Genomic DNA, 57671 nt, shown 5'->3' with positions numbered 1-57671 from the left:
GCCGGGCCAGCGTTGATTTATTGGCGCGCTTTTGCCGGTACAGCAGTTCCAGAATCACGCATTTGTTATGGTGGCGAATCTGTTGATTATTAATGCAGGCTCTCATCTTCACTAAACCTTGTTTAGTTAATTGCGTGATTATTCCGCGAAAACATTGCCAGATTGTTCAATACACTGCCACAAATCTTTTAATTCAGTATGTCTTGTTAATATTGAGGGCACCATGACTCCAGTAAAAGTGTGGCAAGAGCGCGTTGAGATCCCGACCTATGAAACCGGGCCGCAGGATATACATCCCATGTTCCTGGAAAATCGCGTTTATCAGGGATCGTCCGGCGCGGTTTATCCCTACGGCGTGACCGATACGCTGAGCGAGCAGAAAACCCTGAAATCCTGGCAGGCGGTGTGGCTGGAAAATGACTACATCAAAGTGATGATCCTGCCGGAACTGGGCGGTCGGGTGCATCGCGCATGGGATAAAGTGAAACAGCGCGATTTTGTCTATCACAATGAAGTCATTAAACCTGCGCTGGTGGGGCTGCTGGGACCGTGGATCTCCGGCGGGATTGAGTTTAACTGGCCGCAACACCATCGCCCGACCACCTTTATGCCCGTTGATTTCACCCTCGAAGCCCATGAAGACGGCGCACAGACGGTGTGGGTAGGCGAAACGGAGCCGATGCATGGTTTACAGGTGATGACAGGTTTCACCCTGCGCCCTGACCGGGCGGCGCTGGAAATCGCCAGCCGCGTCTATAACGGCAACGCCACGCCGCGTCATTTCTTGTGGTGGGCCAACCCGGCAGTGAAAGGGGGGGAAGGGCATCAGAGCGTCTTCCCGCCGGATGTAACGGCGGTGTTTGATCACGGCAAACGGGCCGTCTCTGCTTTCCCCATCGCCACCGGCACTTACTACAAAGTGGACTACTCCGCTGGAGTGGACATTTCTCGCTATAAAAATGTGCCTGTTCCAACCTCATATATGGCTGAAAAATCACAGTACGATTTTGTTGGCGCGTGGTGTCACGATGAAGATGGCGGTTTGCTGCACGTTGCCAACCACCATATTGCGCCAGGTAAAAAACAGTGGAGTTGGGGACACAGTGAATTTGGCCAGGCGTGGGATAAGAGTCTGACCGACAATAACGGCCCGTATATCGAACTGATGACCGGTATTTTTGCCGATAACCAGCCTGATTTTACCTGGCTTGATGCGTACGAAGAGAAGCGTTTTGAGCAGTATTTCCTGCCTTACCATTCTCTGGGCATGGTGCAAAATGCCTCCCGCGATGCGGTGATAAAACTCCAGCGTAGTGAGCGGGGGATTGAGTGGGGGCTGTATGCCATCTCTCCGTTGAAAGGATACCGTCTGGCGATCCGCGAAATCGGCAAATGCAACGCGTTACTTGATGATGCCGTGGCACTGATGCCAGCGACCGCCATCCAGGGCGTGTTGCACGGTATCAATCCTGACAGACTGACCATTGAGCTCTCCGATGCCGACGGCAATATCATACTGAGTTATCAGGAACATCAGCCGCAAGAGTTGCCGTTGCCGGACGTCGCCAAAGCGCCACTGTCAGCACAAGACATTACCAGTACAGATGAAGCCTGGTTTATCGGTCAGCATCTGGAGCAATATCATCACGCCAGCCGTTCACCGTTCGATTACTACCTGCGCGGCGTTGCGCTGGATCCGCTGGATTATCGCTGTAACCTGGCGCTGGCGATGCTGGAATATAACCGCGCCGATTTCCCGCAAGCGGTGGCGTATGCCACTCAGGCGCTGAAACGCGCACATGCGCTGAACAAAAATCCGCAGTGCGGACAGGCGAGTTTGATTCGCGCCAGCGCTTACGAACGTCAGGGGCAATATCAACAAGCCGAAGAGGATTTCTGGCGGGCGGTCTGGAGCGGCAACAGCAAAGCCGGTGGCTATTATGGTCTGGCACGACTGGCGGCGCGTAATGGTCACTTCGACGCTGGTCTGGATTTTTGCCAACAAAGTCTTCGCGCCTGCCCAACCAATCAGGAAGTGCTTTGCCTGCATAATCTGCTGCTGGTGTTAAGTGGTCGTCAGGACAACGCGCGTTTGCAGCGCGAGAAACTGCTGCGCGATTATCCGCTGAACGCCACTCTGTGGTGGCTGAACTGGTTCGATGGTTGTAGCGAATCTGCCCTCGTACAGTGGCGAGGTCTGTGTCAGGGACGCGACGTTAACGCCCTGATGACCGCCGGGCAACTGATTAACTGGGGCATGCCCGCTCTGGCGGCAGAGATGCTGAACGCACTGGACTGTCAGCGCACGCTACCGCTTTACCTGCAGGCGAGTTTATTGCCGAAAGCCGAACGCGGCGAACTGGTCGCAAAAGCCATTGATGTCTTCCCGCAGTTTGTCCGTTTCCCGAATACGCTGGAAGAAGTGGCGGCGCTGGAGAGTATTGAAGAGTGCTGGTTTGCCCGTCATTTATTGGCCTGCTTCTACTACAACAAGCGTAGCTACGGCAAAGCCATTGCCTTATGGCAACGCTGCGTAGAGATGTCGCCGGAGTTTGCCGACGGCTGGCGCGGGTTAGCGATCCATGCGTGGAATAAGCAACACGATTATGAGCTGGCCGCGCGTTATCTTGATAATGCTTATCAGCTTGCGCCGCAGGATGCACGTCTGCTTTTCGAACGGGATTTGCTGGATAAGTTAAGCGGAGCCACACCGGAGAAACGACTGGCGCGTCTGGAAAATAATCTGGAAATTGCGCTGAAACGCGACGACATGACCGCAGAACTGCTCAATTTGTGGCATCTCACTGGTCAGGCAGACAAAGCGGCGGACATTCTCGCCACGCGCAAATTCCACCCGTGGGAAGGTGGGGAAGGGAAGGTCACCAGCCAGTTTATCCTCAACCAGTTATTACGCGCCTGGCAGCATCTTGATGCCAGAGAGCCGCAGCAGGCCAGCGAACTGCTTCATGCCGCGCTGCATTATCCGGAGAATTTAAGCGAAGGCCGTTTACCGGGGCAAACTGATAACGACATCTGGTTCTGGCAGGCGATATGCGCCAACGCGCAGGGTGATGAAACTGAAGCGATGCGTTGTTTACGTCTGGCGGCGACTGGCGATCGCACCATTAACATTCACAGTTATTACAACGATCAGCCGGTTGATTATCTCTTCTGGCAAGGAATGGCGCTGCGACTGCTGGGTGAACAGCAAACCGCACAGCAACTGTTTAGTGAAATGAAACAGTGGGCGCAAGAGATGGCGAAAACCAGTATTGAGGCGGATTTCTTTGCTGTTTCACAACCTGACCTGTTGTCGCTGTATGGCGATTTACAACAGCAGCATAAAGAAAAATGCCTGATGGTGGCGATGCTGGCGGCCGCGGGACTCGGGGAGGTTGCGCACTATGAATCTGCTCGCGCTGAATTGATGGCGATTAATCCAGCCTGGCCGAAAGCGGCATTATTCACCACCGTGATGCCTTTTATTTTTAGCTACGTTCACTAAACCCTATTAACTGTAATATTTGAGCGGCACGCGCTGCCGCTCACGCTCAAATAATTAAAATAAGCCGTTGTAAATAAAAACCCTACAGGAGGCACTATGCCTAGAAAAATGAGAACAAACCGTAATCTATTATTAATGGCTACGCTATTAGGTAGCGCACTATTTGCCAACGCTGCGGATAAAGAAATGACCATTGGCGCAATATACCTTGATACCCAGGGATATTACGCTGGCGTGCGTCAGGGTGTTCAGGATGCGGCAAAAGATTCTTCAGTACAGGTACAGTTAATTGAAACTAACGCCCAGGGTGATATTTCGAAAGAAAGTACCTTTGTTGATACCCTCGTGGCGCGTAATGTCGATGCCATTATTTTATCGGCAGTGTCTGAAAATGGCAGTAGCCGTACCGTTCGTCGCGCCAGTGAAGCGGGTATTCCGGTGATTTGCTACAACACCTGTATTAATCAAAAAGGCGTCGATAAATATGTCTCGGCGTATCTGGTCGGCGATCCGCTGGAATTTGGTAAAAAACTGGGTAATGCTGCCGCCGATTATTTTATTGCCAACAAAATTGACCAGCCGAAAATTGCCGTCATCAATTGCGAAGCCTTTGAAGTTTGTGTGCAGCGACGTAAAGGGTTTGAAGAAGTATTAAAAGCCCGCGTTCCCGGCGCGCAAATTGTAGCTAATCAGGAAGGGACTGTTTTAGATAAAGCGATTTCCGTTGGTGAAAAACTAATTATCTCCAGGCCGGATCTCAACGCCATTATGGGTGAATCGGGCGGAGCGACACTCGGCGCGGTAAAAGCGGTACGTAATCAAAATCAGGCCGGAAAAATTGCTGTTTTCGGTTCGGATATGACCACTGAAATTGCTCAGGAGCTGGAAAACAATCAGGTGCTGAAAGCGGTAGTGGATATTTCCGGCAAGAAAATGGGCAATGCTGTTTTCGCGCAAACATTGAAGGTTATCAATAAACAAGCCGACGGTGAAAAAGTGATTCAGGTGCCTATCGATCTCTATACCAAAACGGAAGACGGTAAACAGTGGCTGGCAACGCACGTTGATGGTCTGCCCTAATCGCTGATTCGCAGAGGTCCCTATGTTCACGGCAACAGAGGCAGTCCCGGTAGCAAAAGTGGTGGCAGGAAATAAGCGTTATCCCGGCGTCGTTGCGTTGGATAACGTTAACTTCACGCTCAATAAAGGCGAAGTTCGTGCGCTGTTAGGCAAAAACGGCGCTGGCAAATCGACCCTCATTCGAATGCTTACCGGTAGCGAACGTCCGGATAGCGGTGATATCTGGATTGGCGAGACGCGACTGGAAGGTGACGAAGCTACGCTGACTCGCCGTGCCGCTGAACTGGGGGTTCGTGCGGTTTATCAGGAATTAAGTCTGGTGGAAGGGCTGACGGTGGCGGAAAACCTCTGCCTCGGTCAGTGGCCCCGCCGCAACGGCATGATTGATTACCTGCAAATGGCGCAGGATGCCCAACGTTGCTTACAGGCGCTGGGCGTTGACGTTAGCCCTGAACAACTTGTTTCAACGCTAAGCCCGGCGCAAAAGCAACTGGTGGAAATTGCGCGGGTGATGAAGGGCGAGCCGCGCGTGGTCATTCTTGATGAACCCACCAGCTCGCTTGCCAGTGCGGAAGTTGAACTGGTGATCAGCGCGGTGAAAAAGATGTCGGCACTGGGCGTGGCGGTGATTTATGTCAGCCACCGGATGGAAGAAATTCGCCGCATTGCCTCCTGTGCCACCGTTATGCGCGATGGTCAGGTGGCGGGCGATGTGATGCTCGAAAACACCTCTACGCATCATATTGTGTCGCTAATGCTCGGGTGCGATCACGTTGATATTGCGCCGGTTGCCCCTCAGGAAATTATGGATCAGGCCGTGCTGGAAGTCCGTGCGTTACGCCATAAGCCCAAGCTGGAGGATATCAGCTTTACGCTACGTCGTGGCGAAGTGCTCGGCATTGCTGGCCTGCTGGGGGCAGGGCGCAGTGAATTGTTGAAAGCCATAGTTGGGCTGGAGACGTATGAACAGGGCGAAATTGTTATCAACGGCGAGAAAATCACGTGCCCCGATTACGGCGACATGCTGAAACGCGGCATTGGATATACGCCAGAAAACCGCAAAGAAGCGGGGATCATTCCCTGGCTGGGCGTTGACGAAAATACAGTGCTGACCAATCGGCAAAAAATCAGCGCCAACGGTGTGCTGCAATGGTCCACCATCCGCCGCCTGACCGAAGAGGTGATGCAGCGGATGACGGTCAAGGCCGCCAGTAGCGAAACGCCCATCGGCACGCTTTCTGGCGGCAATCAGCAAAAAGTGGTGATCGGTCGTTGGGTCTATGCCGCCAGCCAGATTTTGTTGCTCGACGAGCCAACGCGTGGCGTCGATATCGAAGCCAAACAGCAGATTTACCGTATTGTCCGCGAGCTGGCTGCCGAAGGAAAAAGCGTGGTGTTTATCTCCAGTGAAGTGGAGGAGTTACCGTTGGTGTGCGACCGCATTCTGTTGTTACAGCACGGTACGTTCTCGCAGGAGTTTCACTCTCCGGTCAATGTGGATGAGCTGATGTCCGCCATTCTGTCTGTGCACTGATGAATTTTACCGAGGAACCTGAAGATGTCTGCTTCGTCATTACCATTGCCGCAGGGCAAGAGCGTCTCGCTCAAACAATTTGTCAGTCGCCATATTAATGAGATCGGTTTGCTGGTGGTGATTGCCATTTTGTATCTGGTCTTCTCCCTGAACGCGCCGGGTTTTATCTCATTGAATAACCAGATGAACGTACTGCGTGATGCCGCCACCATTGGGATCGCCGCTTGGGCGATGACGCTGATTATTATCTCCGGGGAAATTGATGTCAGCGTTGGGCCGATGGTGGCTTTTGTCTCGGTGTGCCTGGCATTTTTGCTGCAATTTGACGTTCCGCTGGCGATTGCTTGTCTGCTGGTGTTGCTGTTAGGTGCGCTGATGGGAACGCTCGCCGGGGTGCTGCGCGGCGTGTTTAATGTGCCAAGTTTTGTTGCCACGCTGGGTTTATGGAGCGCCCTGCGCGGAATGGGGCTGTTTATGACGAACGCCTTGCCAGTGCCAATTAACGAAAACGAAGTGCTGGACTGGCTGGGCGGACAATTTCTCGGTGTGCCGGTATCCGCGCTGATCATGATGGTGTTATTTGCGCTGTTTGTGTTCATTAGCCGCAAAACCGCTTTCGGGCGCTCGGTTTTTGCTGTTGGCGGTAATGCCACTGCAGCGCAGTTGTGCGGTATTAACGTTCGTCGGGTACGCATTCTTATTTTTACCCTTTCGGGATTATTAGCGGCGGTGACCGGCATTTTGTTGGCGGCGCGCCTCGGTTCCGGTAACGCAGGTGCCGCAAACGGTCTGGAGTTTGACGTCATCGCCGCGGTCGTGGTCGGCGGTACGGCGCTTTCCGGCGGTCGCGGCTCGTTGTTCGGTACGCTGCTTGGCGTACTGGTGATTACGCTAATCGGTAACGGTCTGGTGCTGCTAGGGATTAACTCCTTTTTCCAGCAGGTGGTGCGCGGCGTCATCATCGTGGTGGCGGTGCTGGCGAATATCTTGCTGACTCAGCGAAGCAGTAAAGCGAAACGCTAAACCTAAACGCCCCTGGCGCGGGTGCGGCAGGGATGAAAATTAATCGTATTGTTAATGAGGGATTTATGAAAACGATGCTGGCAGCTTATTTACCAGGAAATTCGACCGTCGATCTGCGGGAAGTTGCGGTGCCGACGCCGGGGATTAACCAGGTACTGATCAAAATGAAATCCTCCGGGATTTGCGGAAGCGATGTCCACTATATCTACCACCAGCACCGCGCTACGGCGGCGGCACCCGATAAACCGTTATACCAGGGATTTATCAACGGTCATGAACCGTGCGGGCAAATTGTGGCGATGGGGCAAGGCTGCCGCCATTTTAAAGAGGGCGACCGTGTGCTGGTGTATCACATTTCTGGCTGTGGTTTTTGCCCGAACTGCCGTCGTGGTTTTCCTATCTCTTGTACTGGCGAAGGAAAAGCGGCTTACGGCTGGCAGCGTGACGGCGGCCATGCTGAATACCTGCTGGCGGAAGAAAAAGATCTGATCCTCCTGCCGGATGCACTGAGTTACGAAGATGGTGCGTTTATCAGTTGCGGCGTTGGTACAGCGTATGAAGGGATTTTGCGCGGCGAAGTTTCCGGCAGTGATAACGTGCTGGTGGTCGGTCTGGGGCCGGTCGGCATGATGGCGATGATGCTGGCGAAAGGTCGCGGTGCAAAAAGGATCATCGGCGTTGATATGCTGCCGGAACGTCTGGCGATGGCGAAACAGTTAGGGGTGATGGATCACGGCTATTTAGCGACCACCGAAGGTATGCCGCAGATAATCGCCGAACTCACTCACGGCGGCGCGGATGTTGCGCTTGATTGTTCCGGTAATGCCGCAGGTCGCTTACTGACACTGCAATCCACCGCTGACTGGGGACGCGTGGTTTACATTGGTGAAACCGGAAAAGTCGAGTTCGAGGTTAGCGCCGACCTGATGCACCATCAACGGCGGATTATCGGCTCCTGGGTGACCAGTCTGTTCCATATGGAAAAATGCGCCCACGATTTAACGGACTGGAAACTGTGGCCGCGTAATGCCATTACCCATCGCTTCTCACTGGAACAGGCAGGAGATGCCTATGCGCTGATGGCGAGCGGTAAATGCGGGAAAGTTGTGATTAACTTCCCGGATTAAGGAGTCAGCGGATGACCATCTATACCTTATCTCACGGGCCGCTAAAGCTGGACGTTTCTGACCGGGGCGGCGTCATCGAAGGCTTCTGGCGTGACGCGACGCCGCTCTTACGTCCCGGTAAAAAAAGCGGTGTGGCAACCGATGCCTCTTGTTTTCCGCTGGTGCCGTTTGCAAACCGGGTGAGCGGCAATCGTTTTGTCTGGCAGGGGCGTGAGTATCAACTGCAACCGAATGTTGAGTGGGATGCGCACTATCTGCACGGCGACGGCTGGCTGGGGCAGTGGCAATGTGTCTCGCGCAGCGAAGATAGCTTGTGTCTGGTGTATGAACATCGCAGCGGTGTTTATCACTATCGGGTAAGTCAGGCGTTTCATTTAACGGCGGATACGCTGACGGTGACGCTCGCTGTCACCAATCAAGGGGCAGAGACGCTGCCATTTGGTACCGGCTGGCATCCTTATTTTCCGTTGTCGCCGCAAACGCGGATTCAGGCACAGGCGAGCGGTTACTGGCTGGAGCGGGAGCAGTGGCTGGCGGGTGAGTTTTGCGAGCAGCTACCGCAGGAACTGGATTTTAACCAGCTCACGCCGTTGCCGCGCCAGTGGGTAAACAATGGTTTTGCCGGATGGAATGGTAAGGCCCGCATCGAGCAGCCGCAGGAGGGTTATGCCATCATCATGGAAACGACGCCACCTGCACCGTGTTATTTCATCTTTGTTTCCGACCCGGCGTTTGATAAAGGATATGCGTTTGATTTCTTCTGTCTGGAACCGATGAGCCATGCGCCGGATGACCATCATCGCCCGGAAGGTGGTGACCTCATTGCGCTTTCACCAGGGGAATCAACAAATTCAGAGATGTCGTTGCGGGTTGCGTTACTGTAATTTATAAAATGCCGGATAAGGCGTTCACGCCACATCCGGCATCTTTCCTAACGGCGATCGAGAGAAATCGCCCCCGGCCCGGTAATTGCCAACAGCAGGAATGCGCCAGCGATACTGACATTCTTCCAGAAATTAATCATATTTGGCCCAACCGCATCGCCGGTCATATCCCAGTAATGGTGACCAATTACCGCTGTACCCAGCGTGTAGAAAATAAACAGCACCGCCAGCGGACGGGTGAAAAAGCCAAGCACGATTAATATCGCGGCGGGCACTTCCATAACTACCGCAATAATCGCTGCCAGCATCGGCATTGGCGCGCCCAGCGAGGCCATATATTGGACCGTACCGTCAAAGCCCATCATTTTGGGAAAACCAAAAATAATGAAAATTAAGACCACGGCGATACGGGCAATTAATAACAAAACGGGGCGTGCAGCACCAAAATCAAAATAACGTAGTGTGTTCATAACCAATCCCTTTGCAAGATAATGTGATTTAAACGTAATACACACTCTGGCACCTCGCCACGCCCCAGGAGTTGAGATATTCGCTAATTGTCCTGGTTACAGTGATTTAAGCGCGATGTCCTCATCTGTCAGCAGTTTCGCATCAAACGTTTTGCCGCTCTGGATCCATTTGCGGATTGGGCGAATCTCACGGCCCTGATTCAGCGTGACTGCACCGATAAGCACGCCGTTTTGCAGATTAAACCAAATCGCCTTCTGAGTTTCCGGGTTGCCACGACAAAGCCAGTCATCACCACGCATATCGCCAATAAACTGTAAGTTATCACTGTACTGATCGCTCCAGAACCACGGCGGCGGCAGTCGCGGAAGCGGTAGCCCCAACATTGCGCCAGTGGCAATTTGCGCCTGGTTATTGGCGTTTTCCCAACTTTCGCAGCGGTGTAGTGCGCCATTATCAAGACGGGTGATTGCCACATCACCACCGGCAAAGATCGCGGGATCGCAGGTGCGGCAAGCCTCATCAATGACAATGCCATTGGCAGTATCAAGGTTGGCCTCGCGAGCCAGTTGGTCGTTGGCGCTGATACCAATACCGTAAATCACCACATCGGCCTGAAGCGTTTCGCCACTTTGCAGCGTCAGTTCTACGTTTTCACCATCGACCACATGTTCAATGGCATTATTGAGCAGAATGTGCACACCAGCCTGCTGATGGCGCTGCAAAAGATAGCGTTGCACGGGCGGTGGTGCATTACGGCCCATGACGGTTGCCGCCAGTTCAATCACTGTCACCTTACATCCGCGCTGCGTGGCGCTGGCAGCCAGTTCCAGACCAATAGTTCCGGCACCGACAATCACGACTGACCGTTCGGGCTGCAGAACTTCTCGCAGTCTGGCGGCATCACCGGCATGGCGCAGGGTAAAGCAGCGTTCTCCCAGTGCATCAAGCAACGGCAGCGGTCTGGCTGCCGCGCCGGTTGCTATAAAAAGCTGATCCCAGTGCCAGCTTTCGCCGTTGGTTAACACTAACTCTCGTGTGTCGCGGCCCAATGTTTTGATGGTTACACCGGAATGCAGATGAACATTGTTTTCCTGCCACCAGTGAGCGGGTAACACAGACTGCAACTGTGGGGAATCTTCCAGCAACATGGATTTCGAGAGCGGGGGGCGTTCATAAGGAAGATGTTGCTCATCGGAAAACAGATGCAGCTCACCGGTGAACCCTTGCTGGCGAAGCGAGGCCGCAGCCATTGCCGCCGCTTGCCCACCACCGACAATAATGATCGTTTTTTCTTTCATCGTGCTTCCTTAAAGATCCAGCCCAGCCGCTACGTGGCGAATGCCGCGAATCGCTAAACCCGCATCAGCGTTGATCATCACACCGCTTAATGCGCGATTATTGCGCCGCGATGCCAACATCACATACGGACCCGTAAAATCCGCCGGTTGCGGGAAAAATTGCAGCGGTAATATGGCGGCAATTTTCTCCGGCGTCAGAGACTGCATTATCGAGGTTTCACTTTGCCCGAGCGCCTGTGGGCCGCGCAGGTCGCTGGCCATACCACACGGGCCGACGCCATTCACCCGCACTTTCGGTGCCAGTTCATAAGCCAGTTGGCGAATAAGTCCGGTTGCGGCATGTTTACTGGCGGTGTACAGCGGGCCACCGCCGCCGGGATACCAGGCGGCATTTGACAGTGTGAAAATCATGCTGCCTTCACTGGCGATTAACGCCGGAGCGCAGGCTTTTGCGCCCAGCAGGTAACCGAGTACGTTGACGTTAAACAGCTCGTGGAAGCCGGTTTCGAGCGTCTCTGCGGGAGTATTAACCAGTGAGGCATTGTGATCCCAGATGCCCGCATTGCCGATAAAACAATCCAGTTTGCCAGAACGAGTCAGGATCTGATCGATCGCGCGTTGATAATCGGTATAACAGGTCACGTTGCCTTCCACCGCCAGAATATGTTCGCCAAATCGCTGACGCAGACTGGCGACTTTCGCCGCCGACAGTTCCAGCGTGGCAACCTGCGCGCCTTCTTCGATAAATCGCTCGACCAGCGCCAGGCCTAATCCCGATCCGCCGCCGGTAATAAAGATGGACTCGTTATGCAGATCGCTCATGGCTGCGCCTCCGGTAAGTCGATGAAGATGTCACCACCTTCAACGTGTACTGGATAAGTGGTTAGCGGATCGGTGGCGGGCAGGCATAATGCTTTCCCCGTTTTCAGGCAAAAACTGGCGGCGTGCAGCGGGCACTCCACCGTGGCGTCATCTTCCAGATACCCTTCTGACATCGACGCATTACCATGGCTGCAACGATCGTTAATGGCATAAAACTCGCCGCCTACGTTGAACAGGGCGATGACGGGCGAGGTATCGATCCGGAGAGCCTCACCCTCCGGCACATCCGCAACGGGACACGCATAAATTCGATTCATCAGAACAGTACACTCAGGTTATGGGAAGTGATCACCGCTTGATCCAGGACGATATCCCGTTCCAGCAAGCGCCAGTTGTCATCTTCCAGACGGCGAACTTTGTCAAAACGAGTCCCGACATAGAACGCTTCATCGCGCTCTTTTTGTGCCCGATAAAGCAGATAATTTACCCGCACAGCAAATACGTTTGGGATGTCGGTTTCGCTTACCTGGCAGTTGCTGATTAAGTGACGGGTGCGTGACGGCGGTTCTTCTGCCCAGGCCATACCCGTTTCCAGACGGGCGATTCGCCGTTCCAGCTGGTCTTTGGTGTCATTGAAAATCCAGGTCGTCGGCGGCTGGACGCCTTTGCGGCGGTCGCGTGTTTGCGCGTTAACTGTGGTGCGCATGGTGTAACGAATCTCTTCGTCGAGCTGTGCCAGCCAGTCACGAAATTTCCAGTCATCCAGCAGACTGGCTTCGTGAAAGAGAAACTGGCTAATGCGGTGATGTAACTCCAGTGAAACTTGCGCACTCATTTCATCACCTCCTGCTGGTAAGCGGCGGTTTTATCGAGCACTTCCTGCCAGCTTTCGCTACTCAGGAGATCGGCCCAGCGTTGGTACATTCCACGAGCGGCCGTTTCTGAAAAGATATAGTTAGTAATGCCAGGAATGCCGTCGTCGCGGCGCTTTTCCTGACCAAGCCCCATTTCCAGACACAGTTTGCTGTTGCGGGCGCGGTGGCCTTTAAGCAATTTCTGGATTTCACACCAGTTCTCCGAGTCATCCTGCTCGAGAAAACCAGCAGGACCAAAAGCACGAGTGGCGCTGTTTTCAAAAGCGGCTTTAACTTCATCGGAGGCGGCTTTGTCAGTAATACAGAACGCCCACACTTCGACTTGATCAGGGCCGCGCGGATGCCAGACGCGGAGCGTGGCAGTGCCGTTGAGCCATGAAAGCGTGGGGAAAATATTGTTATGACCCGCCAGGCGCAGGGCGCGAACTTCACCTAAACGTTGTTCTGCTTCGGCATAGGTTTCGCGGTAATAGCTGGAAACCGCGCCATCGACCCAGACATTAGCATCCGGTTTTTCAGTAAAGAAGAAACCGCTGCCGTGACCGTCCTGACCAAACTGCAGCGCATCTTTGGCGGTTTCCCACACCGGGCGGGCGGTTTGTCCATCACCGAGACGCTTATCGCTGCCATCATCTTTCGCCCCTAATACCTGAACGGCAGAAGCATGGCTGAACAGAGCATGATACTGGTCACTGGCGAACTGCTCTGCCGGGAATTTCCAGTTGCAGTTGATCACCCACTTTTGTACGCCGCCGACAATTTCGGTGCCGCCTTCGCGACGATCCAGCATGCCATCCAGATACCAGGCAATGTCACCAAGGTAATCACGCAGGCCCGGTGCGCTGGTATCCCAGTTGCCAAAAATCAGCCCTTTATAACTCTCCACACAAGGAACTTCGGTTAGTCCCCAGTGGGATTTACACAACCCTTGTGGGTAGGCGCGAGGTTCCAGCGGTACATCGATCAACTCGCCGTTAATGCCATAAGACCAGCCGTGATACGGGCAGGTAAAGGCGCGCGTGTTGCCGCAATCTGCATAACTCACACGCATGGCCCGGTGGCGGCATTGGTTGAGAAACGCCTTGATGCTGCCGTCTTTCTGGCGCACCACGACAACCGCATCTTCTCCCATGTAGGTGTTAAAGAAATCACCGGGTTTTGGGATCTGGCTTTCGTGGGCGAGAAATAGCCAGCAACGACCGAAAATGCGCTCAAGTTCCAGTTGGTAAATGTCCGGGTCGGTATAAATACGCGGAGTGACCCGACCGTTTTGGGTGTCAATCAGTTGGTAAATGTTCAAATCTGAGGGTGTGGTCATATTTTTTAATCCTGAAAGATAAGATGTATTGACCTTCTATTTTTGTGCCATAAGGATGTTGCTGGTTGGTTGCTAATATGTGAAATAGTTAATTTCTACCAGCTGAGACGTTTTTTCGATAACAAGGGGAAGGTGATGGAACTACGGCATTTACGCTATTTCGTCGCAGTGGCGCAGGCACTGAACTTTACCCGTGCGGCGGAAAAACTGCATACCTCACAGCCTTCGTTAAGCAGCCAGATCCGCGATCTTGAAAACTGTGTCGGTGTTCCGTTACTGGTGAGGGATAAGCGCAAAGTCGCGTTGACGGCGGCGGGAGAATGTTTTCTCCAGGACGCGCTGGCAATCCTCGAACAAGCGGAAAATGCCAAATTACGGGCGCGGAAAATTGTTCAGGAAGACAGACAATTAACCATTGGCTTTGTGCCATCGGCGGAAGTGAATTTACTGCCAAAAGTATTACCGATGTTTCGTCTCAGACAGCCAGACACCTTAATTGAGCTGGTGAGTTTAATCACCACGGAACAGGAAGAAAAAATTCGCCGTGGTGAACTCGACGTCGGCTTAATGCGCCATCCCGTTTATAGCCCGGAGATTGATTATCTGGAGCTTTTTGACGAACCATTAGTGGTGGTGTTACCGGTTGATCATCCTTTAGCACATGAAAAAGAGATCACTGCCGCGCAACTGGATGGCGTGAATTTCGTCAGTACTGATCCAGCGTATTCCGGTTCGCTTGCGCCGATCGTTAAAGCGTGGTTTGCGCAAGAAAACAGCCAGCCAAATATCGTCCAGGTGGCAACGAATATTCTGGTGACCATGAATCTGGTGGGGATGGGGCTGGGCGTCACTTTGATACCCGGTTATATGAATAATTTTAATACCGGCCAGGTGGTATTTCGACCCATTGCCGGAAATGTGCCTTCCATTGCTTTACTGATGGCGTGGAAGAAAGGGGAGATGAAGCCGGCATTACGCGATTTCATCGCCATTGTGCAGGAACGTTTGGCATGCGTAACGGCATAATTACGCATTATTTTTGCAACATGCGTCGCGGCTCGCAGTTTTTTAGTGCTTGTGAACTGGCGTTACAGACATCGGGAAGCAGGCTCGAATATTCTTATTTTTCAACTTGCACCAACATTCGATTAACCCCAGACTAACGCCTCCTGACGGGAGGGACTCATGGTTTTGCAATCCACGCGCTGGTTGGCGCTCGGCTATTTCACATACTTTTTTAGTTACGGCATTTTTCTACCTTTCTGGAGCGTCTGGCTTAAAGGGATTGGTTTAACGCCAGAAACCATCGGCCTGTTATTGGGGGCAGGTCTGGTTGCCCGTTTTCTCGGGAGTTTGCTCATCGCGCCCCGCGTCAGCGATCCTTCTCGCCTGATTTCCGCCTTGCGCGTGCTGGCACTGCTGACACTTCTCTTTGCTGTCGCCTTCTGGGCGGGGGCGCACGTAGCGTGGCTGATGCTGGTGATGATTGGCTTTAACCTCTTTTTCTCACCGCTGGTACCGTTGACCGATGCACTGGCGAATACGTGGCAAAAGCAGTTCCCGCTTGATTACGGCAAAGTGCGATTGTGGGGCTCGGTGGCGTTTGTCATTGGCTCGGCGTTGACGGGTAAACTGGTCACTATGTTTGATTATCGGGTGATCCTCGCGCTGTTGACGTTGGGCGTGGCATCCATGCTGCTCGGCTTTCTCATCCGTCCGACGATTCAGCCACAAGGGGCAAGCCGCCAGCAGGAGAGCACCGGTTGGTCTGCGTGGTTGGCGCTGGTTCGCCAGAACTGGCGCTTTCTGGCCTGCGTTTGTTTATTGCAGGGGGCGCATGCGGCCTATTACGGTTTTAGCGCCATTTACTGGCAGGCAGCTGGCTACTCGGCCTCGGCGGTGGGCTATTTGTGGTCGCTGGGCGTGGTGGCAGAAGTCATTATCTTTGCGCTGAGTAATAAGCTTTTCCGCCGTTGTAGCGCCCGTGATATGTTGCTGATCTCGGCAGTATGTGGGGTATTGCGTTGGGGAATTATGGGGGCAACCACTGAGCTACTGTGGTTGATTATGGTGCAAATTTTGCATTGCGGCACCTTCACCGTGTGCCATCTGGCCGCTATGCGCTACATTGCTGCTCGCCAGGGTAGCGAAGTCATCCGTTTACAGGCGGTTTACTCTGCCGTCGCGATGGGCGGCAGTATCGCCATCATGACCGTTTTCGCCGGTTTCCTGTATCAATATCTCGGCCACGGCGTGTTCTGGGTGATGGCGCTGGTGGCGCTTCCGGCAATGTTTTTGCGCCCGAAAGTTGTTCCCTCATGCTGATTCGAGCATTTTGCGGATCTGCTCCTGTTGATGTGTTGTCAACGTCAGGTCCGTATAGATCAGCGGTGGTGAAAAGAGCGGTAACGGCATGGTATAAGGCGCAATAATCAGTGCCGCGCCGCGCGGAGCGCCTGTCTGCAAAAATGCCTTTACCGACATATGTTTAATGTTGAGCGGCAGTAACGTTAGTTCGCGTAGCTGCTGCTCAATCTGCGCTTCTCGCTCGCTGTCATTCCCGGTCAGTAGAATAATCTGTTTCTCATGCAGGTCGTTTTCCTGCATTAGCCAGGCACCGAAAATCACCGCGACCAGACCGCTTTCCTCATCAGAAAGATGGACGCCGTATTCACTTTCAAATCCGGCCAGCGCCGCGCGGGTGGTGCGCACCAGGCGTGGATACAGGCGGGCGAACTCTTCCGGCAGGGTGTTATCAATACCGATGGCAAACAAACTGCGATTTAACGCCTGGGCGAGGTGGGTATAAAGCTGATCGCACAACCCCTGTTCATCATAAAAACGAACATTTCCCAGCTCACGAAAATGGTTTACCAGACGTTTGATAGACTGACGCAGTTGTCTGTCCCGCTGATGCGCATCCCGCAGTGGATCGGGAACCCGCAACATGGAAAAAAGTAATGCCATGAACAGTGGCTCATCAGGCGGTACAGGCTGGAGCGCCCGACGCTGCCAGTGGCGTCCAATTTCCTGCGCTACCTGAAATTCAAGGCAGGATTCCGCCCAGCGACGTTGGAGCGGATTAAACTGAGGCGTAATTCCAGCGTGGTGTTGCAGCAAACAATATTGCAGATACAGACACAGGAAATGAATATCGCGCGTTTCAAAGCGTTTTTGCAGCCGTCGGGAGCAGAGATTCACTAACGCTTGTAGATTGGTATCGTCGTAAAAGTTACGCGCAATTCCGCGCCGCTTCAGTTCACTCTTCAGGGCGGGGGTGAAATGGCTGGTAATAAATGACGGACACAGACGGAAACCACGTCGTAGCCAGTGAAATAAACACAAACGTTGGTTAAGCACTGTACCTTCAACCCGGTAGCTACCGTCATAACCAGTAGTCAGTGTGAGTTGATGATAGCGCAGGATCTCCCGTCCTGTTTCGCTGATATCAAGACTGGCAATATCATCATCCACACCATTAAGCTCGCTGAAAGTTGCCGTGGTGGCGGTCAACCCCGGCTGAAAGAGTGTCAGCAAGATCTGGCAGCGGCGCTGGGGAGCCGAAAGGACAGATGGTGGAGCAAGCGTAGGCATCATCTGTAGATCTCCCATAAGCATAATTGATAAGAATAGCTAAAGTTTGCTCAGGGAAATGGCGAAGGGAATGCTAATCATCAGAAATGTTGGCAAGCGTCACAGAATTTTTCTCATCTTAAACTGTTCTGACCAGTGGATTAGCATGTCTTAAGGTGGTTTTGTGAATGATTATCGTGCTAGCGATCATGGATTAGTTCTGCGGATTCAACGCGCTAAGGATAAAATCCACCATCTGTTCGCGATAAACATCGCCGTGACGATCGGAAAAAGCATCAATGTGTTCGCCATCCGGGATTAGGATCAACCGTTTTGGCTCTTTTGCCAGGCTATACAACTTTTCGCTGTGCTGCCATGGGATAACGTGATCAGCTTTACCGTGAATGAGTAAAAGCGGGATCGGGCTGACGCTGGCGATGTAATTTTCGCCGCTGTAACTCTCATCAAGTAAGTAGCCACTGCCGGGGATCATCTGGTTAGCGATGGTCGCATAAGAGGCAAATGTGGAGTCGAGGATCACCGCACGTATGCCTTCACGATCACCCTGACCAATAACATCAAGAATATTCGCCCCGCCAATACTCTGCCCGAACAGCACCAGCCGTTGTGGGTTTACATCACTGCGATGGCGCACCACATTGATGGCACTTTGCGTATCGTCCAGCAATCCGGCCTGGGACGGCGTACCTTTTGATTTACCAAACCCGCGATAATCAAACATAAAAACGTTGAAATTACGCTCGGGTAACCAACTGACCAGCGGCCAGTGGGCGGACATATTTCCGGCATTGCCGTGAGCATGAATAATGGTAGCAATGGCGTTATCAGCAGGGCCCGTCGAAGAAGGGATAAACCAGCCTTGCAGATGAGTACCGTCCTTAGCCGTAAATTCGACGGATTCCGCCGACCAGGGTTCGGGACCGTAGATTTTGTCGTCAGGGTAATAGAAAAAATTGATGGCGATGCGCGGTATTAAATAAATGCAGAAGGCAACAACAAAGAGAATAAACAGAATTTTGAGAACGCGTTTGTTCACTGGCAGCGCCATAACCTTTCCTTGCGACTTCTTTATCATCCATTAATCGGGGAAAGATGGTGGGAGAGTGACGAAAGAAAGTAAAGCGGTGAGGAAGTATTTCGGAATAGCGCCTGAAAGGCGAGGGCGGGTGAGTGACATCACCCGCCTGAGTCATTAACGCTTCAGAGCGTCGCTTAACTCGTCACGCATGTTCGCCAGCATGGCTTTAACAACGCGCGGGTTACCAGCAACGATGTTACCGGTCAGCATGTAGTTATGACCACCGGTGAAGTCGCTGACGATGCCGCCCGCTTCACGAACCAGCAGCTCGCCTGCGGCGAAATCCCACGGACGCAGACCGATTTCAAAGAAACCGTCAACACGACCCGCAGCGACGTAAGCCAGATCCAGCGCCGCAGAACCGGTACGACGGAAGTCTGCACATTCGTTGAACAGTTTGCCGACGATGTTGATGTAGGTAGTGGCGTACTGTTTTGCTTTGAACGGGAAGCCGGTCGCCAGAATAGTACCGTCGAGATCGCGAGCGGTGCTGCCGCGCAGACGGTAGCCGTTCAGCTGTGCGCCCTGACCGCGAGTGGCGGTGAACAGTTCGTTACGCATAGGATCGTATACCACAGCAACTTCGGTGCGGCCTTTGATACTAACGGCAATAGATACCGCGAAGTGCGGCAGACGTTTGATAAAGTTGGTAGTGCCATCCAGTGGATCGATAACCCATTGAACATCCTGATCGGTACCTTCAAGTTCACCGCTTTCTTCGGTGATGATGGTGTGCTGTGGGTAAGATTTACGAATCGTGTCGATAATCACCGCTTCGGCAGCTTTATCTACGTTGGTCACGAAATCGTTACTGCCTTTCTGGCTCGCTTCTACAGCGTCCGGGGTTTCATAGTTTTTGGCAATTAAATTACCCGCCTTGCGCGCTGCGCGCACGGCGATGTTCAGCATCGGATGCATCGGTCTCTCTCACTGGATGTTAAAGAACGGGAAAACGGCGCAGAGTATAGCAGCGAGATCGGCATCTGTCTTCGTTTTATGATAAGATGCGCGAATAATCTTTAGACGAAGAAAGACAATGCTGCAAAATATTCGAATTGTGCTGGTGGAGACGTCACACACCGGCAATATGGGTTCTGTTGCCCGTGCCATGAAAACAATGGGATTAACCAATCTGTGGCTGGTTAATCCACTGGTGAAACCTGACTCCCAGGCGATTGCCCTGGCAGCAGGGGCCAGCGATGTGATTGGTAATGCTCACATCGTCGATACGCTCGACGAAGCGTTAGCCGGTTGTAGCCTGGTGGTGGGCACCAGCGCACGCTCCCGCACGCTGCCGTGGCCGATGCTCGACCCGCGCGAATGCGGTCTGAAAAGTGTCGCTGAAGCGGCAAATACCCCGGTGGCGCTGGTTTTTGGTCGCGAGCGCGTAGGCTTGACCAATGAAGAGTTGCAGAAATGCCATTATCATGTCGCGATTGCTGCGAACCCGGAATACAGTTCGCTGAACCTGGCGATGGCGGTTCAGGTTATTGCCTATGAAGTGCGCATGGCCTGGCTGGCAACTCAGGAAAATGGCGAACAAGTCGAGCATGAAGAGACGCCGTATCCGCTGGTCGATGATCTGGAGCGTTTTTATGGTCATCTGGAGCAAACGCTGCTGGCAACCGGTTTTATCCGTGAAAACCATCCGGGGCAGGTGATGAATAAATTGCGCCGTCTGTTTACCCGTGCACGCCCGGAAAGCCAGGAATTGAATATCCTGCGCGGGATTCTGGCTTCTATTGAGCAGCAGAATAAAGGTAACAAGGCCGAATAACAGTGGTTGCCTGATGCGATGCTTAACGCGTCTTATCAGGCTTGTAAGTGCACGGAATCCCAGGTCGGATAAGGTGTTCACACCGCATCCGACAACAGGTACAAACGCCACGATAAAAAAATGGCACTGAAGGTTAAATACCCGACTAAATCAGTCAAGTAAATAGTTGACCAATTTACTCGGGAATGTCAGACTTGACCCTGCTATGCAATACCCCCACTTTTACAATAAAAAACCCCGGGCAGGGGCGAGTTTGAGGTGAAGTAAGACATGAGACTGACATCTAAAGGGCGCTATGCCGTGACCGCAATGCTTGACGTTGCGCTCAACTCTGAAGCGGGCCCGGTACCGTTGGCTGATATTTCCGAACGTCAGGGAATTTCCCTTTCTTATCTGGAACAACTGTTTTCCCGTCTGCGTAAAAATGGTCTGGTTTCCAGCGTACGTGGACCAGGCGGTGGTTATCTGTTAGGCAAAGATGCCAGCAGCATCGCCGTTGGCGAAGTGATTAGCGCCGTTGACGAATCTGTAGATGCCACCCGTTGTCAGGGTAAAGGCGGCTGCCAGGGCGGCGATAAATGCCTGACCCACGCGCTGTGGCGTGATTTGAGCGACCGTCTTACCGGTTTTCTCAATAACATTACTTTAGGCGAACTGGTTAATAACCAGGAAGTGCTGGATGTGTCTGGTCGTCAGCATACTCACGACGCGCCACGCACCCGCACACAAGACGCGATCGACGTTAAGTTACGCGCTTAATAAAAAGAATTCAGAATCAGGCCGGAGTGCTAAACACTCCGTAAACACGGTCGTACATCCAGCCGGTAGCCTGGTTCCTTGCATTGAGTGATGTACGGAGTTTATAGAGCAATGAAATTACCGATTTATCTCGACTACTCCGCAACCACGCCGGTGGACCCGCGTGTTGCCGAGAAAATGATGCAGTTTATGACGATGGACGGAACCTTTGGTAACCCGGCCTCCCGTTCTCACCGTTTCGGCTGGCAGGCTGAAGAAGCGGTTGATATCGCCCGTAATCAGATTGCCGATCTGGTCGGCGCTGACCCGCGTGAAATCGTCTTTACCTCTGGTGCAACCGAATCTGACAACCTGGCGATCAAAGGTGCAGCCAACTTTTATCAGAAAAAAGGCAAGCACATCATCACCAGTAAAACCGAACACAAAGCGGTACTGGATACCTGCCGTCAGCTGGAGCGCGAAGGTTTCGAAGTCACCTACCTGGCACCGCAGCGTAACGGCATTATCGACCTGAAAGAACTGGAAGCAGCGATGCGTGACGACACCATCCTCGTTTCTATCATGCACGTGAATAACGAAATCGGCGTGGTGCAGGATATCGCGGCTATCGGCGAAATGTGCCGTGCTCGTGGCATTATCTATCACGTTGATGCAACCCAGAGCGTGGGCAAACTGCCTATCGACCTGAGCCAGTTGAAAGTTGACCTGATGTCATTCTCCGGTCACAAAATCTATGGCCCGAAAGGTATCGGTGCGCTGTATGTGCGTCGTAAACCGCGCGTACGCATCGAAGCGCAAATGCACGGCGGCGGTCACGAGCGCGGTATGCGTTCCGGCACTCTGCCTGTTCACCAGATCGTTGGTATGGGCGAAGCCTATCGCATCGCAAAAGAAGAGATGGCGACCGAGATGGAACGTCTGCGCGGCCTGCGTAACCGTCTGTGGAACGGCATCAAAGATATCGAAGAAGTTTACCTGAACGGTGACCTGGAACACGGTGCGCCGAACATTCTCAACGTCAGCTTCAACTACGTTGAAGGTGAGTCGCTGATTATGGCGCTGAAAGACCTCGCGGTTTCTTCAGGTTCCGCCTGTACGTCAGCAAGCCTCGAACCGTCCTACGTGCTGCGCGCGCTGGGGCTGAACGACGAGCTGGCACATAGCTCTATCCGTTTCTCTTTAGGTCGTTTTACTACTGAAGAAGAGATCGACTACACCATCGAGTTAGTTCGTAAATCCATCGGTCGTCTGCGTGACCTTTCTCCGCTGTGGGAAATGTACAAGCAGGGCGTGGATCTGAACAGCATCGAATGGGCTCATCATTAATCGGTATCGGAATCAGGAGAATTTATAATGGCTTACAGCGAAAAAGTTATCGACCATTACGAGAATCCGCGTAACGTGGGTTCCTTTGACAACAACGACGAGAACGTCGGCAGCGGCATGGTGGGTGCACCGGCCTGTGGCGACGTGATGAAGTTGCAGATTAAAGTCAACGATGAAGGTATCATTGAAGACGCGCGTTTTAAAACTTACGGCTGCGGTTCTGCTATCGCTTCCAGCTCCCTGGTCACCGAATGGGTGAAAGGGAAGTCTCTCGACGAAGCGCAGGCTATCAAAAACACCGATATTGCTGAAGAACTTGAACTGCCGCCGGTGAAAATTCACTGTTCTATTCTGGCAGAAGACGCGATCAAAGCCGCCATTGCGGACTATAAAAGCAAACGTGAAGCAAAATAAGAGTTGAGGTTTGGTTATGTCGATTACACTGAGCGACAGTGCAGCAGCGCGAGTAAATACCTTTCTGGCTAACCGCGGCAAAGGGTTTGGCCTGCGTCTGGGCGTGAGAACCTCCGGATGTTCAGGTATGGCTTATGTACTGGAATTTGTTGACGAACCGACGCCGGAAGACATCGTGTTTGAAGACAAAGGCGTGAAAGTCGTGGTCGATGGCAAAAGCCTGCAATTTCTGGACGGTACGCAGCTGGACTTCGTAAAAGAAGGCCTGAACGAAGGGTTTAAATTCACTAACCCGAACGTCAAAGATGAGTGTGGTTGCGGCGAAAGCTTCTACGTTTGATGCGCATACCGATAACCCCACCGTGGTCGCCTGCGCGTGGGGTTTGTTTTATCTGATTCGCCGTTATCGCGGCGGATCGCAGCCCTGAGAATGTTATGGATTACTTCACCCTCTTTGGCTTGCCTGCCCGTTATCAACTCGATACCCAGGCGCTGAGCCTGCGTTTTCAGGATCTACAACGTCAGTATCATCCTGATAAATTCGCCAGCGGAAGCCAGGCGGAACAACTCGCCGCCGTACAGCAATCTGCAACCATTAACCAGGCCTGGCAAACGCTGCGTCATCCGTTAATGCGCGCGGAATATTTGCTTTCTTTGCACGGCTTTGATCTCGCCAGCGAGCAGCATACTGTGCGCGACACCGCGTTCCTGATGGAACAGTTGGAGCTGCGCGAAGAGCTGGACGAGATTGAACAGGCGAAAGATGAAGCGCGGCTGGAAAGCTTTATCAAACGTGTGAAAAAGATGTTTGATACCCGCCATCAGTTGATGGTTGAACAGTTAGACAACGAGACGTGGGACGCGGCGGCGGATACCGTGCGTAAGCTGCGTTTTCTCGATAAACTGCGGAGCAGTGCCGAACAACTCGAAGAAAAACTGCTCGATTTTTAATTTCTGGAAGCTAAACATGGCCTTATTACAAATTAGTGAACCTGGTTTGAGTGCTGCGCCGCATCAGCGTCGTCTGGCGGCCGGTATTGACCTGGGCACAACCAACTCGCTGGTGGCGACAGTGCGCAGCGGTCAGGCCGAAACGTTAGCCGACCATGAAGGCCGTCACCTGCTGCCATCTGTTGTTCACTATCAACAGCAAGGGCATTCGGTGGGTTATGACGCGCGTACTAATGCAGCGCTCGATACCGCCAACACAATTAGTTCTGTTAAACGCCTGATGGGACGCTCGCTGGCTGATATCCAGCAACGCTATCCGCATCTGCCTTATCAATTCCAGGCCAGCGAAAACGGCCTGCCGATGATTGAAACGGCGGCGGGGCTGCTGAACCCGGTGCGCGTTTCTGCGGACATCCTCAAAGCACTGGCGGCGCGGGCAACTGAAGCCCTGGCAGGCGAGCTGGATGGTGTAGTTATCACCGTTCCGGCGTACTTTGACGATGCCCAGCGTCAGGGTACCAAAGACGCGGCGCGTCTGGCGGGCCTTCACGTCCTGCGCTTACTTAACGAACCGACCGCTGCGGCTATCGCCTACGGGCTGGATTCCGGTCAGGAAGGCGTGATCGCCGTTTATGACCTCGGCGGCGGTACGTTTGATATTTCCATTCTGCGCTTAAGTCGCGGCGTGTTTGAAGTGCTGGCAACCGGCGGTGATTCCGCGCTCGGCGGCGATGATTTCGACCATCTGCTGGCGGATTACATTCGCGAGCAGGCGGGCATTCCTGATCGTAGCGATAACCGCGTTCAGCGTGAACTGCTGGATGCTGCCATTGCGGCCAAAATCGCGCTGAGCGATGCGGACTCCGTGACCGTTAACGTTGCGGGCTGGCAGGGCGAAATCAGCCGTGAACAATTCAATGAACTGATCGCGCCACTGGTAAAACGAACCTTACTGGCTTGTCGTCGCGCGCTGAAAGACGCGGGTGTAGAAGCTGATGAAGTGCTGGAAGTGGTGATGGTTGGCGGTTCTACCCGCGTGCCGCTGGTGCGTGAACGGGTGGGCGAATTTTTCGGTCGTCCACCGCTGACTTCTATCGACCCGGATAAAGTCGTCGCTATTGGCGCGGCGATTCAGGCGGATATTCTGGTGGGTAACAAGCCGGACAGCGAAATGCTGTTGCTGGATGTGATCCCGCTGTCGCTGGGCCTCGAAACGATGGGAGGCCTGGTGGAGAAAGTGATCCCGCGTAATACCACGATTCCGGTGGCCCGCGCCCAGGATTTCACCACCTTTAAAGATGGTCAGACGGCGATGTCTATCCATGTAATGCAGGGTGAGCGCGAACTGGTGCAGGACTGCCGCTCGCTGGCGCGTTTTGCGCTGCGAGGTATTCCGGCGCTACCGGCTGGCGGCGCGCATATTCGCGTGACGTTCCAGGTCGATGCCGACGGTCTTTTGAGCGTGACGGCGATGGAGAAATCCACCGGCGTTGAGGCGTCTATCCAGGTCAAACCGTCTTACGGCCTGACCGACAGCGAAATCGCCTCGATGATTAAAGACTCAATGAGCTATGCCGAGCAGGACGTAAAAGCCCGTATGCTGGCAGAACAAAAAGTAGAAGCGGCGCGTGTGCTGGAAAGTCTGCACGGTGCGCTGGCTGCTGATGCCGCGCTGTTAAGCGCCGCAGAACGTCAGGATATCGACGATGCTGCCGCTCACCTGAGTGAAGTGGCGCAGGGCGATGATGTTGACGCCATCGAACAAGCGATTAAAAATGTAGACAAACAAACCCAGGATTTCGCCGCTCGCCGCATGGACCAGTCGGTTCGTCGTGCGCTGAAAGGCCATTCCGTGGACGAGGTTTAATATGCCAAAGATTGTTATTTTGCCTCATCAGGATCTCTGCCCTGATGGCGCTGTTCTGGAAGCGAATAGTGGTGAAACCATTCTCGACGTTGCGCTGCGTAACGGTATCGAGATTGAACACGCCTGTGAAAAATCCTGTGCTTGCACCACCTGCCACTGCATCGTTCGCGAAGGTTTTGACTCGCTGCCGGAAAGCTCAGAGCAGGAAGACGACATGCTGGACAAAGCCTGGGGACTGGAGCCGGAAAGCCGTTTAAGCTGCCAGGCGCGCGTTACCGACGAAGATTTAGTGGTCGAAATCCCGCGTTACACTATCAACCATGCGCGTGAGCATTAACAGAGGTTAGTATGGGACTTAAGTGGACCGATAGCCGCGAAATTGGCGAAGCACTGTACGATGCGTATCCCGATCTTGATCCGAAAACGGTTCGATTCACCGATATGCATCAGTGGATTTGCGATCTGGAAGATTTCGACGACGACCCGCAGGCATCCAACGAGAAAATCCTCGAAGCGATTTTGTTAGTCTGGCTGGACGAAGCCGAGTAAATGAACGGGCTGCCTGGGGGTAGCCCGTTTTGCTGTTAAACGAATAAGGATAACTAAAATGACAGAAGCGATGAAAATTACCCTCTCTACCCAACCTGCCGATGCGCGCTGGGGAGAAAAAGCAACTTACAGCATTAATAATGATGGCATTACCCTGCATTTGAACGGGGCAGACGATCTGGGGCTTATCCAGCGTGCGGCGCGCAAGATTGATGGTCTGGGCATCAAACATGTTCAGCTAAGCGGTGAAGGCTGGGATGCGGATCGTTGCTGGGCATTCTGGCAAGGTTACAAAGCTCCGAAAGGCACACGTAAAGTGGAGTGGCCGGATCTGGACGATGCCCAGCGTCAGGAACTGGATAACCGCCTGATGATCATCGACTGGGTGCGTGACACCATTAACGCACCGGCGGAAGAGCTGGGGCCATCGCAACTGGCACAGCGTGCTGTTGATCTGATCAGCAACGTCGCAGGCGATCGTGTGACTTATCGGATCACCAAAGGTGAAGATCTGCGTGATCAAGGTTATATGGGGCTGCACACGGTCGGGCGCGGTTCAGAACGTTCCCCGGTATTGCTGGCGCTGGATTACAACCCAACTGGCGATAAAGAAGCGCCAGTGTACGCGTGCCTGGTAGGTAAAGGTATCACTTTTGACTCCGGCGGCTACAGCATCAAACAGACTGCGTTTATGGACTCGATGAAGTCGGACATGGGCGGCGCGGCAACGGTTACCGGAGCGCTGGCGTTTGCCATTACGCGCGGACTGAACAAGCGCGTGAAGCTGTTCCTCTGCTGTGCGGATAACCTGATCAGCGGCAATGCGTTCAAGCTGGGCGATATCATTACCTATCGCAACGGTAAAAAAGTTGAAGTGATGAACACCGATGCGGAAGGGCGTCTGGTGCTGGCCGATGGCCTGATTGATGCCAGTGCGCAGAAACCGGAACTGATCATTGATGCGGCGACCCTCACCGGGGCGGCGAAAACCGCGCTGGGTAATGATTATCACGCGCTGTTCAGTTTTGACGATGCGCTTGCCGCTCGCTTGCTGGCGAGTGCCTCACAAGAGAATGAACCGTTCTGGCGTCTGCCGCTGGCGGAGTTCCACCGCAGCCAGCTGCCGTCTAACTTTGCCGAACTGAACAATACCGGAAGCGCGGCGTATCCGGCAGGTGCAAGCACGGCGGCGGGCTTCCTGTCGCACTTTGTTGAGAACTATCAGCAAGGCTGGCTGCATATCGACTGCTCGGCGACTTACCGTAAAGCGCCGGTTGAACAGTGGTCTGCGGGTGCTACGGGACTTGGTGTGCGCACGATTGCTAATCTGTTAACGGCGTAAACTAATATGCCGGATGCGGCGTAAACGCCTTATCCGGACTACAAATTGCGAAAATCCAATAGATTGCGACTCCCTTGTAGGCCTGATAAGCGTGGCGCATCAGGCACTTGTGCCCCGAACGTTGAATGAATTGTGGTTCTTATGTCAGAAACAAAAAACGAACTTGAAGACCTGCTGGAAAAAGCAGCAACCGAACCGGCGCACCGCCCGGCCTTTTTCCGTACTCTACTGGAATCCACCGTCTGGGTGCCTGGTACGGCGGCGCAGGGCGAGGCTGTGGTTGAAGATAGCGCACTTGATTTACAGCACTGGGAAAAAGAAGACGGCACCAGCGTCATTCCTTTTTTCACCTCGTTAGAAGCACTTCAACAGGTGGTTGAAGACGAACAGGCATTTGTCGTAATGCCCGTTCGCACATTGTTTGAGATGACCCTTGGCGAAACGCTCTTCCTTAATGCCAAACTGCCAACCGGTAAAGAATTTATGCCGCGTGAAATCAGTTTGTTGATTGGTGAAGAAGGAAATCCGCTGAGCAGCCAGGAAGTACTGGAGGGCGGTGAATCGCTGATATTATCGGAAGTCGCAGAGCCACCAGCACAAATGATTGATTCACTCACCACCTTATTTAAAACTATTAAGCCGGTGAAGCGTGCTTTTATTTGTTCAATTAAAGAGAACGAAGAGGCACAGCCTAATTTACTTATTGGCATTGAAGCCGATGGTGATATCGAAGAAATTATTCAGGCGGCGGGAAGTGTAGCGACCGATACAATACCTGGCGATGAACCCATCGATATTTGTCGGGTGAAAAAAGGGGAAAAAGGAATTAGCCACTTTATTACCGAACATATTGTGCCATTCTATGAACGTCGCTGGGGTGGTTTTTTGCGTGACTTTAAACAGAACCGGATAATCTAAAATATGCCGCCCCAAAGGGCGGCATTCGGGCTTACCTGCTGTTCTGAAGGTTGTTAACCACCAATAAATTGTTACCGGAGAGACTCCGGTTATTATTTACCTCGGTTAACAGCGCACCAGAAACAATAAGTACGATACAAAAGCACCGTATCTTCATTGTGCGGTCCATGCGAAGACCGCATCACGACAGCACCACTGGCGATATTGCCGCGATAGCAAGCGCTGTGAAACACCTGCATTTACGGCCATGGAACATCCTTTCCTTAAGCCAGCGCCCGTTTGCGAGACGGCGGAAAGGGCCGGTGTCGATAATACGCTAAATAAACAATGATTACTCTCTTTCGCTTGACAAAAAGAGAGTTACTGGCGAGTATTGCTTTGCTGTGAAGCACCTGCGTTGCTCATGCAACACAAGCCAACCTGCTGGAAAGGCCGCGAACCAGACCAGCAATAAAAAACCGCCAAATTCGGCGGTTTTTTATTGCCTGTAAAAAGCTTATTTTACGGGCTCAACCGGTAAATCTGCTCGTGCGCCCCATTCACTCCATGCGCCGTCGTACAGTTTCACGTTTGGCACATCAAGTGTCGCGAGTGCCAACAAAACCACGGCTGCCGTTACACCAGAGCCGCAGCTGACGATAATCGGTTTGTCATAGCTGACGCCGCGACCAAAAAATATCGCATCCAGTTCATCGGTCGTTTTTAGTTCGCCTTCGCGCACCAGTTCCGTCCACGGAACGTTCAATGCACCGGGAATATGTCCGCGACGTAAACCTGGGCGAGGTTCATCAACTTCTGCGTTAAAACGTGCAGCCGGGCGGGCATCAATAATTTGCGCCGTATTTTCATGGCTTGCCAATAACACATCGGTGACTTTCACCACGGCTTCAGGATTAAACGTGGCGTTAAACTCTCCTTCCGGCAGCTCTACTGCACCTTCTTCTAACAGCAGATCATCGCGCTGCCAGCCTGCAAGTCCACCCCCCAGAATCGACACTTTCTCTACACCAAAGGTGCGCAGCATCCACCATGCTCGTGGGGCTGAGAAAAGATTACCTTCGTCATAGATAATCAGGTGCTTATCCTGGTTAACGCCTAATTCACGCATCGCCACGGCGAACGTTTCCGGGCGCGGCAGCATGTGCGGAAGCGGGGAAGTGTGATCAGAAAGCGCTTCGATATCAAAAAACACTGCGCCGGGAATATGTCCATTCAGATACTCCTGAGCAACGTTACGATCTTCCTGTCCAGGCGACGCCATGCGGGCATCGATAATCTGAATTTCCGGGTCATCAATATGTTCGGCGAGCCAGTCGGCTCCTACAAACCATGTCGTGGACATAGGCATCTCCATTTTTGCCGGGGTTAGGCTAAATTGTCGGATGTTTAGTGAAAAGCGACAAGCAAAAGAGGCTGATTTGGCTGTCTGAGCCACAATTCTCACTAAAATTCGGATTGTATGGGCGTGATACTGAATTACATAACGTAAATTCTCACGCATAATAATTATTCGACGTTGCTAACGGGCCATTGTGGCAGGGATGAAAAATGAAAAAGTTACGCGTAGCCGCCTGCATGCTAATGCTGGCGCTGGCAGGGTGCGACAACAACGATAACGCGCCAACAGCGGTGAAAAAAGATGCGCCTTCTGAAGTTACTAAAGCGGCCTCTTCAGAAAACGCGAGTTCAGCAAAACTTTCCGCGCCGGAGCGACAAAAACTGGCCCAACAGAGTGCCGGTAAGGCGCTGACATTGCTGGATCTCTCTGAAGTTCAACTTGATGGCGCAGCCACGCTGGTGCTGACGTTCTCCATTCCTCTCGACCCGGATCAGGATTTCTCACGCGTTATCCATGTCGTCGATAAGAAAAGCGGCAAAGTGGATGGTGCCTGGGAGCTGTCAGATAATCTTAAAGAGTTGCGTTTACGCCACCTCGAACCGAAACGTGATTTGATCGTCACTATTGGCAAGGAGGTCAAAGCACTCAACAACGCAACCTTCAGTAAAGATTACGAAAAAACTATAACTACCCGTGATATCCAACCCAGCGTCGGTTTTGCCAGCCGTGGTTCGTTGTTACCTGGTAAAGTTATTGAAGGGCTGCCGGTAATGGCGCTCAACGTTAACAATGTCGATGTTAACTTCTTCCGTGTGAAACCAGAATCACTGCCCGCTTTCATTAGCCAATGGGAATACCGCAATTCGCTGGCGAACTGGCAGTCAGACAAACTGCTGCAGATGGCGGATCTGGTCTACACTGGACGGTTTGATCTCAATCCTGCGCGTAACATCCGTGAAAAATTATTGCTGCCGCTGGGCGATATCAAACCGCTTCAGCAGGCAGGCGTGTATCTGGCTGTGATGAATCAGGCTGGACGTTACGATTACAGTAATCCCGCGACGCTGTTTACGTTAAGTGATATCGGCGTTTCAGCTCACCGTTATCACAATCGTCTGGATATCTTTACCCAAAGTCTGGAAAACGGCGCGGCCCAGCAAGGAATTGAAGTCTCTTTATTAAATGAGAAAGGGCAGACTCTGACTCAGGCAACCAGTGACGCTCAGGGGCATGTGCAGCTGGAAAATGATAAAAACGCGGCATTACTGCTGGCGCGTAAAAACGGTCAGACAACGCTGCTCGATTTAAAACTCCCGGCGCTGGACTTAGCGGAATTTAACATTGCTGGCGCGCCGGGCTATAGCAAACAGTTTTTCATGTTTGGCCCGCGCGATCTTTATCGCCCGGGTGAAACGGTCATCCTCAATGGTTTGCTGCGTGATGCAGACGGTAAAGCATTGCCCGATCAACCCATCAAGTTAGACGTGATTAAACCCGACGGGCAGGTACTCAGGAGCGTCGTTAGTCAGCCGGAGAATGGCCTCTACCACTTTACCTGGCCACTCGATAGCAATGCGGCAACCGGTATGTGGCATATTCGCGCTAACACGGGCGATAACCAGTATCGGATGTGGGATTTCCACGTCGAAGATTTTATGCCAGAGCGTATGGCGCTGAATCTGACCGGTGAGAAAACCCCGCTAACGCCGAAAGATGAAGTGAAATTCTCCGTGGTGGGGTACTACCTGTACGGTGCGCCCGCTAATGGTAATACTTTGCAAGGGCAACTTTTCCTGCGCCCACTGCGTGAAGCTGTGTCAGCCTTACCTGGTTTTGAATTCGGCGATATAGCTGCCGAAAATCTTTCCCGCACGCTGGATGAAGTTCAGTTGACGCTGGATGATAAAGGGCGCGGTGAAGTTTCTACAGAAAGCCAGTGGAAGGAAATACATTCCCCATTACAGGTTATTTTCCAGGGTAGTTTGCTGGAATCGGGCGGTCGCCCGGTGACGCGCCGTGCTGAGCAGGCTATCTGGCCTGCTGATGCATTGCCGGGGATCCGTCCGCAATTCGCCTCGAAATCGGTTTACGATTATCGCACCGACAGCACGGTGAAACAGCCCATTGTTGATGAAGGTAGTAACGCCGCTTTTGACATCGTTTATAGCGATGCGCAAGGCGTGAAAAAAGCCGTGTCGGGCTTGCAGGTGCGCTTGATTCGCGAACGCCGCGATTACTACTGGAACTGGTCGGAATATGAAGGCTGGCAGTCACAGTTTGATCAAAAAGATCTGATCGAAAATGAACAAACTCTGGATCTGAAAGCGGACGAAACCGGTAAGGTCAGTTTCCCGGTAGAGTGGGGCGCTTATCGTCTGGAAGTTAAAGCGCCGAATGAAGCGGTCAGTAGTGTGCGTTTCTGGGCTGGTTATAGCTGGCAGGATAACAGCGACGGGGGTGGTGCAGTGCGTCCCGACCGTGTCACGCTGAAACTGGATAAAGCCAGTTATCGCCCTGGCGATACCATTAAGTTGCATATTGCCGCGCCAACGGCGGGTAAAGGTTATGCGATGGTCGAGTCCAGTGAAGGGCCGCTGTGGTGGCAAGAGATTGATGTTCCGGCTCAAGGGCTGGATCTGACGATTCCGGTCAATAAAACCTGGAATCGTCATGATCTTTATTTGAGTACGCTGGTGGTGCGTCCTGGCGATAAATCTCGCTCTGCGACGCCAAAACGCGCGGTTGGTGTGTTGCATCTGCCGCTTGGTGATGAAAACCGTCGCCTCGATCTGGCGCTGGAAACCCCCACCAAAATGCGCCCCAATCAGCCATTAACCGTGAAAATTAAAGCCAGCACTAAAAATGGTGAGATGCCAAAACAGGTGAATGTGCTGGTGTCTGCCGTTGATAGCGGTGTGCTGAATATTACTGACTACGTTACGCCAGATCCGTGGCAGGCGTTCTTTGGTCAGAAACGCTATGGCGCAGACATTTACGATATTTACGGTCAGGTTATTGAAGGTCAGGGGCGTCTGGCAGCCCTGCGTTTCGGTGGCGATGGTGATGAGCTGAAACGTGGTGGTAAACCGCCGGTCAATCACGTCAATATTGTCGCGCAGCAGGCGCTGCCGGTAACGCTCAACGAACAGGGCGAAGGCTCGGTTACACTGCCGATTGGCGATTTTAACGGTGAATTGCGCGTCATGGCGCAAGCCTGGACGGCAGATGACTTCGGAAGCAACGAAAGCAAAGTGATAGTTGCCGCACCGGTGATTGCTGAACTGAACATGCCGCGCTTTATGGCGAGTGGCGATACCTCGCGTCTGACGCTGGATATCACTAATCTTACCGATAAACCGCAAAAACTGAACGTTGCCCTGACCGCCAGTGGTTTGCTTGAACTGGTCAGCGATTCACCCGCAGCCGTTGAATTAGCGCCAGGTGTGCGTACTACGCTGTTTATCCCGGTGCGAGCATTGCCGGGTTATGGCGATGGAGAAATTCAGGCCACCATTAGCGGGTTAGCATTACCGGGTGAAACCGTTGCCGATCAGCATAAGCAGTGGAAAATCGGCGTCCGTCCGGCGTTCCCGGCACAAACGGTTAATTACGGTACGGCGTTACAGCCTGGTGAGACATGGGCGATTCCGGCGGATGGATTGCAAAACTTCTCGCCTGTTACGCTGGAAGGGCAATTGTTGTTGAGCGGCAAACCACCGCTGAACATCGCACGTTATATCAAAGAGTTAAAAGCGTATCCGTACGGCTGTCTTGAGCAAACCGCCAGCGGCCTGTTCCCGTCACTTTATACCAACGCAGCCCAACTGCAGGCGTTGGGCATCAAAGGCGACAGTGATGAGAAACTCCGTGCATCGGTCGATATCGGCATTTCCCGTTTGCTGCAAATGCAACGTGATAACGGCGGCTTTGCGCTGTGGGATAAAAACGGTGATGAAGAGTACTGGCTGACGGCTTACGTGATGGATTTCCTGGTCCGCGCAGGTGAGCAGGGTTACAGCGTGCCGACAGACGCCATTAACCGGGGGAATGAGCGTCTACTGCGCTATTTACAAGATCCGGGCATGATGTCGATTCCGTATGCGGATAATCTCAAAGCCAGTAAATTCGCCGTACAGTCTTACGCTGCGCTGGTGCTGGCCCGTCAGCAAAAAGCTCCACTGGGTGCGCTGCGTGAAATCTGGGAGCATCGTGCAGATGCCGCTTCTGGTTTACCGCTGCTGCAACTTGGCGTTGCGCTGAAAACCATGGGTGATGCGACGCGTGGTGAAGAAGCAATTGCGCTGGCGCTGAAAACGCCGCGTAATGATGAGCGGAAATGGCTGGGTGATTACGGTAGCCCACTGCGCGACAACGCGTTAATGCTCTCCTTGCTGGAAGAAAATAAACTGCTACCCGATGAGCAGAACACTTTGCTGAATACGCTTTCGCAGCAGGCGTTTGGTGAACGCTGGCTATCGACGCAGGAAAGTAACGCGTTGTTCCTGGCTGCCCGTACGGTTCAGGATTTACCGGGTAAATGGCAGGCGCAAACCTCTTTCTCAGCTGAGCCGCTGACAGGCGAGAAAACGCTAAACAGCAATCTGAATAGTGATCAACTTGCCACCTTGCAGGTGACCAACAGTGGCGATCAGCCGTTATGGCTGCGTGTGGATGCCAGCGGTTATCCGCAATCCGCACCTTTACCGGCGAACAATGTGCTGCAAATCGAGCGTCATATTCTTGGTACTGATGGTAAGAGCAAATCGCTGGACTCGTTACGTAGCGGCGATCTGGTGCTGGTCTGGTTGCAGGTAAAAGCCAGTAACAGCGTGCCGGATGCGTTAGTCGTGGATCTGCTGCCTGCGGGTCTGGAACTGGAAAACCAGAATCTGGCGAACGGTAGCGCCAGCCTGGAGCAAAGTGGTGGCGAAGTGCAAAACTTACTGAACCAGATGCAGCAGGCGAGCATTAAGCACATTGAGTTCCGTGACGATCGCTTTGTGGCGGCGGTTGCCGTTGATGAATACCAACCGGTAACGCTGGTGTATCTGGCGCGGGCGGTGACGCCGGGAACGTATCAGGTACCGCAACCGATGGTGGAATCAATGTATGTTCCCCAATGGCGGGCGACCGGCGCGGCTGAAGATTTGCTGATTGTCAGACCGTAAATGCCTCGCTTGTTAACCAAACGCGGCTGCTGGATAACGCTGGCAGCTGCGCCATTTCTCCTTTTTCTTGCAGCGTGGGGAGCAGATAAACTCTGGCCTCTACCGCTGCATGAAGTCAATCCCGCACGAGTGGTTGTGGCGCAGGATGGGACGCCGCTCTGGCGCTTTGCCGATGCGGAAGGCATCTGGCGTTATCCGGTAACAATCGAAGATGTTTCTCCACGTTACCTTGAAGCGCTGATCAATTATGAAGATCGCTGGTTCTGGAAGCATCCGGGGGTGAATCCATTCTCGGTGGCGCGCGCAGCATGGCAAGATCTCACTTCGGGACGGGTTATTTCCGGCGGCAGCACACTCACCATGCAGGTTGCTCGTCTGCTTGATCCTCACCCCAAAACTTTTGGCGGCAAAATTCGCCAGCTCTGGCGCGCGTTGCAACTGGAATGGCACTTGTCTAAACGTGACATTCTGACCTTGTATCTTAATCGCGCTCCGTTTGGCGGTACGTTGCAGGGGATTGGTGCGGCAAGTTGGGCTTACCTCGGGAAATCGCCTGCGAATTTAAGCTATTCCGAGGCGGCGATGCTGGCGGTGTTGCCACAAGCACCCAGCCGTCTTCGCCCGGATCGTTGGCCGGAGCGTGCCGAAGCCGCGCGTAATAAAGTGCTCGAACGGATGGCTGCGCAAGGTGTGTGGTCCCGTGAGCAGGTAAAAGAATCAAGGGAAGAACCCATCTGGCTGGCACCCCGACAAATGCCGCAACTGGCACCGCTGTTTTCGCGCATGATGCTCGGTAAAAGCAAAAGCGACAAAATCGTTACTACGCTGGATGCCGGTCTTCAACGACGTCTGGAAGAACTGGCGCAAAACTGGAAAGGACGATTACCACCGCGCAGCTCACTGGCGATGATCGTGGTTGATCATACCGATATGCGTGTTCGCGGCTGGGTGGGTTCGGTTGATCTCAACGATGATTCACGCTTTGGTCATGTTGATATGGTCAATGCGATCCGATCGCCAGGATCGGTGCTCAAACCGTTTGTTTACGGTCTGGCGCTGGATGAAGGATTGATCCACCCGGCATCACTGCTGCAAGACGTCCCCCGGCGTACCGGTGACTACCGACCTGGCAACTTTGACAGCGGTTTTCATGGCCCGATCAGCATGAGTGAGGCGCTGGTGCGATCGCTGAACTTACCTGCTGTGCAGGTGCTGGAAGCCTATGGACCGAAACGGTTTGCGGCAAAGTTACGCAATGTTGGATTGCCGTTATATTTGCCCAACGGTGCTGCACCGAATCTTTCGCTCATTCTCGGCGGCGCTGGCGCAAAACTGGAAGATATGGTGGCAGCGTATACCGCGTTTGCTCGCCACGGCAAGGCAGGCAAATTGCGCTTACAGCCTGACGATCCGCTGCTTGAACGGCCTTTAATGTCGTCGGGGGCTGCGTGGATCATTCGCCGGATTATGGCTGATGAAGCGCAACCCTTGCCGGATGGTGCCTTGCCGCGCGTCGCCCCACTGGCATGGAAAACGGGCACCAGCTATGGCTATCGTGATGCCTGGGCGATTGGGGTTAACGCTCGCTATGTCATTGGGATCTGGACTGGCAGACCGGACGGCACGCCCGTTGTTGGTCAGTTTGGCTTTGCCAGCGCCGTACCATTGTTGAATCAGGTCAATAATATCTTACTGTCGCGCAGTGCGAATCTGCCGGAAGACCCACGTCCTGACTCTGTAAGTCGTGGCGTTATCTGCTGGCCGGGCGGACAGTCTTTGCCGGAAGGTGACGGTAACTGTCGCCGCCGCCTGGCAACCTGGCTGCTGGACGGGAGTCAGCCGCCAACTCTATTACTGCCGGAGCAGGAAGGCATTAATGGCATTCGTTTCCCCATCTGGCTGGATGAAAACGGCAAACGTGTTGCCGCTGATTGCCCTCAGGCGCGACAAGAAATGATAAATGTCTGGCCGCTACCGCTGGAACCCTGGTTGCCCGCATCAGAACGCCGCGCTGTGCGCTTACCACCGGCCTCGACAATTTGCCCGCCATACGGTCACGATGCACAACTCCCACTGCAGCTGACAGGTGTTCGCGATGGCGCGATTATTAAACGTTTACCGGGCGCAGCGGAAGCGACTTTGCCGTTGCAATCAAGTGGAGGGGCAGGTGAACGCTGGTGGTTTCTGAATGGCGAACCGTTAACTGAACGCGGGCACAACGTGACCCTGCATTTGATGGATAAAGGCGATTATCAATTGCTGGTGATGGATGAGGTGGGGCAAATAGCGACAGTGAAATTTGTCATGCAATAGTCTGTTTTGCCCCTGATTGTTGCTTAAACTGGGTTTATTTTAAAAAAATGTTACATTCATCAATAGTCAACGGCTCTGTTGCTCATTATAATCCGCGCCATCTCGTACGCTGGTACAGACAACAACAGAACAATTTACAGAGGTAAAAATGGCTATTGAACGTACTTTTTCCATCATCAAACCGAACGCGGTAGCAAAAAACGTGATTGGTAGTATCTTTGCGCGCTTTGAAGCTGCAGGGTTCAAAATTGTCGGCACCAAAATGCTGCACCTGACCGTTGAACAGGCTCGTGGCTTTTATGCTGAACACGATGGAAAACCGTTCTTTGATGGTCTGGTTGAATTCATGACTTCTGGCCCGATCGTTGTTTCCGTGCTGGAAGGTGAAAATGCTGTTCAGCGTCACCGCGATCTGCTGGGCGCGACCAATCCGGCAAACGCACTGGCCGGTACTCTGCGTGCTGATTACGCTGACAGCCTGACCGAAAATGGTACCCACGGTTCTGATTCCGTCGAATCTGCCGCTCGCGAAATCGCTTATTTCTTCGGCGAAGGCGAAGTGTGCCCGCGCACCCGTTAATAATTTCGTAAATGCTACGTGCAAACGTGGCATCCGTGCGCCAGAATTTGTACAATGCAGCGCCCCCGGACGAGCAGCCGCTCACCGGGGCGTTTCTTTTTTCAACCCTCCAGGGGCCATAACGTGTAATAACGAGGCCGGAATAGCATATGTCTGAACAATTAGTCACACCTGAAAACGTCACCACTAAAGATGGAAAAATCAACCTGCTGGATCTCAACCGTCAGCAGATGCGGGAGTTTTTTAAAGATTTAGGTGAAAAACCCTTCCGCGCCGATCAGGTGATGAAGTGGATGTATCACTATTGCTGCGACAACTTTGATGAGATGACCGACATCAATAAAGTGTTGCGCGGCAAACTGAAAGAGGTGGCGGAAATCCGTGCACCGGAAGTGGTTGAAGAACAGCGTTCATCTGACGGCACCATTAAATGGGCAATTGCCGTTGGCGATCAGCGCGTTGAAACGGTGTATATCCCGGAAGACGACCGTGCCACGCTCTGCGTCTCTTCGCAGGTGGGGTGTGCGCTGGAGTGTAAATTCTGTTCCACCGCCCAGCAGGGCTTTAACCGCAACCTGCGGGTATCGGAAATTATCGGCCAGGTGTGGCGTGCGGCGAAAATTGTCGGCGCAGCAAAAGTCACCGGTCAGCGCCCAATCACTAACGTCGTGATGATGGGTATGGGCGAGCCGCTGCTCAACCTGAACAACGTCGTTCCGGCGATGGAAATCATGCTTGATGATTTCGGTTTTGGCCTGTCTAAACGTCGCGTGACGCTTTCCACTTCCGGTGTAGTTCCGGCGCTGGATAAACTGGGCGATATGATCGACGTTGCACTGGCAATTTCCCTGCACGCGCCGAACGACGAAATTCGTGACGAAATTGTGCCGATCAACAAAAAGTACAATATCGAAACGTTCCTTGCTGCGGTGCGCCGTTATCTGGAGAAATCCAACGCCAATCAGGGCCGAGTCACTATTGAATACGTGATGCTTGACCACGTTAACGACGGCACTGAACACGCGCACCAACTGGCGGAGCTACTGAAAGATACGCCGTGTAAGATCAACCTGATCCCGTGGAACCCGTTCCCTGGCGCGCCGTATGGACGCAGTTCGAACAGCCGTATCGACCGTTTCTCAAAAGTGCTGATGAGCTACGGTTTCACCACTATTGTGCGTAAAACTCGTGGTGATGATATCGATGCTGCCTGTGGTCAGTTGGCGGGCGATGTTATCGACCGTACGAAACGTACCCTGCGTAAACGGATGCAGGGTGAAGCCATCGATATTAAAGCGGTCTGATAGCCATTACGCCACGGTTACTTTATGTACCGTGGCGTAATCTTTTATGAATGAAGTATTAAGTTGCAATTGTCTGGTCAATATTAACGGTGCGTTTTTGCTGACTTTAAGGCAGTATGTAACGATGCAACAGTAAGTTAGCCTTAGTGAATGTGGGCTTTGTCACGAGCACACAGACGGTCTTATACTGTATGATAACGGTTAACTTAACGGATGTTTCGCGGTGTGGGTGAGCATGATGGTTCACCGGCATCTCAATTCTCATTTAAACGTACCTGCAGCGAATGAATACTGAAGCCACGCACGACCAAAATGAAGCACTTACTACCGGCGCTCGCCTGCGTAATGCTCGCGAACAACTAGGACTTAGTCAGCAGGCCGTTGCTGAGCGACTTTGCCTGAAGGTTTCCACGGTACGCGACATTGAAGAAGATAAGGCACCTGCCGATCTTGCTTCAACATTCCTGCGCGGATATATCCGCTCTTATGCGCGTCTGGTACATATTCCAGAAGAAGAACTGCTGCCAGGGCTGGAAAAACAGGCTCCACTACGAGCTGCAAAAGTTGCGCCGATGCAGAGTTTTTCCCTCGGTAAACGCCGCAAAAAACGCGACGGCTGGCTGATGACCTTCACCTGGCTGGTGTTGTTTGTGGTTATCGGCCTGAGCGGTGCCTGGTGGTGGCAAGACCACAAAGCTCAGCAGGAAGAGATCACCACGATGGCCGATCAATCTTCAGCAGAACTGAGCAGTAATAGCGAGCAGGGGCAGAGTGTTCCGTTAGATACGTCGACAACCACAGATCAGGCTATGGCGACCACGCCGACATCACCTGTGGATACCACCGCAACTAACACGCAAACACCTGCCGCGACGACGGCTCCATCGCCAACCGTCGATTCACAACAGAATGCGGTTGTTCCACCTTCGCAGGCAAATGTTGATACCGCTGCGACTCCGGCACCAGCGGCAACAACAACACCAGATGGCGCTGCGCCGTTGCCAACCGATCAGGCTGGCGTGACCACGCCGGCGGTTGACCCGAATGCGCTGGTGATGAACTTTACTGCCGATTGCTGGCTGGAAGTCACCGATGCTACCGGTAAAAAACTGTTTAGCGGTATGCAGCGTAAAGACGGTAATTTGAACTTAACCGGCCAGGCACCGTACAAACTGAAAATTGGTGCGCCAGCCGCAGTACAGATCCAGTATCAAGGGAAACCTGTCGATCTGAGTCGTTTTATCAGAACTAACCAGGTTGCGCGTCTGACCCTCAATGCCGAACAATCACCGGCGCAGTAACAGACGGGTAACGCGGGAGATTTTTCATGCATAACCAGGCTCCAATTCAACGTAGAAAATCAACACGTATTTACGTTGGGAATGTGCCGATTGGCGATGGTGCTCCCATCGCCGTACAGTCCATGACCAATACGCGTACGACAGACGTCGAAGCAACGGTCAATCAAATCAAGGCGCTGGAACGTGTTGGCGCTGATATCGTCCGTGTCTCCGTACCGACGATGGACGCGGCAGAAGCGTTCAAACTCATCAAACAGCAGGTTAACGTGCCGCTGGTGGCTGACATCCACTTCGACTATCGCATTGCGCTGAAAGTAGCGGAATACGGCGTCGATTGTCTGCGTATTAACCCTGGCAATATCGGTAATGAAGAGCGTATTCGCATGGTGGTTGACTGTGCGCGCGATAAAAACATTCCGATCCGTATTGGCGTTAACGCCGGATCGCTGGAAAAAGATCTGCAAGAAAAGTATGGCGAACCGACGCCGCAGGCGTTGCTGGAATCCGCCATGCGTCATGTTGATCATCTCGATCGCCTGAACTTCGATCAGTTCAAAGTCAGCGTGAAAGCGTCAGACGTCTTCCTCGCTGTTGAGTCTTATCGTTTGCTGGCAAAACAAATCGATCAGCCGCTGCATCTGGGGATCACCGAAGCCGGTGGTGCGCGTAGCGGGGCAGTAAAATCCGCTATTGGTTTAGGTCTGCTGCTGTCTGAAGGCATCGGCGACACGCTGCGCGTATCGCTGGCGGCCGATCCGGTCGAAGAGATCAAAGTCGGTTTCGATATTTTGAAATCGCTGCGCATCCGTTCGCGCGGGATCAACTTCATCGCCTGCCCGACCTGTTCGCGTCAGGAATTTGATGTTATCGGTACGGTTAACGCGCTGGAGCAACGCCTGGAAGATATCATCACTCCGATGGACGTTTCGATTATCGGCTGCGTGGTGAATGGCCCAGGTGAGGCGCTGGTTTCTACACTCGGCGTCACCGGCGGCAACAAGAAAAGCGGCCTCTATGAAGATGGCGTGCGCAAAGACCGTCTGGACAACAACGATATGATCGATCAGCTGGAAGCGCGCATTCGTGCGAAAGCCAGTCAGCTGGACGAAGCGCGTCGAATTGACGTTCAGCAGGTTGAAAAATAATAACGTGATGGGAAGCGCCTCGCTTCCCGTGTATGATTGAACCCGCATGGCTCCCGAAACATTGAGGGAAGCGTTGAGGGTTCATTTTTATATTCAGAAAGAGAATAAACGTGGCAAAAAACATTCAAGCCATTCGCGGCATGAACGATTACCTGCCTGGCGAAACGGCCATCTGGCAGCGCATTGAAGGCACACTGAAAAACGTGCTCGGCAGCTACGGTTACAGTGAAATCCGCTTGCCGATTGTAGAGCAGACCCCGCTATTCAAACGTGCGATTGGTGAAGTCACCGACGTGGTTGAAAAAGAGATGTACACCTTTGAGGATCGCAATGGCGACAGCCTGACTCTGCGCCCTGAAGGGACGGCGGGCTGTGTACGCGCCGGCATCGAGCATGGTCTTCTGTACAATCAGGAACAGCGTCTGTGGTATATCGGGCCGATGTTCCGTCACGAGCGTCCGCAGAAAGGACGTTATCGTCAGTTCCATCAGTTGGGCTGCGAAGTTTTCGGTCTGCAAGGTCCGGATATCGACGCTGAATTGATTATGCTCACCGCCCGCTGGTGGCGCGCGCTGGGTATCTCCGAGCACGTAACTCTTGAGCTGAACTCTATCGGTTCGCTGGAAGCACGCGCCAATTACCGCGATGCGCTGGTGGCATTCCTTGAGCAGCATAAAGAAAAGCTGGACGAAGACTGCAAACGCCGCATGTACACTAACCCGCTGCGCGTGCTGGATTCAAAAAATCCGGAAGTGCAGGCGCTTCTCAACGACGCTCCGGCATTAGGCGATTATCTGGACGAGGAATCTCGTGAGCATTTTGCCGGTCTGTGCAAACTGCTTGAGAGCGCGGGGATCGCTTACACCGTAAACCAGCGTCTGGTGCGTGGTCTGGATTACTATAACCGTACCGTTTTCGAGTGGGTGACTAACAGCCTCGGCTCACAGGGCACCGTGTGTGCAGGCGGTCGTTATGACGGTCTGGTGGAACAACTGGGCGGTCGTGCAACACCGGCTGTCGGTTTTGCGATGGGCCTCGAACGTCTTGTATTGTTAGTTCAGGCCGTTAATCCGGAATTTAAAGCCGATCCTGTTGTCGATATATACCTGGTGGCTTCAGGTGCTGACACACAATCTGCGGCTATGGCATTAGCAGAGCGTCTGCGTGATGAATTACCGGGCGTGAAACTGATGACCAACCACGGCGGCGGCAACTTTAAGAAACAGTTTGCCCGTGCTGATAAATGGGGTGCCCGCGTTGCTGTGGTGCTGGGTGAGTCTGAAGTGGCTAACGGCACAGCAGTAGTGAAGGATTTGCGCTCTGGTGAGCAAACTGCAGTTGCGCAGGATAGCGTAGCCGCGCATTTGCGCACGTTACTGGGTTAAGGAAGGAGAAGGACAGCGTGGAAATTTACGAGAACGAAAACGACCAGGTTGAAGCGGTTAAACGCTTTTTTGCTGAAAATGGCAAAGCACTGGCTGTTGGGGTGATTTTGGGCGTTGGCGCACTGATTGGCTGGCGCTACTGGAATAGCCATCAGGTTGATTCTGCACGCTCCGCTTCTCTTGCCTATCAAAATGCGGTTACCGCAGTGAGCGAAGGCAAACCGGATAGCATCCCGGCGGCGGAAAAATTTGCTGCTGAAAATAAAAATACCTATGGTGCGCTGGCTTCTTTGGAACTTGCGCAGCAATTTGTTGACAAAAATGAACTAGAGAAAGCTGCCACCCAGTTACAACAGGGATTGGCGGACACGAGCGATGAAAATCTCAAAGCCGTGATAAATCTGCGTCTTGCCCGCGTTCAGGTTCAGCTCAAGCAGGCTGATGCCGCGCTGAAAACCCTTGATACCATCAAAGGTGAAGGGTGGGCTGCCATTGTTGCCGACCTGCGTGGTGAAGCATTGCTGAGCAAAGGTGATAAGCAAGGTGCGCGTAGTGCATGGGAAGCAGGCGTGAAAAGCGATGTTACCCCGGCACTGAGCGAAATGATGCAGATGAAAATTAATAATTTGTCCATCTGAGAGGGACCCGATGCAATTGCGTAAATTACTGCTGCCAGGACTGCTTTCCGTTACCCTTTTAAGCGGCTGTTCGCTGTTTAACAGCGAAGAAGATGTGGTAAAGATGTCCCCATTGCCAACCGTTGAAAACCAGTTTACGCCGACTACTGCGTGGAGCACTTCCGTTGGTAGCGGCATTGGCAACTTCTATTCCAATCTTCATCCGGCACTGACGGACAACGTTGTCTATGCAGCGGACCGCGCTGGTTTAGTAAAAGCGCTGAATGCGGATGATGGCAAAGAAATCTGGTCTGTCAGCCTGGCCGAGAAAGATGGCTGGTTCTCTAAAGAGCCTGCATTACTTTCTGGCGGTGTGACCGTGTCTGGTGGGCATGTCTACATTGGCAGCGAAAAGGCGCAGGTTTACGCGCTGAATACCAGCGATGGTACTGTGGCATGGCAAACTAAAGTCGCGGGTGAAGCACTTTCGCGTCCGGTGGTCAGCGACGGTCTGGTGTTAATCCACACCAGTAACGGTCAGTTACAAGCGCTGAACGAAGCTGACGGCGCTGTCAAATGGACAGTTAACCTCGATATGCCTTCGCTCTCTTTGCGTGGCGAGTCTGCGCCGGCAACGGCTTTTGGTGCGGCCGTCGTGGGTGGCGATAATGGTCGCGTCAGCGCAGTGCTGATGGAACAGGGCCAGATGATTTGGCAGCAGCGTATTTCCCAGGCGACCGGTTCTACCGAAATTGACCGTCTGAGCGATGTTGACACGACACCCGTCGTTGTTAACGGCGTTGTTTTCGCGCTGGCCTATAATGGTAACCTGACGGCGCTTGATCTGCGCAGTGGTCAGATTATGTGGAAACGCGAACTGGGTTCGGTGAATGATTTCATCGTCGACGGCAATCGCATCTATCTGGTCGATCAAAATGACCGGGTGATGGCGTTGACCATTGATGGCGGCGTTACGCTGTGGACACAAAGCGATCTGCTGCATCGCCTGCTGACTTCTCCGGTGCTGTATAATGGCAACCTGGTGGTAGGTGACAGTGAAGGTTATCTGCACTGGATTAACGTCGAAGATGGTCGTTTCGTTGCCCAGCAAAAAGTTGATAGTTCCGGTTTCCAGACTGAACCGGTTGCCGCTGACGGCAAACTGCTGATCCAGGCAAAAGACGGAACCGTGTACTCTATTACACGTTAATCGTCTCTGTCGTTCACTTTGAAAACGGCTCCTGGACAGGGGCCGTTTTCCTGTTTTTAACAACGACACGAATATAGCGTGCGTTGTCTGATGATTTATAAAAATGAGGCTTTAAACATGGTACCTGTGGTCGCGCTTGTCGGGCGCCCTAACGTAGGAAAATCCACGTTATTTAACCGTCTAACTCGCACCCGAGATGCGCTGGTTGCGGATTTCCCGGGTCTGACTCGTGACCGTAAGTACGGTCGTGCGGAAATTGAAGGCCGTGAGTTTATCTGCATTGATACCGGCGGGATTGATGGCACAGAAGACGGTGTAGAAACCCGCATGGCGGAACAGTCGCTGCTGGCGATTGAAGAAGCGGACGTCGTACTGTTTATGGTGGATGCGCGCGCGGGCCTGATGCCGGCGGATGAAGCGATTGCTAAACATCTGCGCTCCCGTGAAAAACCGACCTTCCTGGTGGCAAACAAAACTGACGGTCTGGATCCCGATCAGGCAGTGGTTGATTTCTACTCGCTTGGTTTAGGTGAAATCTACCCGATCGCCGCGTCTCACGGTCGTGGCGTATTAAGTCTGCTGGAGCACGTGCTGCTGCCGTGGATGGAAGATCTCGCACCGCAAGAAGAAGTCGACGAAGACGCCGAATACTGGGCGCAATTTGAAGCGGAAGAGAACGGCGAAGAAGAAGAGGAAGACGACTTCGACCCGCAAAGTCTGCCGATCAAACTGGCGATTGTGGGTCGTCCGAACGTCGGTAAGTCTACGCTCACTAACCGTATTCTCGGTGAAGAACGCGTTGTTGTTTACGACATGCCTGGCACGACGCGTGACAGTATCTACATTCCAATGGAACGCGACGGACGTGAGTATGTGCTCATTGACACCGCTGGCGTACGTAAACGCGGCAAAATCACCGATGCGGTAGAGAAGTTCTCGGTAATCAAAACGTTGCAGGCCATTGAAGATGCCAACGTGGTGATGTTGGTGATTGATGCGCGTGAAGGTATTTCCGATCAGGATCTCTCCTTGCTGGGCTTTATTCTCAATAGTGGGCGCTCACTTGTGATTGTAGTGAACAAGTGGGACGGCCTGAGCCAGGAAGTGAAAGAGCAGGTGAAAGAGACGCTGGACTTCCGTCTGGGCTTTATCGATTTTGCTCGTGTGCACTTTATCTCTGCCTTGCACGGCAGTGGTGTTGGTAACTTGTTTGAATCAGTACGTGAAGCGTATGACAGCTCCACCCGTCGTGTGGGGACCTCTATGCTGACGCGCATCATGACGATGGCGGTTGAAGATCACCAACCGCCGCTGGTACGCGGTCGTCGAGTGAAGCTGAAATATGCCCACGCCGGGGGTTATAACCCGCCGATTGTGGTGATTCACGGTAATCAGGTGAAAGACCTGCCTGATTCCTACAAGCGTTACCTGATGAACTACTTCCGCAAATCGCTGGACGTAATGGGATCGCCGATTCGTATTCAGTTCAAAGAAGGGGAAAACCCGTATGCGAACAAGCGTAATACCCTGACGCCGACTCAGATGCGCAAGCGTAAGCGTCTGATGAAGCACATCAAGAAAAGTAAGTAATCACTTATCTGGTTTCCCTTTCCACACGGAGAGGGAAACCGAATAACACGCGAGGAGTATTTATGGCACTCAACTGTCCAACCTGCAAAACCCCTCTCGAACGCAATGGCGAGACTGCTCACTGTGCAACTTGCGACAAAGACTTTACCGTCCAGGCACTTTGCCCTGAGTGTCATCAGGCGTTACAAGTGTTAAAAGCTTGTGGTGCTGTGGATTATTTCTGCCAACATGGGCACGGTTTAATATCTAAAAAACGCGTTGAATTTATTATTGCTTAATATCATGTGAATGTATTGTTTTATCATTTATATTTAATGCATGAATGGTAAAACAATTTGTTATTAGTGGAATAACTAATGCAATTGAGTGAGATCACTAATTTAAATAATTAAGAATATATTTATTCTTTATGGCATGCCTTTCTGAATAATCAGGGATACAATATTAAAGCTTATTTTTGACTTTATCATTGTCACAGGAAAAGTGCATGCTGCGATGGACACGCTGTATTATGCTAACATTTATCTCTGGGGCTGCTTTTGCGGCTCCAGAGATAAATGTTGAGCATAAAGAATCATTACCTGATTTAGGTAGTCAGGCCGCACAACAAGAAGAACAAACCAACAAGGGGAAATCGCTAAAAGAGCGTGGTGCCGATTACGTCATTAACTCCGCTACGCAAGGGTTTGAAAACCTGACACCCGAGGCGCTGGAGTCCCAGGCCAGAAGCTATCTGCAAAGTCAAATTACCTCTACGACACAATCTTATATTGAGGATACACTCTCCCCCTACGGTAAGGTTCGAACGAATCTTTCTCTTGGCCAGGGCGGCGATCTGGATGGCAGTTCCATCGACTATTTTGTTCCCTGGTATGATAATCAAACTACTGTTTATTTCAGCCAATTTTCTGCACAACGAAAAGAAGATCGTACGATCGGGAATATTGGGCTTGGTGTAAGACATAATTTTGATAAATGGTTGTTGGGTGGAAATATATTTTATGATTATGATTTTACCCGTGGGCATCGCCGTTTAGGTTTAGGTGCCGAAGTGTGGACTGATTATTTAAAATTCTCTGGCAACTATTATCACCCGCTTTCTGACTGGAAAGACTCCGAAGATTTCGATTTTTATGAGGAGCGTCCTGCGCGCGGCTGGGATATTCGCGCCGAAGCCTGGCTTCCCGCTTATCCGCAGCTTGGTGGTAAAATTGTTTTCGAACAGTATTACGGTAATGAAGTCGCGCTTTTTGGCACTGATAATCTGGAGAAAGATCCCTTCGCTGTCACGCTGGGTGTGAAATACCAGCCCGTTCCGCTCATTGCTGTCGGTACAGATTTCAAAGCTGGCACTGGCGATAATACCGATCTTTCTGTTAACGCAACGCTTAATTATCAGTTTGGCGTCCCGCTCAAAGACCAGCTTGATCCTGACAAAGTGAGCGCGGCTCACTCGCTTATGGGCAGCCGTCATGACTTTGTTGAACGTAACAACTTTATTGTTCTGGAATACAAAGAAAAAGATCCCCTCGACGTCACTTTGTGGCTGAAAGCCGACGCCACGAATGAACATCCCGAGTGCGTGATTAAAGATACGCCTGAAGAAGCTATCGGGCTGGAAAAATGTAAATGGACCATTAACGCGCTCATTAACCATCACTACAAAATCGTCGCTGCCTCCTGGCAGGCGAAAAACAATGCTGCACGTACGCTGGTGATGCCGGTTATCAAAGAAAACACGCTTACCGAAGGTAACAACAACCACTGGAATCTGGTGCTGCCTGCCTGGCAGTACAGTTCTGATAAAGCCGAACAAGAAAAACTCAATACCTGGCGGGTTCGTCTGGCGCTGGAAGATGAAAAAGGTAATCGACAGAATTCCGGCGTGGTGGAAATCACCGTTCAGCAGGATCGCAAAATTGAGCTCATCGTTAACAACATCGCCGATGTACCAGATGAGAACAATCACAGTCATGAAGCCAGCGCACAGGCCGATGGTGTAGATGGTGTGGTGATGGATCTCGATATTACTGATAGCTTTGGCGACAACACTGACCGCAACGGTAATGTCTTGCCGCAGGATAATCTCAACCCGCAGTTGTTTGACGCCAACGATAAAAAAGTGACGCTGACGAATAAACCCTGCACTACCGAGACTCCCTGTGTCTTTATCGCCAAACAAGATAAAGAAAAGGGGACCGTTACGCTCTCCAGTACATTGCCTGGCACCTTCCGTTGGAAGGCGAAAGCCGCTCCCTATGATGACAGTAACTATGTTGACGTAACGTTCCTGGGTTCTGACATCGGCGGGCTGAATGCCTTTATCTATCGTGTTGGTGCGGCTAAGCCCGTGAATCTTATCGGCAATAAAGAGCCGTTGCCTCTCAATAGCAGCTATCGCTTTGTGTTGTGGCGTGACGCTAACAAAGACGGCGTGTTCCAGCTATCAGAGAAACTCACTGAAGAGGAGATGAAACAGTATGACTATCAGTGGGAATTCACGGGACATAGCGTGAATGGCAATACCGGTGCGCAAGCCAATACCACTAACGCCGATATAGAGATCCCGGCAACGAACAAGGACGCGGCAACGAAGTTTAGTGCCCAGGTAACCGATGGCGTGCAGGGATACGGTTTGCAGGTCAATTACAGCAAGAAATAGGATCAGCGCCATGGCTGATCGGGCCACCGCTGAATGTTAACCAAGGAGAGTGTTTATGAAACCTCATATGAAACGTGGCCTGACAAGAGTCGCGCTGGCACTGATGCTGGCTGGATACTGTGCCGTGCCAGCCGCTATGGCGGAAGATGCCGCCTGGGTAGCCAGTGGGACGACCGCTGAATTCGAAGGGACCATACCCTGGCTTTATCGCGAGGGTGGGAATGCCACGATTAACTCGGATGATGCGGATCACATCAAAGTAACGTCTGATGGTAAAGGTACTCGTCCTTCAGGTAGCGAGACGGATAAACGCCTTTACTCAGGAGATACCATCACGTTGGGGTGGGATATCGGCGATACCGAAGGGGATATCGACGATGGTCCAGACGGTATTGATGCGAAAACGACAGCCACTATCAAATGGTACAGTTACAGCGATAATGCGGGTGGCGGTAAAACGGAGCTGACCGCAGCGGCGGGTAAGACGAGTTATAAACTCACTGATAACGAACGTGGGCGCTATATCGGTGTTGAAATCCAGCCTATCACTCAGACCGGTAATCCCTTCCAGGGAACGTCGCTGACTCTGCTGGATATTTCAACGGCCAGCGGTGGCGGCAGCGATACGGATAATGTCGATCCTGGTCCAGTTGTAAACCAGAACCTGAAAGTTGCCATCTTCGAGAAAGACACCAGTACCAACCTTATCGGTGGTAATACAGCCATTGCGCTTAACAAAACGTATGTGGCCAAACTGTACTCGGATGAAAACCAGAACGGTAAATACGACGCGGGTACGGATGTGGACGTTACCGCTAACTATGACTTTGCATGGGTCTTTAACGGTAACAGTAAACAACTTGCTGCGGTGGGCGGTATTGCCAACGCCAGCTTCGATAACAATGACATTGTTATTCCGCAAACTAACGAACAAGCAAGAGCCAGCCTTAACGGTAGTGACCGTAATGGTAAGACCGGTCTTGCAATCCCGGCAAACGGCGACGGCGTTCAGGGCTATACGCTGTCTATCATTTACAAACACCACTAATGCGCACAACAGCATTCCCGTATGGGAATGCTGTTTTCCGCCTGTTTTGCTTAGCGACGCGTTAAGCAAAACGGGTTGACGTTTTGTTTATCATGCTGGAGTTTTCTACATGTCGGTATGTCTGAAACCAGGAAAAATCATTGTGCTTCTGGGCATGTTGGCAGCCTTTATGCTGTCTGACTTTGCACGGGCAGGAGTGGAATGGCAGACATATCCTGGTTCTACAGGCGAGTTTAACGGTACAGTTCCTATTGCCGATAGCGCCAGCGTACCCGTCTATCAGGGAAGCGTTCAGCTTGATCCTGCTGCATCTCATGATGTGGCGTTTTCTGCTAAACCGAATGAATTTAGCGTTGACGATGACGCTGCTAACCTGATAGTCGCTAATCCTCAGGACAGTGAAGGCGACCAGTTTTCCACACCACCTGCGCTGCGCTGGGAAAACCAGACGCCGCCGACCGTCAGTCTGGTGTGGGCGGATGCCGCCACGCCGGATACGCCGCTCAACCCGCAGCCCATCGCCAACCGCAGCTTTTGCGCGCAAGGTCTGGCCGGGCGTTCGCTGGTGGCCTGGCCGCAGATAGATACACAACAAACCATTCCACTGCTTTACCTGCTGACCTCGACCGGTTATCCCTATGAGGGGACGGTGGCGCTGGCTGACCAGAAAGTGACGCTGAACATCGCGCCCGCACAGGGCGATTTAATTTCGGTGAGCGCCAGTGGTTATAACGAAACGATCGCGGCGGCAAAAACCACCGCTGGTGGCACTATCACGCTGACCGTCACCACCAAAGATTGTCAGGGCAACGTCGCGGGTAATATTCCGTTTATTATCAAACGTAAAGATGCCCAAAACCGTCAGGGCGCGGTGAATAATACCGCGCCGGTGGTGCTGGATAGCACCGAGTTAACGACGACGGTAACCGAGTATCGTGGCACATCGGATGCCAACGGTATGGCAACCATCACAGTGACCCAACCTAATGGGCCCGGCGTCAAAACGCCGCTGGTGGTCAGCATCTCCGGCATTGCGCAAACCAGCGAAACGGCGGTGATTTTTACCGTACTTACCAGCCCGGATGTGGCGCAGGCCACGATGTGGGGCCATATGGCGGAAACGGTCGAGGCTCATGGCTACACGTTCAGCAGGCCAAAACTGGCGGCGGAAGTCAGCAATGAAAATGCCACGGTCGTCGATCACAACGAAACCTGGTCCACTTTCACCTGGAGCGGGGCAGACAGCCATTGCACCGTGCTGCCGGGCATGCGCCATTTCGGCGCACTGGCGACGGTGATTCCCTCCACGGTACAGACTGTCCTTGGCTGGCCGATGCAGGATGATTATTACTGGACATCGCTGGCGGGCACTACCGGGCAGCACCATGCAGCGGATGTCTCTAACCGTGCTGAAGCGCAAAAGCCGGATAGCACCACGTTTCTTGTAAGCTGCGTGGACAAACCCGCGCCTGACGTCGAACCGAAAATCGTCCTTACGCCAGAAAACTATGATGATACGGCACAGGCGATGAAAGCGAAGGTGGGTGAGGATGCCACGATGCGTCTGACGATCACCGACAATAAAAACAACGATCAACCGCTGGCGTATTACTACTTCTCGCTGCATCTGGATGACGGCGTTAACCGCAAAAATCAAACCGATCCTGCCTGGGAAACCCATCCGGTACAGATTGCTGGTGGCTCGAATTTACAACAGGTTGATGCTCACACCTATGAAGGCATGACTGATGTCAATGGTCAGGCTTCGCTAACCCTGAGCCAGCCCGGCGGTGCGGGCGTTAAAACTCACATTACGGCGAAAATGCGCAGCGATTTTATGGCCACAGATGCCAAAGATGTGATTTTTACCGTGATCACCAGCCCGGACAGTGACAAAGCGCGGATGTGGGGCCATATGCGCGGCATTATTGAGTCCGGCAGTTTGTATAAACGCCCGTTGCTGGCGGATGAAACCGAGCATGAACTGGGAACAGTGCGGGAAAATAACGAAGACTGGGCGCTGTACGATCAAAACACCAGTATGCAGGCGGAATGCGGCGTCGGTCATATACCGCGCCAGAGCTCACTGGAAAGCCTGTTTTCAGCCCATCCCGGTAACGCGATTGGTACTGAATATGGCTGGCCCACTGCACAACAGGGCTATTTAAGCGCGGTGGAGCAAGCCACGCATTCATCGGTGAATCTGGCGAACGGGAGCGTCGACAGCTACTCCGGCTTTAAGCAGAATTACCTCTCCTGCTCGGGCAATGAGATGGTGGCGAATGTCGAAGTCAGCACCGATCATGATGTCACCGTGGGCAGCAAGGCACAGGCCAAAGTGGGTGACACCATCGTAATGACCGTGCGTACGATTAACGCGCTCAATAATACCCCGGTACCCTTTACCGCATTCACCATTACCAAAGGCATAGGGTATAACCGGTTGGGGCAGGTGAGCGGGTTTGATGACCCGAGCAGCGGCGCAATCACGATGAATGGCACACAATATGGCACATCACAACCGTCGATGGTTTATGCGGGAACGACCGATGCCCAGGGCGTGGCGACGGTCGAGATCGAGCAACCGCAGGGCGTCGGGCTAAAAACGGTGCTGAGCGTAACACCGGTAAATTCCTACCTGCCGAATACCGTTAACTACAGCGTTATTTTTACTACCCCAACCAGCCCGGACGTTTCCGGCGCGCAGATGTGGGGCCATATGGATGAAACGATTACCGTTGATTCATCAACCTTTACCCGGCCTAGGCTGGCGGCGGAAATCGCCAGCCCGGACGGAACCCTGACTGAAAATAACGAAATCTGGGCGCGCGTGAGCCAGGCCAATACGTCCAGTACCAGCAAAGGCGGCTGCGGCACCAATATGCTGCCGCGTCGCTCCCAGCTAAGCGCGTTGTATAGCGCCAACAGTGGTAATGCAGTGCAAACGACGCACGGCTGGCCAACGCAGCGTCAGCCCTACTGGAGCAGCTCTCCGGCGGATGTGACGCCGCACTTTTTCACGATAGCGCTGAACGATGGCGCACAAGCTATCGGCGGCGATACGCCGGTTTACGTCAGTTGCCTGACGACGGCGAACAAACCTGCCAGCAGCATTACGCTGGAGGTGGTTGATAAAGCGCAATGGAATGCCGGGAATAACGCGGCAACGCTGAAAAAAGGCGAAACGCTACAGGTTAAGGTGACGGTAAAAGATGCACAGGGCAACGCGTTAGCGGATATGCCATTTACCCTCAGTCGCGGTGATGGCTATACCCGTAGCGGCGAAAAACATATTGCCGGTAGCGGCGATGCGCTGGTGGCGCCGGTGGTGGTCAATGGCGGGCTGGCCGATGAAACAACGTTGAATGACACCGCAACGGTGTATACCGCCATGACCGGCAGTGACGGCAGCAAAATCCTTAATATTACCCGTCCGGATACCCACGGCACCAAAACGGCGCTGATGGCAACGCTTTACTCTGATGCGACGAAAAAATCCAGCATCGACACGATCTTTACGGTGGTCACCAGCCCGGATAGCAGCCAGGCGAAAATGTGGGGGCATATGCCGGAAACGGTGACGGCTGAGGACGGTACGGTCTTTAAACGCCCGCGGTTACTGAAGGAACTGAGCAGTCAGACTGGGCGAACATCAACGCTTGAAGACAACGAAAACTGGGCGTTGTTTAACATTAATTATGCGAGCTCTTCCACGACGTATAGTGGCTGTGGAACCAACTATATTCCGACTCAGGCTGGTCTGACGTCACTGTTTGCTAATAATGCGGGCAACACCATGAAAACCGTGCAGGGCTGGCCGGTGGCAACGCGCTATTTGTCCAACACGTCCGACAATGGCAGCATGGAGCAGCGTAACTACAAGGCGGTCGATCTCAGCAATGGCACGAGTGCGGCAGTGTCATCAACGGCGCTGCAACTGCTGACCTGTCAGACTACACCGGTAACCACGGTGAGCCAGATCCTGCTGGAAGCGGCAGATCCGGCGACGCTGGATACCACCTATAACGTGGTAAAAGCGAAAAAAGGCGAAGAATCCGTGGTGCGCGTCACCACCAAAGATGCACAAGGCAACCTGGTGGGCAATACGGCATTTATCCTGACGCGTGCCAACAGCGTGAGTCGGGCTAATGCATCAGCGACGATGAGCGTGGGCTCGTTGACGGTGACGGATGCCTGGGGCAATACGCGAAATAATTTCCAGTCGACAAGTGAAACCATTTACGGCGTGACCGGTGCTGATGGGGCAACGACATTGACCCTGAAACAGGATAACAGTACCGGGTTAAGAACCGATCTCACGGCAAAACTGGATACGTCCAGCAGCGTCAAGGCAACGCTACCGGTGGTCTTTACCGTCGTGACCAGCCCGGATTCGCCAAAAGCGAATTTTTGGGGACATATGGCCGAAACGGTGGCGGCCTCCGATGGTTCAGTCTATAAACGCCCACTGTTGCTGGCAGAGCTGGCCAACACTGGCGGGCGACAAATCAGTTCAGAGAACGGGGAAAGCTGGGTACGATTCACCTGAAATCAGTCGACAGATCCTTCTGTAAGCGGCTGCGGCGTTGCGTATATGCCAACGTTGGCAGGCCTGCAAGCGTTGTATGACGCTAATAGTGGTAATGCAATGAGTACGGTACAGGGATGGCCGGTAAAAGCGACCTATCTCACCAATACCCCAAGTGACACGCAAACGGGGAGCCGTTACTACAATGTGGTGCAACTGGATTCTGGCGCAGCCTCGCAAATCACGACGAACACGGGTGTACTGCAAACCTGCCGCACAACGCCGTTGACGGCTGCCAGCCAGATTACGCTGGAGGCCGCGGAGCCTGCGCAATTTGTCAGCATTGACAGCACGCTTAGCGCTGTCAAAGTGCAGAAAGGCGATAGCGTGCCGATCCGCATTTCGACTAAAGATGCGCAGGGAAATTTCGTCGGCAATACGCCGTTTGCCCTGAAACACGCGAACTCGATCAATCGTCAAAATGTGTCGTCATCGCAGAAAGTGTCGGTCACGACGGAGGCGGGTACGACGGTGGATACCAGTGCAACGACCACCCTGTATGGCGTAACCGGGCCAGACGGAACCACCACGATGACGCTCCGACAGGATGCGTCCACCGGGTTAAGAACCGACTTTTATGCCCTGTTGAACGATACCGGCGTGTCGTCGGACACCTTGCCGGTGATCTTTACCGTCATCACCAGCCCGGATACACCGCTGGCGGCCAACTGGGGCCATATGGCGGAAACCTTTACCAGCAGCGAAGGCATTACCTTCAAGCGGCCTTTCCTCAAAGCCGAACTCTCTGGCGGTACGGCCATAACGGTCAATAATGAAGTCTGGTCGCGCCTGACAGCGACTGAGAAAGCGGATGCCAGCAAGGCCGGGTGTGATGTGGCGTATCAACCGCTGGTGAATGACATGCAGGGGTTGTATGCGGATTACCCTAACGGCCAGTTAGGATCGGTGCTCGGCTTGCCGACGTCTGCCGGGTATTGGTGGGCCTACGACATGATGATGGTTTCTGGCAACTGGACTAATCAGGCATTTTCACCTGTTAATGGTCAGTTGATGCAGGCATCGTCCAGCTATACGGCGATCGTGATGTGTCTGGTAGAACCACATACGGAAGCAGCCACAATAGAGCTTACTTCAACGGCGCAGGACGCAGCAAAATCGGCCAGTAATGGTGGACGACCGAGCGCCGTAGCGAAGAAAGGCGAGACGATTCCGTTGACGGTGACCGTGCGTGATAGCGCCGGGAACCCGATGCCATATGCTGAGTTTACCCTCACGCGTGAAACGACGCTGGATCGCTCGAAAGCAACCGTTAACACGAGTGCGGACGACCTTACCGTAACGGCATTGGTACCCGCGAATACAAATAGTGTGTTGGCAGCAAGTGGAGCAAAACTGATCGGCACGACGGGCAGCGATGGCAAAGCGACCTTTGAGGTGAGTCAGAATGCGACGACCGGGCTGGCGACGCCGTTAACCGTGACGCTGGCGCGTGATACGACGAAAGCCGCCACGCTGGATGTTATCTATACGGTGATCACCAGCCCGGATTCGCCGAGTGCGAAATTCTGGGGGCATATGCCGGACACCTTTACCAGCTCGACGGGCGTCACCTTCAAACGACCGCTGCTGAAAGCAGAAACCAGCTCAGGCTCATCGATTAGCTCTAACGGCGAAGTTTGGTCATATATGAGCAACGCGCAAAATTTAACATCGACAGATTGCCCGCTCGAAAATCAACCGCGTAGTAATGAGCTGTTGGATTTGTATAGCGATCACCCGAACGGCACGCTAATGACCGACCTGGGGTTACCCGTATATGCAGGTAACTGGTGGGCCTATGATATGGTCATGCTGAGTGGAACGTCGTGGACTTATCAACTCATCAGCCTGAAAGACGGAACCATTACGCAGAAGGGGACAACCAGTGCGTTGATGCTTTGCCTGGCACAGCCGCATCCGGCCGGCGTCAGCGTAACGTTGACGTCATCCGCACAGGATGACGCCAGAACCACCAGCAATGGCGGCCGTCCCAGCGCGTCAGCGAAAAAAGGTAACTCAATACCGATTGTGGTAACGGTAAGAGATCGTGATGGCAACCCGTTGGCGGGCGAAGCGGTGACGCTCAAACGTGATTCAGCGTTGAGCCGTTCAGGAACAATCGTGGGGACGCCAGCGAATGAAATAAAGTTGACGGAACTGACGCCCGTGTCGGCGACATTCCCGCTGGTTTCAAATGGCACACAATGGCTTGGTTTCACCGGTAGCGATGGTACGGCGACATTCAATGTTGAACAGCCTGATACTGTCGGCCTGGCAATCCCCTTTAACGCCATCCTGGCCCGTGACACGGCAAAGGTATCTACTCTGGATCTGATTTTTACCGTCCTCACCAGCCCGGATGCCGCATTAGCAACTTACTGGGGCCATATGCCGGATACCGTCACGGCGGAAAACGGTGCTGTCTTTGAGCGCCCTAAACTGTGGAAAGAGCTGCCGTCGACATCCGGGGTAAGTCAGATAACGAATAGCAATGAAGCCTGGCCAGTGTTTAACGCAACGCAGAGGGCTGACAGCAATCTCAGCCCTTGTGAAGCGGCGCGTCGACCATTGAGCGATGATTTAGAAGCGCTCTATACACGTTATCCAGGAAACACGATTACCGCGCAAATTGGCTGGCCTACGCAGTATGCATGGTGGGCGGTGGATAACTGGGAAGGGGGCAGTAATCCGCAGGCCGTCAGCCTGGTAAATGGTTCGAGAGGCCAATATAATCCCGCTCATCAGGCCTGCCTGGTTAACCCGCGTGCGAGCGTTTCCAACGTCACGCTGACATCAACGGCGCTGGATGACGCCACACAGGCGGCGACGGTGAAAAAAGGCGACGCCGCGCCCATTGTCGTTACCGTAAAAGACAGCGCCGGGAAGCCGGTGCCGAATATCGCTTTTAT

At 53.0% G+C, this 57671-nt stretch carries 44 protein-coding genes and 1 pseudogene (2 of these 45 cut by a window edge); 33 read left to right on the top strand and 12 right to left on the bottom strand.

Features of this window, described 5'->3' with window-relative positions; translation table 11 throughout:
- A protein-coding gene (locus ACJHX7_RS12830; protein WP_022645990.1) for an ROK family protein crosses the window boundary here: on the bottom strand, positions 1–106 show its beginning. It extends 1088 nt beyond the left edge of the window; only the first 106 of its 1194 coding nucleotides appear in the window; its start codon is at positions 104–106; its stop codon lies off the left edge, out of view.
- 117 nt (positions 107–223) lie between these two features.
- Between ACJHX7_RS12830 and ACJHX7_RS12825 the strand changes: the two genes are divergently transcribed.
- The 6 genes from ACJHX7_RS12825 to ACJHX7_RS12800 all read left to right on the top strand — a co-directional run bounded on the left by ACJHX7_RS12825 (position 224) and on the right by ACJHX7_RS12800 (position 9153).
- Positions 224–3505 carry a DUF5107 domain-containing protein gene (locus tag ACJHX7_RS12825; protein ID WP_094029956.1) on the top strand — a complete coding sequence of 1094 codons (3282 nt, stop codon included), beginning with the start codon at positions 224–226 and terminating at the stop codon, positions 3503–3505.
- Between the two features lie 96 nt (positions 3506–3601).
- Positions 3602–4585 carry a substrate-binding domain-containing protein gene (locus ACJHX7_RS12820; RefSeq protein ID WP_089582918.1) on the top strand — a complete coding sequence of 328 codons (984 nt, stop codon included), beginning with the start codon at positions 3602–3604 and terminating at the stop codon, positions 4583–4585.
- 22 nt (positions 4586–4607) lie between these two features.
- On the top strand, positions 4608–6119 hold the full coding sequence (locus ACJHX7_RS12815) for a sugar ABC transporter ATP-binding protein (protein WP_089582919.1): 1512 nt from the start codon (positions 4608–4610) through the stop codon (positions 6117–6119).
- 24 nt (positions 6120–6143) lie between these two features.
- Positions 6144–7142 carry an ABC transporter permease gene (locus tag ACJHX7_RS12810; protein WP_001276657.1) on the top strand — a complete coding sequence of 333 codons (999 nt, stop codon included), beginning with the start codon at positions 6144–6146 and terminating at the stop codon, positions 7140–7142.
- A 32-nt stretch (positions 7143–7174) separates the two neighbouring features.
- Positions 7175–8269, top strand: a complete 1095-nt coding sequence (locus tag ACJHX7_RS12805; protein ID WP_172837107.1) for a zinc-dependent alcohol dehydrogenase family protein — start codon at positions 7175–7177, stop codon at positions 8267–8269.
- Positions 8270–8280: 11 nt separating this feature from the next.
- Complete coding sequence (locus ACJHX7_RS12800) at positions 8281–9153, top strand: aldose 1-epimerase (protein WP_094029957.1); 873 nt, start codon at positions 8281–8283, stop codon at positions 9151–9153.
- A gap of 47 nt (positions 9154–9200) precedes the next feature.
- On the opposite strand, the gene ACJHX7_RS12795 is transcribed toward ACJHX7_RS12800, so the two are convergent.
- From ACJHX7_RS12795 to hcaE, 6 genes are all read right to left on the bottom strand, one after another.
- A complete protein-coding gene (locus ACJHX7_RS12795; protein ID WP_001094726.1) occupies positions 9201–9623 on the bottom strand; it encodes a DoxX family protein in 423 nt (140 codons plus the stop codon).
- Positions 9624–9719: 96 nt separating this feature from the next.
- Positions 9720–10922 (bottom strand): phenylpropionate dioxygenase ferredoxin reductase subunit, encoded by a 1203-nt coding sequence (gene hcaD / locus ACJHX7_RS12790; protein WP_094029958.1) that lies wholly within the window; start codon positions 10920–10922, stop codon positions 9720–9722.
- Between the two features lie 9 nt (positions 10923–10931).
- The gene (hcaB, locus tag ACJHX7_RS12785) at positions 10932–11744 is read right to left on the bottom strand and encodes a 3-phenylpropionate-dihydrodiol/cinnamic acid-dihydrodiol dehydrogenase (protein ID WP_001281390.1); all 813 of its coding nucleotides are present in this window, start codon (positions 11742–11744) and stop codon (positions 10932–10934) included.
- Positions 11741–12061, bottom strand: a complete 321-nt coding sequence (locus ACJHX7_RS12780; RefSeq protein ID WP_001080102.1) for a bifunctional 3-phenylpropionate/cinnamic acid dioxygenase ferredoxin subunit — start codon at positions 12059–12061, stop codon at positions 11741–11743. Before ACJHX7_RS12780 ends, hcaB begins: the two co-directional genes overlap by 4 nt.
- On the bottom strand, positions 12061–12579 hold the full coding sequence (gene hcaF / locus ACJHX7_RS12775; RefSeq protein ID WP_001276075.1) for a 3-phenylpropionate/cinnamic acid dioxygenase subunit beta: 519 nt from the start codon (positions 12577–12579) through the stop codon (positions 12061–12063). Before hcaF ends, ACJHX7_RS12780 begins: the two co-directional genes overlap by 1 nt.
- Positions 12576–13937, bottom strand: coding sequence for a 3-phenylpropionate/cinnamic acid dioxygenase subunit alpha (hcaE, locus tag ACJHX7_RS12770; RefSeq protein ID WP_094029959.1), 1362 nt, complete (start codon positions 13935–13937; stop codon positions 12576–12578). The genes hcaF and hcaE overlap by 4 nt, the downstream gene beginning before the upstream one ends.
- A 135-nt stretch (positions 13938–14072) precedes the next feature.
- On the opposite strand from hcaE, the gene hcaR reads away from it, so the two are divergent.
- Together hcaR and ACJHX7_RS12760 are read left to right on the top strand one after the other, a co-directional pair.
- Complete coding sequence (hcaR, locus tag ACJHX7_RS12765; protein ID WP_094029960.1) at positions 14073–14963, top strand: DNA-binding transcriptional regulator HcaR; 891 nt, start codon at positions 14073–14075, stop codon at positions 14961–14963.
- Positions 14964–15122: 159 nt separating this feature from the next.
- Positions 15123–16262 carry a 3-phenylpropionate MFS transporter gene (locus ACJHX7_RS12760; protein WP_094029961.1) on the top strand — a complete coding sequence of 380 codons (1140 nt, stop codon included), beginning with the start codon at positions 15123–15125 and terminating at the stop codon, positions 16260–16262.
- On the opposite strand, the gene csiE is transcribed toward ACJHX7_RS12760, so the two are convergent.
- The 3 genes from csiE to suhB all read right to left on the bottom strand — a co-directional run bounded on the left by csiE (position 16254) and on the right by suhB (position 19527).
- A complete protein-coding gene (gene csiE / locus ACJHX7_RS12755; protein WP_000983022.1) occupies positions 16254–17534 on the bottom strand; it encodes a stationary phase inducible protein CsiE in 1281 nt (426 codons plus the stop codon). The two genes, ACJHX7_RS12760 and csiE, sit on opposite strands and share 9 nt — an antisense overlap.
- 190 nt (positions 17535–17724) lie before the next feature.
- On the bottom strand, positions 17725–18579 hold the full coding sequence (locus ACJHX7_RS12750) for an alpha/beta hydrolase (protein WP_001357291.1): 855 nt from the start codon (positions 18577–18579) through the stop codon (positions 17725–17727).
- A 144-nt stretch (positions 18580–18723) separates the two neighbouring features.
- A complete protein-coding gene (gene suhB / locus ACJHX7_RS12745; protein WP_410231626.1) occupies positions 18724–19527 on the bottom strand; it encodes an inositol-1-monophosphatase in 804 nt (267 codons plus the stop codon).
- A gap of 118 nt (positions 19528–19645) precedes the next feature.
- On the opposite strand from suhB, the gene trmJ reads away from it, so the two are divergent.
- From trmJ to sseB, 11 genes are all read left to right on the top strand, one after another.
- Positions 19646–20386: a tRNA (cytosine(32)/uridine(32)-2'-O)-methyltransferase TrmJ gene (gene trmJ / locus ACJHX7_RS12740; protein WP_000940019.1), complete on the top strand. Its 741-nt coding sequence runs from the start codon at positions 19646–19648 to the stop codon at positions 20384–20386.
- 270 nt (positions 20387–20656) lie between these two features.
- Positions 20657–21145, top strand: a complete 489-nt coding sequence (gene iscR, locus ACJHX7_RS12735) for a Fe-S cluster assembly transcriptional regulator IscR (RefSeq protein ID WP_001241357.1) — start codon at positions 20657–20659, stop codon at positions 21143–21145.
- Between the two features lie 111 nt (positions 21146–21256).
- Positions 21257–22471, top strand: a complete 1215-nt coding sequence (iscS, locus tag ACJHX7_RS12730; RefSeq protein WP_001295373.1) for a cysteine desulfurase — start codon at positions 21257–21259, stop codon at positions 22469–22471.
- A gap of 27 nt (positions 22472–22498) precedes the next feature.
- Positions 22499–22885, top strand: coding sequence for a Fe-S cluster assembly scaffold IscU (gene iscU / locus ACJHX7_RS12725; protein ID WP_000331707.1), 387 nt, complete (start codon positions 22499–22501; stop codon positions 22883–22885).
- Positions 22886–22901: 16 nt separating this feature from the next.
- Positions 22902–23225 (top strand): iron-sulfur cluster assembly protein IscA, encoded by a 324-nt coding sequence (gene iscA, locus ACJHX7_RS12720; protein ID WP_001388175.1) that lies wholly within the window; start codon positions 22902–22904, stop codon positions 23223–23225.
- A gap of 95 nt (positions 23226–23320) precedes the next feature.
- Positions 23321–23836, top strand: a complete 516-nt coding sequence (gene hscB / locus ACJHX7_RS12715; protein WP_000384413.1) for a co-chaperone HscB — start codon at positions 23321–23323, stop codon at positions 23834–23836.
- Between the two features lie 16 nt (positions 23837–23852).
- Positions 23853–25703 carry a Fe-S protein assembly chaperone HscA gene (hscA, locus tag ACJHX7_RS12710; RefSeq protein WP_001196609.1) on the top strand — a complete coding sequence of 617 codons (1851 nt, stop codon included), beginning with the start codon at positions 23853–23855 and terminating at the stop codon, positions 25701–25703.
- A gap of 1 nt (position 25704) precedes the next feature.
- Positions 25705–26040, top strand: a complete 336-nt coding sequence (fdx, locus tag ACJHX7_RS12705; RefSeq protein ID WP_001124471.1) for an ISC system 2Fe-2S type ferredoxin — start codon at positions 25705–25707, stop codon at positions 26038–26040.
- Between the two features lie 11 nt (positions 26041–26051).
- On the top strand, positions 26052–26252 hold the full coding sequence (gene iscX / locus ACJHX7_RS12700) for a Fe-S cluster assembly protein IscX (RefSeq protein WP_000523616.1): 201 nt from the start codon (positions 26052–26054) through the stop codon (positions 26250–26252).
- A gap of 58 nt (positions 26253–26310) precedes the next feature.
- The gene (pepB, locus tag ACJHX7_RS12695; protein WP_000133569.1) at positions 26311–27594 is read left to right on the top strand and encodes an aminopeptidase PepB; all 1284 of its coding nucleotides are present in this window, start codon (positions 26311–26313) and stop codon (positions 27592–27594) included.
- Positions 27595–27735: 141 nt separating this feature from the next.
- Entirely contained in the window at positions 27736–28512 is a 777-nt protein-coding gene (sseB, locus tag ACJHX7_RS12690) for an enhanced serine sensitivity protein SseB (protein ID WP_094029962.1), read from the top strand.
- A 31-nt stretch (positions 28513–28543) separates the two neighbouring features.
- Here sseB and timP read toward each other — a convergent pair whose 3' ends face one another.
- Both timP and sseA read right to left on the bottom strand, forming a co-directional pair.
- Positions 28544–28669 carry a small toxic inner membrane protein TimP gene (timP, locus tag ACJHX7_RS12685; RefSeq protein WP_004974226.1) on the bottom strand — a complete coding sequence of 42 codons (126 nt, stop codon included), beginning with the start codon at positions 28667–28669 and terminating at the stop codon, positions 28544–28546.
- A 339-nt stretch (positions 28670–29008) separates the two neighbouring features.
- Positions 29009–29854, bottom strand: a complete 846-nt coding sequence (gene sseA, locus ACJHX7_RS12680; protein ID WP_000108611.1) for a 3-mercaptopyruvate sulfurtransferase — start codon at positions 29852–29854, stop codon at positions 29009–29011.
- Positions 29855–30060: 206 nt separating this feature from the next.
- Between sseA and yfhM the strand changes: the two genes are divergently transcribed.
- From yfhM to ACJHX7_RS12610, 14 genes and pseudogenes are all read left to right on the top strand, one after another.
- Positions 30061–35019, top strand: a complete 4959-nt coding sequence (yfhM, locus tag ACJHX7_RS12675) for an alpha2-macroglobulin (protein ID WP_410231625.1) — start codon at positions 30061–30063, stop codon at positions 35017–35019.
- Positions 35020–37332: a peptidoglycan glycosyltransferase PbpC gene (gene pbpC, locus ACJHX7_RS12670; protein ID WP_094029964.1), complete on the top strand. Its 2313-nt coding sequence runs from the start codon at positions 35020–35022 to the stop codon at positions 37330–37332.
- Positions 37333–37480: 148 nt separating this feature from the next.
- Complete coding sequence (gene ndk, locus ACJHX7_RS12665; RefSeq protein WP_000963841.1) at positions 37481–37912, top strand: nucleoside-diphosphate kinase; 432 nt, start codon at positions 37481–37483, stop codon at positions 37910–37912.
- Between the two features lie 149 nt (positions 37913–38061).
- Complete coding sequence (locus ACJHX7_RS12660; protein WP_000003317.1) at positions 38062–39216, top strand: bifunctional tRNA (adenosine(37)-C2)-methyltransferase TrmG/ribosomal RNA large subunit methyltransferase RlmN; 1155 nt, start codon at positions 38062–38064, stop codon at positions 39214–39216.
- A gap of 284 nt (positions 39217–39500) precedes the next feature.
- On the top strand, positions 39501–40517 hold the full coding sequence (gene rodZ, locus ACJHX7_RS12655) for a cytoskeleton protein RodZ (RefSeq protein ID WP_094029965.1): 1017 nt from the start codon (positions 39501–39503) through the stop codon (positions 40515–40517).
- A gap of 26 nt (positions 40518–40543) precedes the next feature.
- Positions 40544–41662, top strand: a complete 1119-nt coding sequence (ispG, locus tag ACJHX7_RS12650) for a flavodoxin-dependent (E)-4-hydroxy-3-methylbut-2-enyl-diphosphate synthase (protein ID WP_000551807.1) — start codon at positions 40544–40546, stop codon at positions 41660–41662.
- Between the two features lie 110 nt (positions 41663–41772).
- The gene (hisS, locus tag ACJHX7_RS12645) at positions 41773–43047 is read left to right on the top strand and encodes a histidine--tRNA ligase (RefSeq protein ID WP_001107167.1); all 1275 of its coding nucleotides are present in this window, start codon (positions 41773–41775) and stop codon (positions 43045–43047) included.
- 17 nt (positions 43048–43064) lie between these two features.
- The gene (yfgM, locus tag ACJHX7_RS12640) at positions 43065–43685 is read left to right on the top strand and encodes an ancillary SecYEG translocon subunit YfgM (RefSeq protein WP_000409208.1); all 621 of its coding nucleotides are present in this window, start codon (positions 43065–43067) and stop codon (positions 43683–43685) included.
- A gap of 10 nt (positions 43686–43695) precedes the next feature.
- Positions 43696–44874: an outer membrane protein assembly factor BamB gene (gene bamB / locus ACJHX7_RS12635; RefSeq protein ID WP_094029966.1), complete on the top strand. Its 1179-nt coding sequence runs from the start codon at positions 43696–43698 to the stop codon at positions 44872–44874.
- Between the two features lie 117 nt (positions 44875–44991).
- Positions 44992–46464 carry a ribosome biogenesis GTPase Der gene (gene der / locus ACJHX7_RS12630; RefSeq protein WP_001309661.1) on the top strand — a complete coding sequence of 491 codons (1473 nt, stop codon included), beginning with the start codon at positions 44992–44994 and terminating at the stop codon, positions 46462–46464.
- Positions 46465–46526: 62 nt separating this feature from the next.
- Positions 46527–46742 carry a zinc ribbon domain-containing protein gene (locus ACJHX7_RS12625; RefSeq protein WP_001196894.1) on the top strand — a complete coding sequence of 72 codons (216 nt, stop codon included), beginning with the start codon at positions 46527–46529 and terminating at the stop codon, positions 46740–46742.
- Positions 46743–46951: 209 nt separating this feature from the next.
- Positions 46952–49126, top strand: coding sequence for an intimin-like inverse autotransporter SinH (sinH, locus tag ACJHX7_RS12620; RefSeq protein ID WP_097465918.1), 2175 nt, complete (start codon positions 46952–46954; stop codon positions 49124–49126).
- A 55-nt stretch (positions 49127–49181) separates the two neighbouring features.
- A complete protein-coding gene (locus ACJHX7_RS12615) occupies positions 49182–50174 on the top strand; it encodes a SinI family autotransporter-associated protein (RefSeq protein ID WP_094029968.1) in 993 nt (330 codons plus the stop codon).
- 109 nt (positions 50175–50283) lie between these two features.
- Positions 50284–57671 (top strand): annotated as a pseudogene (locus ACJHX7_RS12610) (adhesion domain-containing protein) (it continues 688 nt past the right edge of the window).

Source organism: Escherichia sp. WS1451, assembly GCF_046487365.1.
Classification (GTDB): domain Bacteria; phylum Pseudomonadota; class Gammaproteobacteria; order Enterobacterales; family Enterobacteriaceae; genus Escherichia; species Escherichia coli.
Note: the sequence above shows the minus strand (reverse complement) of the source record. Positions and strands in the feature narration are given on the sequence as shown.

Bases quoted from the DNA above. Each gene is read 5' to 3' on its own strand.
- ACJHX7_RS12825 (WP_094029956.1), top strand. From the start codon at position 224: ATGACTCCAGTAAAAGTGTGGCAAGAGCGCGTTGAGATCCCGACCTAT.
- ACJHX7_RS12820 (WP_089582918.1), top strand. From the start codon at position 3,602: ATGCCTAGAAAAATGAGAACAAACCGTAATCTATTATTAATGGCTACG.
- ACJHX7_RS12815 (WP_089582919.1), top strand. From the start codon at position 4,608: ATGTTCACGGCAACAGAGGCAGTCCCGGTAGCAAAAGTGGTGGCAGGA.
- ACJHX7_RS12810 (WP_001276657.1), top strand. From the start codon at position 6,144: ATGTCTGCTTCGTCATTACCATTGCCGCAGGGCAAGAGCGTCTCGCTC.
- ACJHX7_RS12805 (WP_172837107.1), top strand. From the start codon at position 7,175: ATGAAAATTAATCGTATTGTTAATGAGGGATTTATGAAAACGATGCTG.
- ACJHX7_RS12800 (WP_094029957.1), top strand. From the start codon at position 8,281: ATGACCATCTATACCTTATCTCACGGGCCGCTAAAGCTGGACGTTTCT.
- ACJHX7_RS12795 (WP_001094726.1), bottom strand. From the start codon at position 9,623: ATGAACACACTACGTTATTTTGATTTTGGTGCTGCACGCCCCGTTTTG.
- hcaD (WP_094029958.1), bottom strand. From the start codon at position 10,922: ATGAAAGAAAAAACGATCATTATTGTCGGTGGTGGGCAAGCGGCGGCA.
- hcaB (WP_001281390.1), bottom strand. From the start codon at position 11,744: ATGAGCGATCTGCATAACGAGTCCATCTTTATTACCGGCGGCGGATCG.
- ACJHX7_RS12780 (WP_001080102.1), bottom strand. From the start codon at position 12,061: ATGAATCGAATTTATGCGTGTCCCGTTGCGGATGTGCCGGAGGGTGAG.
- hcaF (WP_001276075.1), bottom strand. From the start codon at position 12,579: ATGAGTGCGCAAGTTTCACTGGAGTTACATCACCGCATTAGCCAGTTT.
- hcaE (WP_094029959.1), bottom strand. From the start codon at position 13,937: ATGACCACACCCTCAGATTTGAACATTTACCAACTGATTGACACCCAA.
- hcaR (WP_094029960.1), top strand. From the start codon at position 14,073: ATGGAACTACGGCATTTACGCTATTTCGTCGCAGTGGCGCAGGCACTG.
- ACJHX7_RS12760 (WP_094029961.1), top strand. From the start codon at position 15,123: ATGGTTTTGCAATCCACGCGCTGGTTGGCGCTCGGCTATTTCACATAC.
- csiE (WP_000983022.1), bottom strand. From the start codon at position 17,534: ATGATGCCTACGCTTGCTCCACCATCTGTCCTTTCGGCTCCCCAGCGC.
- ACJHX7_RS12750 (WP_001357291.1), bottom strand. From the start codon at position 18,579: ATGGCGCTGCCAGTGAACAAACGCGTTCTCAAAATTCTGTTTATTCTC.
- suhB (WP_410231626.1), bottom strand. From the start codon at position 19,527: ATGCATCCGATGCTGAACATCGCCGTGCGCGCAGCGCGCAAGGCGGGT.
- trmJ (WP_000940019.1), top strand. From the start codon at position 19,646: ATGCTGCAAAATATTCGAATTGTGCTGGTGGAGACGTCACACACCGGC.
- iscR (WP_001241357.1), top strand. From the start codon at position 20,657: ATGAGACTGACATCTAAAGGGCGCTATGCCGTGACCGCAATGCTTGAC.
- iscS (WP_001295373.1), top strand. From the start codon at position 21,257: ATGAAATTACCGATTTATCTCGACTACTCCGCAACCACGCCGGTGGAC.
- iscU (WP_000331707.1), top strand. From the start codon at position 22,499: ATGGCTTACAGCGAAAAAGTTATCGACCATTACGAGAATCCGCGTAAC.
- iscA (WP_001388175.1), top strand. From the start codon at position 22,902: ATGTCGATTACACTGAGCGACAGTGCAGCAGCGCGAGTAAATACCTTT.
- hscB (WP_000384413.1), top strand. From the start codon at position 23,321: ATGGATTACTTCACCCTCTTTGGCTTGCCTGCCCGTTATCAACTCGAT.
- hscA (WP_001196609.1), top strand. From the start codon at position 23,853: ATGGCCTTATTACAAATTAGTGAACCTGGTTTGAGTGCTGCGCCGCAT.
- fdx (WP_001124471.1), top strand. From the start codon at position 25,705: ATGCCAAAGATTGTTATTTTGCCTCATCAGGATCTCTGCCCTGATGGC.
- iscX (WP_000523616.1), top strand. From the start codon at position 26,052: ATGGGACTTAAGTGGACCGATAGCCGCGAAATTGGCGAAGCACTGTAC.
- pepB (WP_000133569.1), top strand. From the start codon at position 26,311: ATGACAGAAGCGATGAAAATTACCCTCTCTACCCAACCTGCCGATGCG.
- sseB (WP_094029962.1), top strand. From the start codon at position 27,736: ATGTCAGAAACAAAAAACGAACTTGAAGACCTGCTGGAAAAAGCAGCA.
- timP (WP_004974226.1), bottom strand. From the start codon at position 28,669: ATGAAGATACGGTGCTTTTGTATCGTACTTATTGTTTCTGGTGCGCTG.
- sseA (WP_000108611.1), bottom strand. From the start codon at position 29,854: ATGTCCACGACATGGTTTGTAGGAGCCGACTGGCTCGCCGAACATATT.
- yfhM (WP_410231625.1), top strand. From the start codon at position 30,061: ATGAAAAAGTTACGCGTAGCCGCCTGCATGCTAATGCTGGCGCTGGCA.
- pbpC (WP_094029964.1), top strand. From the start codon at position 35,020: ATGCCTCGCTTGTTAACCAAACGCGGCTGCTGGATAACGCTGGCAGCT.
- ndk (WP_000963841.1), top strand. From the start codon at position 37,481: ATGGCTATTGAACGTACTTTTTCCATCATCAAACCGAACGCGGTAGCA.
- ACJHX7_RS12660 (WP_000003317.1), top strand. From the start codon at position 38,062: ATGTCTGAACAATTAGTCACACCTGAAAACGTCACCACTAAAGATGGA.
- rodZ (WP_094029965.1), top strand. From the start codon at position 39,501: ATGAATACTGAAGCCACGCACGACCAAAATGAAGCACTTACTACCGGC.
- ispG (WP_000551807.1), top strand. From the start codon at position 40,544: ATGCATAACCAGGCTCCAATTCAACGTAGAAAATCAACACGTATTTAC.
- bamB (WP_094029966.1), top strand. From the start codon at position 43,696: ATGCAATTGCGTAAATTACTGCTGCCAGGACTGCTTTCCGTTACCCTT.
- der (WP_001309661.1), top strand. From the start codon at position 44,992: ATGGTACCTGTGGTCGCGCTTGTCGGGCGCCCTAACGTAGGAAAATCC.
- ACJHX7_RS12625 (WP_001196894.1), top strand. From the start codon at position 46,527: ATGGCACTCAACTGTCCAACCTGCAAAACCCCTCTCGAACGCAATGGC.
- sinH (WP_097465918.1), top strand. From the start codon at position 46,952: ATGCTGCGATGGACACGCTGTATTATGCTAACATTTATCTCTGGGGCT.
- ACJHX7_RS12615 (WP_094029968.1), top strand. From the start codon at position 49,182: ATGAAACCTCATATGAAACGTGGCCTGACAAGAGTCGCGCTGGCACTG.